The following is a 54,728-nucleotide window of genomic DNA, read 5'->3' on the forward strand; positions in this document are numbered from 1 at the left end:
GGGGCGCCGTGCGCACCGACGGATGCCCGTCAGGCCACTCGCGGTGCGCATGGCGCACCCTACGGTTCAGGCGGCGTCGCTGTCGCGGGTCGCGAGCGATGCCGGCGCGGAGGATTCGACCGAGGCGGTGGCGAGATAGCGCTCGAGGTTGGCCTTTTCTTCCGGGAAGAAGGCCAGGCCGAGCTTGGTACGGCGCCAGAGGATGTCGTCCACCTGGGTCGCCCACTCCTCGCGGCGCAGGTAATCCACCTCGCGGGTGAACAGCTCGCGGCCGAGGTCGGTGCCGAGGTCGGTCACGCTGCGCGCATCGCCGAGCATCTTCCACACGCGCTCGCCGTAGGTCTGCGACCAGCGTTGCGCCAGGGCCGGGGAGAGGCCGCTGATCTTGGCCTGCAGCTGCTTGGCCAGCGCCTGCGGGGTGCTCATGTTCTCGCCGCCGGGCAGCGTGGCGCTGGCGGTCCAGCTTGGGCCCATTTTCGGGAAGTACGGCTTGAGCTGCGCCATCGCCGATTCGGCCAGCTTGCGGTAGGTGGTCAGCTTGCCGCCGAACACCGACAGCAGCGGCGCCTTGTGCGCCTCGGCCGCCAGCGACAGGGTGTAGTCGCGGGTCACGGCGGACGGGTTGTCCGACTCGTCGTCGCACAGCGGGCGCACGCCGGCGAAGGTGTGCAGCACGTCGGCCGGGGTCAGCTGCTTGCGGAAATGCGCGTTGGCGACGCCGAGCACATAGTCGATTTCCTCGTCGCTGATGCGCACCTTGGCCGGGTCGCCAGTGTATTCGCGGTCGGTGGTGCCGATCATCGTGTAGCGGCCCAGGTAGGGGATGGCGAAGACGATGCGGCGGTCCTCGTTCTGCATGATGAACGCCTGCTCGCCCTCGTAGAGCTTCGGCACGATCACGTGGCTGCCCTGGATCAGGCGGATGCCGTAGGGCGAGCGCTGCTTGAGGTTCTCGCCGATGAACCTGGCGACCCACGGACCGGCGGCGTTGACCAGCGCGCGTGCGCGGATCGAGAAGCGGCTGCCGTCCTCGCGCTGCAGCTCGACGTCCCACAGATCGTTGCTGCGCTTGGCGCTCAGGCACTGCGTGCGGGTATGGATGTGCGCGCCGTTCTCGCGGGCGGCGATGGCGTTGAGCACCACCAGGCGCGCGTCGTCCACCCAGCAATCGGAGTATTCGAAGCCGCGCTTGATCTCCGGCTTCAGCGCGCTGTCCGCATCGAAACGCAGGCCGCGCGAGGCCGGCAGTTTTTCCCGCTTGCCAAGGTTGTCATAGAGGAACAGGCCGGCGCGGATCATCCAGGCCGGACGCAAGTGCGGGCGGTGCGGCAGGACGAAGCGCATCGGCTTGACGATGTGCGGCGCCTTGGCCAGTAGCACTTCGCGCTCGGCCAGGGCTTCGCGCACCAGGCGGAATTCGTAATGTTCGAGGTAGCGCAGCCCTCCGTGGATCAGCTTGCTGCTGGCCGAGGAAGTGTGGCTGGCGAGGTCGTCGCGTTCGCACAGGAAGACCGACAGCCCACGGCCGGAGGCGTCGGCGGCGATGCCGACTCCATTGATACCGCCACCGATCACGGCAACGTCATAAACCTCGGCGAGTGGGCGGGTGGAGTCGGTCATGGTCATCTCCTTGAAAACGAACGCGTATATTCGAATACGAACATCGTAGCGAAAAAGAATTCCATCTCATAGGGATGAAATGTTCATTTCGTCGATAAAAGAAAATTATCGAATCGATACGAACTTTTGAGTTGTGATGGACTTTCGTTTCGAGAGGGTGCGGCGTGACTGTAGGGTGGGTAAAGCGGCACACCGCTTTTGCGCCTGGCTTGAGGTTCATCCGTGAAACCCACGAGCAGTGCCCGGCGGCAGCGCATTTGGGGGGTTACGGCGCGTGGCGAACGGTGTCAGGCAGCGGCTGCGTTGTGCGCCTGACCCACCCTACGACGAGTGAGCAGGGTTGCAGGACCGTAGGGTGGGTAAAGCGGCACGCCGTTGTGTCGTCGGGATTCGGTGTTCATCCGCGAAACCCACCAGTGGTGTCAGGCGGCAGCACGTTCGGTGGGTTACGGCGCGTGGCGGGCAGTGTCAGGCAGCGGCAGCGGTGTGCGCCTGACCCAGCCTACGACGAGGTGATCAGGGGCGCCCGGTGCTCAGGCGATTACTCGGCGATGACGACCTTGACCTTGCTCGCCGCGAGCAGTTGCGCGAACGGCTCTTCGGGGCGGGTTTCGGTGAACAGGCTGTCGATCTGTTCCAGCGAGCCGAGGCGGGTCATGGCGCTGCGGCCGAACTTGCTGGAGTCGGCGGCGAGGTAGACCTTGCGCGCGTTGTCGATGATCGCCTGGGACACGCGCACTTCCTGGAAGTCGAAGTCCAGCAGGGTGCCGTCCTCGTCGATGCCGCTGATGCCGATCAGCGCGTAGTCGACCTTGAACTGTTTCATGAAGTCCGCGGTGGCCTGGCCGACCACGCCACCGTCGCTGCGCACGGTGCCGCCGGCGATGAGCACGTCGAAGTCGTCCTTGGCGCTGAGGATGTTCGCCACATGCAGGTTGTTGGTGATGATCTTCAGCCCGTGGTGATTGAGCAGGGCATGGGCGATGGCTTCGGTGGTGGTGCCGATGTTGATGAACAGCGACGCCTGGTCCGGCACGTGCGCGGCCATGGCCTCGGCGATGCGGCGTTTTTCGTCGCGCATCTGGCTGGCACGCATGCTGTAGGCGGTGTTCTCGACGCTGGAATCGTACGCCGCGCCGCCGTGGTAGCGACGCAGCAGGCCGACTTCGGCGAGCTGGTTGATGTCCCGGCGGATGGTCTGGGGGGTGACGGCGAAGTGTTGCGCCAGCTCCTCGATGCTGACGTAACCGCGTTCCCGTACCAATTCGAGAATGTTCTGCTGGCGGGGGGCCAAGCTCATTGCGACTTCCTTATTCTGGTGTGGCCCGAAGCATGCCGCAGTCGGCGGCACGATTAAAGAATGTTCGCGGAAAAGAGGCGCGAGTGACGCGTCGGCGGTGCGGTCGTGCAATAGCCCGCTAACCGCGCAGGGTGAATAGCGCCCCATCGATCCACCAGACGGTGCGTCGTCGCGAGGAAAGGCCGGTCCACACCGCGAAGCCGGCGCTGCCCGCAAGCCACGTAGGGTGGATCGCGCCTCATCGATCCACCGGACGGGGCCTCGTCGGGTAGAAAAGGTCCGGCTACCTGCGAAGCCAGGCCCGAGCCATAAACGAAAAGCCCGGCGGGGAAAGGCTTCCGCGCCGGGCTTCGGGGCGTTGCTAGTGCGTTACTCTTCTTCGGCCCAGCCGCGAGTGCGATCCACGGCGCGCTTCCAGCCCTTGTAGAGGGCTTCGCGCTTGGCTTCGTCACAGGCCGGCTCGAACACGCGCTCGATGGTCGCCTTGCGCTTGAGCTCGTCCAGGCCGCTCCAGAAACCGGTCGCCAGGCCGGCCAGGTAAGCGGCGCCCAGGGCGGTGGTTTCCTTCATTTCCGGGCGTTCCACCGGCGTGCCGAGCAGGTCGGCCTGGAACTGCATGAGGAAGTTGTTGGCCACCGCGCCGCCGTCCACGCGCAGCGAGCGCAGGCGTTCGCCGGCATCCTGCTGCATCGCGTCGAGCACGTCGCGGGTCTGGTAGGCGATGGATTCCAGGGCCGCGCGGATCAGGTGGTCGACCTTCACACCGCGGGTCAGGCCGAACAGCGCGCCGCGTGCATACGGGTCCCAGTACGGCGCGCCGAGACCGGTGAACGCCGGCACCAGGTAGACGCCGTTGCTGTCCTGCACCTTGGTGGCGAAGTATTCGGAGTCCAGCGAATCGTTGATCACCTTCAGCTCGTCGCGCAGCCACTGCACGGTGGAGCCACCGTTGAAGATCGCGCCTTCCAGCGCGTAGTTCACCTCGCCGCGCGGGCCGCAGGCGATGGTGGTGAGCAGGCCGTGCTGCGACTGCACGGCTTTCTCGCCGGTGTTCATTAGCAGGAAGCAGCCGGTGCCGTAGGTGTTCTTCGCCTGGCCCGGCTCGACGCACATCTGGCCGAACAGCGCCGCCTGCTGGTCGCCGGCGATCCCGGCGATGGGAATCCCGGTGCTTTGGCCGGAGCCCAGGTAGGCGTGGCCGTAGACCTCGGAAGACGAGCGCACCTCGGGGAGCATTTCGCGCGGGATGTCGAGGGCTTCGAGCATCACCGGGTCCCAGTCGCGCTTGTGGATGTCGAACAGCAGGGTGCGCGAGGCGTTGGTGTAGTCGGTGACGTGGGCCTTGCCCTGGGTCATCTTCCAGATCAGCCAGGAATCCACGGTGCCGAACAGCAGTTCGCCACGCCGTGCGCGCTCGCGGCTGCCTTCGACGTGGTCGAGGATCCACTTGATCTTGGTGCCGGAGAAATAGGGGTCGATCACCAGGCCGGTGGTCTTGCGAATGTGATCGAGCATGCCGTCGCGCTTGAGCTGGTCGCAGATCGCGGTGCTCTGGCGGCTCTGCCAGACGATGGCGTTGTAGATCGGCCGGCCGGTGAGCTTGTCCCAGACGATGGTGGTTTCGCGCTGGTTGGTGATGCCGATCGCGGCGACCTGTTCGTTGCTGATGCCGGCCTGGGCCAGGGCTTCGACGAACACGCCACTCTGCGTGGCCCAGATTTCCATCGGGTCATGCTCGACCCAGCTCGGCTGCGGATAGATCTGCGCGAACTCGCGCTGGGCAACGGTGATCACGTTGGCATTGCGGTCCAGCACGATGGCGCGCGAGCTGGTGGTGCCCTGGTCGAGGGCAACGATGTACTGCTTGTTCTGATCGCTCATGGCAAGTCTTCCTTAGCGGGCTTCGGATGCTCGGGCATCTTTCTGGTTGTTTTCGCCGGTTTCCCAGGTGGCATCCTCGGCTGTGTTGCAGGCTCCCGTACCTACGGGCAGGTGCTTGCAGATCAGCGCCTTGTAGGCGGCGGCGCCCAGGCAGGCGCCCAGTATCGGGGCGAAGATCGGGACCAGGAAGTAGGGGATGTCGCGGTTGCCGGTGAAGGCCACGGAGCCCCAGCCGGCGAAGTAGGTCATCAGCTTGGGTCCGAAATCGCGCGCGGGGTTCATCGCGAAGCCGGTCAGCGGGCCCATCGAGGCACCGATCACGGCGATCAGCAGGCCGATCAGCAGCGGCGCCAGCGGGCCACGGGGCAGGCCGTTGCCGTCATCGGTGAGCGCCATGATCATCGCCAGGAGGATCGCGGTGATCACCATCTCGACGAGGAATGCCTGGCCGACGGACAGCGAGGGGTGCGGGTAGGTGGAGAACACCGAGGCCAGCTGCAGACTGTCGACGCTGCCGCGAACCATGTTGTGCGCTTGTTCGAAATCGAAAAACAGGCTGCTGTACAGGCCGTAGACCAGCGCCGCGCCGCAGAACGCGCCGGCGACCTGGGCGACGATGTAGGCCGGCACCTTGTAGCGCTCGAAACCGCCAAACAGCCAGAGCGCGATCGTCACCGCCGGGCTCAGGTGCGCGCCGGAAACGCCCGCGGTGAGGTACACCGCCATGCTCACGCCGACCCCCCAGATGATGCTGATTTCCCACAGGCCAAGGCTCGCGCCGCCCAGTTTGAGCGCGGCTACGCAGCCGGTACCGAAGAAGATGAATAGGGCGGTGCCGAGGAATTCGGCGATGCATTGACCCTTGAGGGTCGGAAGCGGAACGGTTGGAGTACTCATGCGAGGGAGCCTCTGACGATTGTTGTAGTTGTTTTCCGACCGCAAACCGGGTTCGGAGTTTTTCGTAAATGAAACTTAATTTTAAACCTTTGGCCTGTCAAAGCGAAGAAATCGAACACTCCATAATTGAATACGAACATTGACGCCGCAGGGTTGAACAAGTTTCACCCGGGGTTTCGGAGGCGGGCTCCAGGTCAGGAGTGAGGTGTTCGGGTCGGTTCGCGGGAGCCGTGAAGCGCCGGTGCGCCGGTGGACCGCCGGAGTGCCGGAGTGCCGGCCACCGGATCGCCGGTCGCCGGATCGCCGGCCGCCGGATCGTCGATCCGACCACCGGTTGGGAAGGGATTCAATCGTGAGGCGCGTCGGCCTCGGGCAGGCGCGAGGTCGGCGCCTCGGTTTATTGCGGAGTCACTGGCGCTCGGCGATGGCCCGCTGGTTCGAGCTTGGGATGTCGCCGGGCTCCAGGGCCGTGCCGTTTTCCAGCGCTTCCAGCCATTGCGCCGTGCTCGCCACAGCGGCGAAGCTGCTGTGCATCACCACCGTCATCACCCGGTGAATCTCCTCGGCGCTGACGCTGCCGCAGGCGTTGCTGTAGGGCAGCGAGCCGCTGGCGTCATGCAGCAGCTCGACGTTCCAGCCCAGGTGGTGAGCTTCCAGCGTGGTCGCCAGGTCGCAGTTGTGGGTCATGTAGCCGATCACCGTCAGCGTGTCGATCTGCCGGTCGCGCAGCCAGGCGGCGAGGTCGGTGCCGGTCAGGGCGCTGGCCTGGTTCTTTTCCACGTGATGGTCGCGGGGGCGGCGGGCGATGTCCGGATGCAGCTCGGCCATCTCGCCGCCGCGGGCGAACAGCGGCGAGTCAGGCGCTTCGAGATGCTGGATCACCACCACGGGGATGCCGGTGGCCCGGGCGGCGTCCATGGCGCGGGCGATATTCGGCAGCGACAGCCCGACATCGGGGTATTCGATGCGCAGGTTGCCGGTGATGTATTCGTTCTGCACGTCGATGACGATCAGTGCGCGGTTCGGTGATGCGCTCATGCGGAGCACTCCTCTGTGTGTGAGGGCGCCAGTGTCGTCGGCGTGGAAGGCCTGTTGTGAGTGGCCCGGGCGACGACTTTCGATAGAATCGGGCCAAATTCCGCCCAGGGTTCCTGCATGCAGCCGCACCGCATCGTGGTGGTCGCGTTCGACCAGATCAGCCCGTTCCACCTGTCCGTTCCCTGCCTGGTGTTCGGTGAAACGCCTCCGGCGGACGGCGCCTACGAGCTGCTCGTCTGCGCCGCGGAAGGCGGCCGGTTGAGCACCACCGCCGGTTTCGACATCGCTGTCGCCCATGGCCTGGAGGCATTGGCTGAGGCGCGGACGATCATCGTGCCGAGCTGGCGCGACCCGGACGAGCGGCCGCCGCAGGCGCTGCTGGACGCGCTGATCGCCGCCCACCGGCGCGGCGCGCTGATCGTAGGTCTGTGCCTGGGCGCCTATGTGCTCGCCGCCGCCGGCCTGCTCGACGGGCGTCGCGCTACGACGCACTGGGGATGGGTCGAGGATTTCGCCGCGCGTTTCCCGGCGGTGAAGGTGGATGCCGAGAAGCTCTACCTGGAGGACGGCGATCTGCTGACCTCTGCCGGCACCGCCGCGGGGCTCGATTGCTGCCTGCACCTGCTGCGCAAGGACTGGGGCGCGGAGGTGGCCAACCGGGTGGCGCGGCGTCTGGTGGTGGCGCCGCATCGCCAGGGCGGCCAGGCGCAGTTCATCGAACAGCCGTTGCCAGCCACCTCGCGGGACAACCCCCTGGGCGGCCTGCTCGACGACGTGCGCACCTGCCTGCATCGGCCGCACACGCTGGACAGCCTCGCCGAGCAGGCCGCGATGAGCCGGCGCAGCTTCAGCCGGCATTTCCGCCAGCTCACCGGCAGCACCCTGGGCGACTGGCTACTGGCCGAACGCCTGGCGCTCAGCCAGCGCCTGCTCGAAGGCACCGAACACTCCGTGGAGGCGATCGCCGGGCTGGCCGGCTTCGGCTCCGCGGTATCCCTGCGCCAGCAGTTCGGCCGCGCGTTCGGCGTATCGCCCAGCGCCTACCGGCAGACCTTCCAGGGCCGCGGCTAGGCGGCTCAACCGGCCGCGTGCGCGGCGCCGACTCCGCTGGTGGTCTGCCGGCGGCCTTCGAGACGGCGTTTCACCGCGTGGCGATTCATCTGCAGCTCGCCGCCGTTCTTGGCCGCGGCGCGCCCCCAGTCTTCCAGCAACTCCATGCAGGCGTGGTCGATGTACGGCAGGTGGCTCAGAGGGACGTGGAGGCGGGTGTCTGGCGCAATGCCTTCGAGCACCTTGGCCAGCTTCGGCACCTTGAGGAAGGTGGCGCTGCCGACCAGGCGCAGCTCGGCGTCGCGCTCGCCGTGGCGGATCAGGCTGATCTTCAGCCGCGAGCTGCGCCAGGCCTGCTTGGCCAGCGTCAGGCCGAAGCCGACCAGCACCCCGGTGAGCAGGTCGGTGAAGACGATGGTCAGCGCGGTGGCGAGGTAGATCAACACCGGCATGCGGCCGTAACGGCCGAGGCTGCGCACCGCCTTGAGGTCGACCAGCTTGAACCCGGTGTAGACCAGCACTCCGGCCAGGCTGGCGATCGGGATGCTCTGCAACACGCCCGGCAGCAGCAGGACGAACGCCAGCAGCCAGGCGCCGTGCAGGATCGCCGAGCGGCGGCTGACGGCGCCGGCCTGCACATTGGCCGAGCTGCGTACGATCACGCCGGTCATCGGCAGCGCGCCGACGATGCCGCAGAGCAGGTTGCCGACGCCCTGCGCCGACAGCTCGCGGTCGAAGTCCGAGCGCGCGCCGTTGTGCATGCGGTCCACCGCGGCGGCCGAGAGCAGCGTCTCGGCGCTGGCGATGAAGGCCAGGGCGAGCGCGGCGACCAGCAGGGTCGGGTCGGCCAGTCGCATCAGGCTCGCGGGGGTGATCCAGTCGATCGCGTCGCCGAGGTTGGCCGGCACGTCGACGCGTTTCACCTCGAGCGCGAACCACAGGCTCACCGCCGTCATCAGCGCCACGCCGATCAGCGCGCCCGGCAGGAAACGCAGTGCCTGCGGGCGCAGCTTCTCCCAGCCGAACATCGCCGCCATGGTGCCGAGGCCGAGCAGCGCGGCGTCCAGGCCGAAGCCGCCGCCGAGCACCGGCAGGGCTTCGCCCAGCGCGCCGGGGAAGGCCGTGAGGTTGTCCAGGCCGGAGGCCTTGGGCGTCGCGTCGAGCATCACATGGACCTGCGACAGGACGATGAGGATGCCGATGCCGGCGAGCATCCCGTAGACCACCGCCGGCGCCGTGACGCGGAACCAGCAGCCCAGGCGCAGGCGCCCGGCGAGCAGCTGGATCGCCCCGGCGAGCACCAGCACCGGGCCGAGCGCGGCCAGGCCGTGGGTGCGGATCAGTTCGAAGACCAGTACGGCGAGACCGGCAGCGGGGCCGCTGACCTGCAACGGCGAACCGGCGAGGAAACCGACCACCAGGCCACCGATGATCCCGGTGATCAGGCCCTTGGCCGGCTCCATGCCGGAGGCGATGGCGATGCCCATGCACAGCGGCAAGGCGACGAGGAACACCACCACCGACGCCAGGGCGTCGCGGGGCAGGGAGGACTTGATTGAGTCGAGCATGCACTTTCTCCACATTCTTCGGAGTTCACCCGCGATCCGTTGTGCGTATGCCCTGCGCAGAGGGAAGTCGCCCAGGCAGCATGTCCGACGGGTACATGCGCTTGCCGGGCGGCTTCCGTCTTGCCGGACCTCGACTCGCGAGAGCGTGGCGAATTCCTTGGCGCGAACGGATTCGGATACCGGTTTTCACGGGCATCGGCGGCAATCAGGGTGTGTGGGGACGTTTTGTCCGGCCAGTCGTTACGGCTGCTGGCGTTGGGGTTTCGGCGCCCCGTCGGGGCGGGACGCCGAAAGGGGAGTGCCCGTCAGGACGGGCGATATCGCGGTTTGGGCGTGGCCATCGGCAGCGGATGGTCGGCATCGATCGGCAGGTAGGCGCCCTGTTCGGCATCGTACGCGCGGATAGCGCTGGTCTCGATGTCGTAGACCCAGCCATGGATGAACAACTGGCCGCTGGCCAGGCGCGAGGCGACGGAAGGGTGGGTGCCCAGGTGCTGCAACTGGGCGACCACGTTTTCCTCGGTGAGCACGCCGAGGGAATCCTGGCCGGCGCAATGCGGGCAGTTGTCCTCGACCACCGTCTTCGCCACTTCGGCGTGGCGCAGCCAGGCCTTTACGGTGGGCATCTTTTCCAGCGATTGCGGGTTGAGCACCGCCTTCATCGCGCCGCAGTCCGAATGCCCGCAGATGATGATGTGCTTCACCCCCAGCGCCAGCACCGCGTACTCGATGGCGGTGGAGACGCCGCCGTTCATCTGCCCGTACGGCGGCACCACGTTGCCGACGTTGCGGGTGACGAAGAGGTCGCCGGGCGAGCTCTGGGTGATCAGCTCGGGAACGATGCGCGAGTCGGCGCAGGTGATGAACATGGCGCGCGGCTGCTGGGCGCCGGCGAGCTTCTTGAACAGCGCTTCCTGTTCGGGGAACACCTCGTTTCGGAAACGCAGGAAGCCATCGACGATGTGCTTGAGCGATTCATCCGCGGTTTCCTGCGGCATCGCAGCCAGGGCTTCTGGGGTGGGGCGGTTACCGGGCATAGGGACCTCGTTAACGTTCTATCGGCCGGGCGGCTGGCACATCTGCAGACGCTCGGCGGTGGTTGGGGTTCCGTAGCAGTCGGACTGCGCGAAAGACGAAAGCGACTCTAAGCGACCAAACTTAAATGAACCTTAAAAGCCGCCTGGCGAAGCGCCAGCACGCGTGCGCGCAGCCCTGACCCGAAGCGTAGACGTCGGCAGGCCGCCGGCGAATCACGTGTCATTTCCAGATCGCGCCGTACAGCGCTTCTGTAAGGGGCGCGCGCGCCGAACGGGCGCATGACGGCTCACTCGCCCTCGGCGAAGCTGCGCAGGGTGTCGCCTTCCATGCGGTAGCGAATCCACTCGCCCTGCGCGCTGGCGCCGATGGATTCGTAGAAGCGGATGGCCGGCTCGTTCCAGTCCAGCACGCTCCACTCCAGGCGCCCGCAGTCGTGGGCACAGGCCTCGCGGGCCAGGTGACGCAGCAACTGCTTGCCGGCGCCGCTGCCGCGTTGCTGCGGGGTGACGTAGAGGTCTTCGAGGTAGATGCCGTTGCGCCCGAGCCAGGTCGAATAGCTGAAGAAGTACACCGCGTAACCGATCGGCTCGCCGTCGCGCAGGCAGATCAGCGCGCGCGCCGACGCGCCGTCGGCGAACAGGCTGCGCTGGATATCTTCCAGGCTCGCCACCACTTCGTGACGGGCGCGCTCGTACTCGGCCAGTTCGACGATGAAGGCAAGGATCTGCGCGGCATCGGCGGGCTGCGCGGGGCGGATTTCCAGGGTCATGGCGGTCTCGATGAATTGAGGGGCGCCCATGCTAGCGGCTAGGAGGAAGGCCCGGAAGCCTCGGGCGGCCCTGTTCGGGCGCCAGTGTGAATGTCCAGTCGTAGGGTGGGCTTCAGCCCACGCGATGCGCTGATGCGTGGGTTGCCCGAGGCCCACCCTACGAAGCCGGGGGCGCGGTGGGGCGTTCAGCCGCGGTGGGGGATGTCCAGGCCGCGGATCACGGCCGGGCGTTCTACGAAGGTTTGCAGCACGCGGGCGACGTTGGCGAAGTTTTCGAACTCCACCAACTCGCCGGCGCCGTAGAAGCCGATCAGGTTGCGTATCCAGGGGAAGGTCGCGATGTCGGCGATGCCGTACGCCTCGCCCATGATCCACTGGCGACCTTCCAGGTGCTTGTCAAGAACGCCGAGCAGGCGCCGGGATTCGGCGACGTAGCGGTCGCGCGGGCGCTTGTCCTCGATGTCCTTGCCGGCGAACTTGGTGAAGAAGCCGAGCTGGCCGAACATCGGGCCGATGCCGCCCATCTGGAACATCAGCCACTGGATCGCCTGGTAGCGTTCGGCCGGGTCGGCGGGCAGCAGCTGGCCGGTCTTCTCGGCCAGGTAGATGAGGATGGCGCCGGATTCGAACAGCGCCAGCGGCTTGCCGCCGGGGCCGTCGGGATCGAGGATCGCCGGGATCTTGTTGTTCGGGCTGAGGGAGAGGAACTCCGGCGTCATCTGGTCGTTCTTCTCGAAGCTGACCAGGTGTACCTCGTAGGGCAGGCCGATCTCTTCGAGCATGATCGACACCTTGACCCCGTTGGGCGTGGGCAGCGAGTAAAGCTGCAGGCAGTCCGGCCGGGTCGCCGGCCATTTGCGGGTGATCGGGAACGCGGAAAGTTCGGGCATGGGAGCCTCCATGGGCGGGGTGTGCGTTCTACCTTAGCAAGGCCCGGCCACCGCGCGCACCGCCCTGGGGTTTGCCGGCGGCCGAGGCGGGCGGTAGCCTCTGTGGATTCCATCCTGCCAGGAGCAGCACATGAGCCTGTACGGTGACTACGATCCGCAGAACATCTTCGCCAGGATCATTCGTGGCGAGGCGCCCTGCCACAAGGTCTACGAGGACGACGACGTGCTGGCCTTCCTCGACGCCTTCCCGCAGTCGCGCGGGCATACGCTGGTGATTCCCAAACGGGCGACGGCGCGCAACCTGCTGGAAATCGACGCGGACACCTTGGGCAAGCTGATCCTGGTCGCCCAGCGCCTCACCGGCGTGCTGATCGACGAATTGCAGGCCGAGGGCGTGCAGGTCGCCCAGTTCAACGGCGCGCCCGCCGGGCAGACCGTCTACCACCTGCACTTCCACCTGATTCCGCGCTGGTCCGCCAGCAGCCTGGGCGCGCATGCCCAGAACAAGGCCGAGCCGGCGGAACTTGCCGCACTAGCGGCGCGGCTGGTCGAGCGCCTGCAGGGCTGAACGCGGGCGGCTAATCCGAGCCGATGCGCACCGTGCGGGTCAGCTCCTCGAACAGCGTCTGCACCGAGCGCAAGGCACGGCAATCCGGGCGGGTGAGCAGCCAGAGTTCGCAGTCGCATCCGCCCAGCGGCTCGCTCAGGCGTACCAGGCCGTCGAAATCCCCGGCGAGAAAATCCGACAGCGCCGCCACGCCCAGTCCTGCCTGGGTGAGTTGCGCCACCGAGAGCATGCTGCTGCAACGGTAGGCGGGCACTACGCCGGGATAGCGCTGGCGACGCCAGACCACGGTGGCGTGGTCCGGCATCGAATCGTCCGGGGCGATCCAGGGCAACCGCGCCGGGTCGCGTGAGGCCGGCTGGCGATACTCCTCGCGGCCGTAGACCGCATAGGACACGGTGCCCAGGCAGCGCCCGACCAAGTGCTCCGGCGGCGAATTGGTCAGGCGCAGGGCGATGTCGGCGTCGCGCCGGCTGAGGTTGGCGAATTCGTTGGAGGTCGCCAGCTCCAGCGTCAGCGCCGGATAGCTCGGCATGAAGCGCGCCAGCGCCGGCAGCAGCAGGCTGTGCAGCACGGCGTCGGTGCAGGTCAGGCGCACCGTCCCGCTGACCACCTGTTCACCCTGTTCCAGCGCCACCCGCGCGGCGTCCAGCGCCTGCTCGGCACGCTCGGCCTGTTCCGCCAGCGCCTGTGCGGCGCCGGTCGGCAGGTAGCCGCGGCGGCTCTTCTCGAACAGCGCGATGCCCAGGGCCGCCTCCAGCCGCCGCACCGAGCGAAATACCGTGGAAACGTCGACCTGGAGCATCTCCGAGGCCCGTGCCAAGGAGCGTCCGCGGACCAGCGCGAGGACCAGGGAGAGATCGGAATGATCGAGTCGATATTGCATCGGTGCACACTTCGATTGTCTGGATGCCAATACTTGTTGCGTCAACGCCATCTTATAGTGGCCCTCGGACGGCACGCCAGAGGACCTGGCCCAGACGAGGAGGCATGCGCATGTACAGCACCAACCACGTGAAGATCGCCCTGATCGGCGAGCGTAGCGACACCATCACCGCGCATCGTGCGATCCCGCTGGCGCTGCAACTGGCCGCCGACACGCTGCGCATTCGCGTCGATCACGACTGGCTGTCCACCGACGGTATCGGCGACGGTCAGCGCCTCGGCGATTACGACGGCATCTGGTGCGTGCCCGGCAGCCCCTACGCGGATACCGAAGGCGCACTGCGCGCGATCCGCTTCGCCCGCGAGAACAACGTGCCCTTCCTCGGAACCTGCGGCGGCTTCCAGCATGCGCTGCTCGAATATGCGCGCCATTCGCTGGGCTGGAACGCCGAGCACGCCGAGCTGTCGCCGCAGGCCGAGCAGCCGCTGATCGCGCCGCTCAGCTGCGCGCTGCTGGACGCCTCGCGCCGGGTGCGCCTGGTGTCCGGCACGCAGATCGCCGAGCTCTACGGCGTGCTGGAAATCACCGAGGAATACCTCTGCCGCTACGGCCTCGACGCCGCCTTCCGCGAGCCGCTGCTGGCGCACAGCCTGCGCGCGTCCGGGCATGACGAAGGTGGCGAAGTGCGCGCCATCGAGCTGCAGGACCATCCGTTCTTCCTCGCCACCCTGTTCCAGCCCGAACGCGCCGCGCTGGCCGGGCGCCTGCCGCCGGTGGTCGCTGGCCTGGTCGGCGCCTGCGCGGTGCAGGCCGCCCACGAGGCGAAGCTGGCCTCGTGATCGCCGCGACGCCCATGCCACCGTACTACGCGGTGATCTTCACCTCGCAACGCCGCGACGGCGACCAGGGTTATGCCGAAACGGCCGCGCGGATGCTCGAACGGGCGCAACGCCAGCCGGGTTTTCTCGGCGTCGAGTCGGCGCGCGAGGATGGCCTGGGGATCACCGTGTCCTATTGGGAAAGCGAGGCGGCGATTCGCGCCTGGCGCGAGGACCTGCAGCACAGCGCCGCCCGCGAGCGGGGCCGGGCCGACTGGTACAGCGCCTTCACCGCGCGCATCGCCAGGGTCGAGCGCGACTACGGTTTCACGCAGGCGGAAACATCCGGATCGGCAAATCCGCTGCGCTGATGGCACCGTTGATCGCAAAATGCTGTCATAACGTCCGTCAGCACTTCGCCCATGCCCGTGGAGGGAACCCATGCGATTGATCTACGCAGCACTGCCCCTGTTGTTTCTCGCCGGTTGTTCGTCCGTTCCCGCCGAAAACCCCACCGAAATCCCCAGCGACCGCGTGATGGCATTCCAGGAGCCGGTGCAGGGCGGCGGCACGCTCTACGTGCACCGTGACTTCGGCAAGATCGGTGGCGGCTGTCACGTCGCGCTGTCGGTGGACCGCAAGCCGGCCGCGCGCATCCGCGTCGGCGAAATGGTCAGCTTCCAGCTGCACCCGGGCCAGCACGTGGTCGGCATCGGCATCGACGAGCAGGACGGCGGCTTGTGCAGCATGGGTCGCCTGTTGCGCGAGGAGCTGGCCACCGTGAAGGCCGGCGAAACCGTCCGCTACCGCATCGTCAGCGAAGCCTCCAGCGGCTTCGATATCAAGCCCGACGACGACCGCTGAACCCTTTCGCCGGACAATAAAAAGGCCGCTCGTGAGCGGCCTTTTTCGTCATTCGGATTTTTACTTGGCGATGGCCAGGTCGGATTCCTTTACCCCGGTCTTGCCCTGTTCCGCGTCCACCAGGTTCAGTTTGCTGCGGGCAGAGAGCACGCCCATCTTCACTTCCTGCCAGACGAAGGTCGGTTTGCCAGCCAGCGTATTCACTTCCAGCGTGGCGGTGTTTTCCGCTTCGGAGGTGATGGTGTGCTTGCCCGGCGCCACTTCCTTGAACAGGTAGGTCTTGGCGGCGGTCTGGCCGATGGCCTGGCCGTCGATGGCGACGTCCATCTTCACCGCGGCGCCCATGCTTTCGTTGCGATAGACGTAGATGGCGGACTTGTCCGGCGCGACCTGGAAAGTCTTCAACGCGGCATCTTGGGCCGGATCGCCTTTCGGCACCGAGGCGCAGCCGCCAAGGGTCAGGAGGGCGGTGGCAACAACGATCAGCTTGTACATGCGAATTCCTTGATTCGGATCGATAACGGTCAGGCTTGCGATTGCAGAGCCTGGGCTTCCTGCAGCAAAGGCGTGGGGCGGGGAGAGATACGGAAGGCTTCCTGCCTGCGGGCGCGTCACTGCCGGCGGCGACGTTAATCCAGGCCGCAGGGCATTTACAAGTGCTGGCGAGCAGGCATGAAAAAGCCGGCCGCGAGAGGCTCGGGCCGGCTTCCTTCGGGTTTCGCGCTCAGCTCTGTTCGCTGGTTTTTCCACCCCATTCGAGGAAGCGGATCTTGTGCACTTCGCCCTTGCTGTCCTGGTAGACCAGGATCGTCGGGACCACGCCGGTCTTGCCGGTGTTGTCGGTGCGATGCAGGACCTGTTTGACGTCCAGTTGCATGCCGTACTGGTAGTCCACCGGCGGTATATCTGAGCCGGGCTGCGCGTCGGTGGCGAAGGCGAAGGGGGCGAAGCTGGAGATTACGGTGGAGATGACGCTGGCGATTTTCATGGTTCGATCCTCGAATTAGCTCGACAGTAGTGGGCGGGAGCACTGGCAGCGTATGAGTCGTCAGGTTTCTCGACGGGTCGCTGCGGCAGGCGTCCTGTACTGCTCACGGTTGAATAAAAACATTCGGCCCGGAGATTGAGAAATCGATGGTCCTGCTATTGGTCATCAGCGTGATCGATGGATGCGTACTGACCTGCATCAAGGGTTCGGCAATGAGCGACCGGCTGATGGACGGGTGGGTTCAGGTCTGTCTGGATCGCCCGGCCTGCAAGGCGCGACGTCAGCGATAGCGCGCGAGGATGGCCTCGAACTCGCCGTCCACGCTCATCCGCACCAATGCCCGCAGCAGTGTGTGGGCGGGCACGTCCGGCTCGTCGCGGACGATGCAGGCGACGATGTCCGAGGCGACCACGCCGAGCTTGTGCAGCGTCTGGCCATTGGCGTGCGTGCGGTCGTACCAGTCGAGGGTCAGCTCGTTGCTGACGGCGTAGCGGTCACGCGCGGCGGTGAGTTTCGCCAGCACCAGCTCCTGGGTACGCGCGTCGTCGCGGCGCAGCGCACCGCTGGCGAAGGCCGATTCCAGCGTGGGATAGACGAAACCGAGCACGGTGCCGATGGCTTCGCCCGGTGGCGGCTGGCGAGGCAGGTTCGCCCCGGCGCCCACCAGCACGTCGCGGTTGACCATGAAGGGCACGCTCCAGATGTACTGGTGCGTGGATTCCTTCAGCCACGCCGGATTGACGTCGCAACGCACGTCGATTTCGCCGCGCACCAGCATCTGCTGCACGCGCAGCCGGGGCAGCACCATGAGCTGCGCGCGGCGCCCGACCTTCTCGGCGAGGCGCGTCTGCAGGTCGTAGAGAATGCCTCCGGTGGCCTGTCCGTCCTCGATGCGAACCATGGGCATCGTCGAGCTTTCGCTGATCGAGAAACGCAGCGGGCGCTCCGCGGCGGTGAGCGGGTTGCAGAGGACCAGCAGGGCGAGAGCGATTCGGCGCATGGTTCCGTCTGGGCCTGGCATCGAAGGGCGCCCAGCTTAGCGAGAAAACGCGTTCGCAGTCTTGGTCGTCCGTGCAGCGGGCGCCGTCGTGGTGGCGCGCGTGAATACCGGCGTCGTCGGCGTCCGGGCCTGCGGGCAGCCTGGTTTTTCTGTACGGCGAGCGGCTCGGCGAGGAACCCCACGAATGCGGCGGTTGCCTATAGCTCGACTCCAGCCCCAGGAAAAGACCATGAAGGACGATGACGATACCCCACCGCGCGACGGGACCAGGACGCGCCGTGACAAATCCGGCGATGTCGTCGAGGAACGGAGCGAGACGGGCAACGACCTTTCCGCCGAGGAGGAGCGCGAGGTCGAGAAGAACCAACTGCCGCGTGCGCAGGTGCTGCATGAAGTCATTCGCACGCAGGGCGATCACGAACTTGGCCGCAGCCTGGCGGCGCTCTGGTGGTCGGCGCTGGCGGCGGGCCTGACCATAGGCCTGTCGCTGATGGTGATGGGCCTGCTGCGGGCCAACGTCGGCGAGCATCCGCTGGCGACGCTGATCACCAGCCTCGGCTACCCGGTGGGCTTTCTCGCGGTGATACTCGCGCGCCAGCAGCTGTTCACCGAGAACACCCTGACCGCCGTGCTGCCGGTGATGAGCGATCCGACCCGCACGCATTTCATGCAGTTGCTGCGGCTGTGGTCGGTGGTGCTTTTCGGCAACCTCTGCGGCACCCTGCTGTTCGCCTTCGCGATCCTCCATCTGCCGATCTTCAACGAGGCGGCGGACAAGGCGTTTCTCGAAATCGGCAGGGAGGTGATGGAAAACGACACCTACCCGATGTTCGCCAAGGCCATCGTTTCCGGCTGGATGATCGCCACCATGGTCTGGCTGATTCCGGCGGCGGAAGGGGCGAAGATCTGGGTCATCGGCATCATCACCTATGCCATGGCGCTGGGCAGTTTCAGCCACATCGTGGTCGGCTCGGCGGAGGTCGGCTACCTGATGTTCAACGGCGAGATCGGCGGGTCCGAGTTCATCTTCCACTTCGCCCTGCCGACCCTGGCCGGCAACATCGTCGGCGGCAGCTTCATCTTCGCCCTGATCGCCCACGCGCAGATTCGCAGCGAGTGACGGCGCGGCTCCAGCGCCTCAGGCGCGCGCGTCGAAGCTGTCGCTACGCGCCATCGTCCACATGCGCTGGTAGAACTCGCTCTCGATCGGCCCGTCGAGCAACTCGCCGGGCTTGAGGAACACGTGCTGCTGCGAGAACAGCTTGATCTCGGTGGCGGACACACGCCGCACCAGGTGCCGGGCGTCCAGTTGCGCGGGGTGCTCTAGGCCGGCGGCGGCGAGCATTTCGGCCAGCGCGCGCAGCGTGTTGCGGTGGAAGTTGTAGACCCGCGAGGCCTTGTCCTCGACCACCAGCGCGCGCTGGCGCAGCGGGTCCTGGGTGGCGACGCCGGTGGGGCATTTGTTGGTGTGGCAGCTCTGCGACTGGATGCAGCCGATGGCGAACATGAAGCCACGCGCCGAGTTGGCCCAGTCCGCGCCGATGGCCAGCACGCTGGCGATGTCGAACGCACTGACGATCTTGCCGCTGGCGCCGAGCCTGATCTTGTCGCGCAGGTTGATTCCGACCAGGGTGTTGTGGACGAACAGCAGGCCCTCGCGCATCGGCACGCCGATATGGTCGGTGAACTCCAGCGGCGCGGCGCCGGTGCCGCCTTCCTTGCCGTCGACGACGATGAAGTCGGGCAGGATGCCGGTCTCCAGCATGGCCTTGGCGATGCCCATGAATTCCCACGGGTGGCCCAGGCAGAGCTTGAAGCCGACCGGTTTGCCGCCGGACAGCTCGCGCAGCCGAGCGACGAAGTGCAACAGGCCTGTCGGCGTGTCGAAGGCGCTGTGGCGCGACGGCGACACGCAGTCCTCGCCCATCGGTACGCCGCGGGTCTCGGAGATTTCTAGGGTCACCTTGTGCTTGGGCAGGATGCCGCCGTGGCCGGGCTTGGCGCCCTGCGACAGCTTGATTTCGATCATCCGCACCTGCGGACTGGCGGCCTGTTCGGCGAAGCGTTCCGGGTCGAAATGGCCGTCGCTGGTGCGGCAGCCGAAGTAGCCGCTGCCCAGTTCCCAGGTCAGGTCACCGCCGTGTTCGCGGTGGTACGGGCTGATGCTGCCCTCGCCGGTGTCATGGGCGAAGTTGCCCAGCTTGGCGCCCTTGTTCAGCGCGCGGATGGCGTTGGCGCTGAGCGAGCCGAAGCTCATCGCGGAGATGTTGAACAGCGAGGCAGAGTAGGGCTGGCGGCACTGCGGACCGCCGATCAGCACGCGAAAATCGTCCGGATTGCCCAGCGGCGCCGGGCGCATCGAGTGGCCGATGAACTCGAAGCCGTCCTGGTAGACGTCGAGCAGCGTGCCGAACGGCTTGTCGCCGGCCTCGTTCTTCGCCCGCGCATAGACCAGCGAACGCTGGGCCCGGGAGAACGGCAACTGCTCGCCGTCGCCTTCGAGCAGGTACTGGCGGATTTCCGGGCGAATCGCCTCGAACAGGTAGCGGATGTTGCCGATCACCGGATAGTTGCGGCGCACTGCGCGGTGCGGCTGTGCCAGGTCGAGGAGGCCGACCAGGCTGAGCGCGGCGCTGATCAGGGTGAATGGCCAGAGCCACTCGTGGCCAAGGAAGAAGGCGCTGATGACGGTGAACAGCACACAGAAGGCGAACACGGCGTAACGGCTGAGCAGCGACAGGTTCATGCAGGCTCCGTAATCACGGGGGGCGGGCGGCGGGCGGCCGCCACGTTTCGTTGGGAAGCGCAACGCGCAGGGTCGGGTGGTCCCGATTCTGCAGATGCAGACTACGTGGCTGGCGCCCGGATCGCACCCCGGCCTTTCACACAAGGGCCTGGTCCTATCGGATATAGTGGCGGCAGTCCTTTCGCAAGACCTCGACGTGCACGATCCCATCACTTCCGATAAAGCCGGCCTTTCCTTCGTCCGTCGCGCGTTTTTGCCGCGCGCCATCGGGCTGGGCACGGGTTTCCTGTGCGTGGCGGTGGTGCTTTGGGAACGCCAGTCGCCGATCTGGCTGTGGGTGCTGCTCGTGGCGTTTTCCTACGGCTGGCCGCTGCTGGCCTACTGGATGGCGTTGCGCTCGCGCTCGCCCTACGTGATCGAGCGGCGCCAGGTGCTGTTCGACTCGCTGATGGGCGGCTTCTGGATCGCCAGCATCGGCTTCAACGTGCTGCCGACGGTGATGATGCTGTCGATGCTGGCGATGAACAACACCGCCGCAGGCGGCGTGCGCTTCGTGCTGCGGGGCATGGCGATGCAGGCGCTGGGGATGGTCGTCTCGGTACTGCTGCTGGGTTTCAGCTTCACCCCGCAGATCAGCCAGCAGATTCTCTACGCCTGCCTGCCGATGCTGGTCATTCATCCGCTGACCATCGGCCTGGTGCTCTATCGGCTGGCGATCCAGCTCGGCCAGCACAAGCGCACGCTGCGCGTGCTGAGCCGCACCGACAGCCTGACCGGGCTGTTCAATCGACGTTACTGGAGCGAGCAGGCGAGCCTGGTGTTCGATGACTGCCGCGCGCGTGGTCAGGCCGCCAGCCTGGCGCTGATCGATGTCGATCACTTCAAGTCGAGCAACGACCGCTACGGCCATATCGCGGGCGACGAGGTGTTGCGCGAGGTCGGCCGCTGCATCCAGCGCAACCTCAGGCTGACGGATATCGCCGGGCGCTACGGCGGCGACGAATTCTGCGTGCTGCTGCCGGATACCGAATCGGGCGAGGCCCTCGCGGTGCTCGAACGCCTGCGCGAAGAAATCACCAGCCTGGCGTTCAGCCAGGCGGATGGGCTGAGCGTCAGCCTGAGCATCGGCATCGCCGGTTTCCATACCGGGCTGGAGGATGCCCAGGCCTGGCTGAAGAGGGCGGACGAGGCGCTGTACCGCGCCAAGGAACTGGGGCGCAATCGCGTGGTGGCGGCGGCGGGCTAGCCGGCCGAACGGTCTCGCCCGAGCAGGGCACGTTCGAGCAGCGCGGGCGTATCCTGCGCGCCCATCGCCTGCGCCGCGGCCATCGCGGTGACGCCATTGGCGTCGCGCGCCGCCGGGTCGGCTCCCTGCCTCAGCAGCAACTCGACGATATCGGTGCGGTTGAACATCGCCGCCATCATCAGCGCGGTCTTGCCGTCCGGCGAGGCGCCGTCCACATCGGCGCCGTGCTCCAGCAGCAGCGTCGCCATCGCCAGGTCGCCCTTGAAACCGGTGCCGGCCAGCGGCGTCTGCCCGCGGTCGTTGGCGAGATTGGCGTCGGCGCCGTGTTGCAGCAGCACGCGCGCGGCGTCCTGGTGGCCGTGGTAGCTGGCGAGCATCAGCAAGGTATCGCCCTTGTGATTGCGCAGGTTGGCCGGCAGCCCGCTGTCCAGCAGCCGGGCGAGCATCGTGGCATCGCCGTTGCGGGCGACATCGAAGACCTGGTTGGCGAATTCCTGTTCTTCCTCGGGTGTCATCGGTGCGGCGGCAGGGCGCGCGTTCGGGTTCGACATGCGGGTCTCCGTTGTTGGTATCGGTGGGGCGGCGCGATTGGCGCCCCCTGTTATCGACAGCGCGCGCGTGCGCTGGTGCTGTGTCGCACAGCCTGACATCGGCGCCGCCAGGGCGCTCATTGCAAGAGGCTATGGTTCCGGTAGAGGCGTCGGGTCATCGTCGAAACCGCGCCTGCCGCGCCCGAGAGGGAATTTTCGCGGTTTTCGGGCACAATGGCGGCTAGTCTAAAGCCAGGGTCCGTTGCCGTTTCATGCCGAACCGCGTGGCTGCGATGAAACGGCAACAGCCCTTTGGAACACCCCAGAATTAAAAGAGGAACGACCGTGCATAACGTCGTGATCAGCGGTACCGGCCTGTATACCCCTGCCCAGAGCATTTCCAACGAAGAGCTGGTGGCGTCCTTCAATGCCTACGTGGCGCAGTTCAACGCCGACAACGCCGACGCCATCGCGCGTGGCGAGGTCGAGGCGCTCGGCGAATCCAGCGTTGCCTTCATCGAGAAAGCCTCGGGGATCAAGAGCCGCTTCGTCATCGACAAGGCCGGCATCCTCGACCCGCAGCGCATGGTGCCGAGCATTCCCGAGCGCTCCAACGAGGAGTGGGGCATTCTCTGCGAGATGTCCGTGGCCGCCGCGAAGGAGGCCCTGCAGCGCGCCGGCAAGACCGCCGCCGACATCGACGGGGTGATCGTCGCCTGTTCCAACCTGCAGCGTGCCTACCCGGCGGTGGCCATCGAGGTTCAGGCCGCGCTGGGCATCCAGGGCTGGGGCTACGACATGAACGTCGCCTGTTCCTCGGCGACCTTCGGCATCCAGGCCGCCTGCAACGCCATTCAGGTCGGCCAGGCCAAGGCGATCCTGCTGGTCGATCCGGAAATCTGCACCGGCCACCTCAACTTCCGCGACCGCGACAGCCACTTCATCTTCGGCGACGCCGCCACCGCGGTGATTCTAGAGCGCGCCGACCTGGCGACCTCGGAGCACCAGTGGGACGTGATCAGCAGCAAGCTGCTGACCCACTTCTCCAACAACATCCGCAACAACTTCGGCTTCCTCAACCGCGCGGCAGGGGACGAGTCGGCGAGCGACCCGGACAAGCTGTTCGTCCAGGAAGGCCGCAAGGTGTTCAAGGAAGTCTGCCCGATGGTGGCCGAGCTGATCGGCGCGCACCTGGCCGAGAACGACCTGCCGGTCGGCGACGTGCAGCGCTACTGGCTGCACCAGGCGAACCTGAACATGAACCTGCTGATCATCCGCCGCCTGCTCGGCCGCGATGCGGAGCCGCACGAGGCGCCGGTGATCCTCGACACCTACGCCAACACCAGCTCGGCCGGTTCGGTGATCGCCTTCCACAAGTACCAGGACGACATGCCCAAGGGCAGCCTCGGCGTGCTCAGCTCGTTCGGCGCCGGCTATTCGATCGGCAGCGTGATCCTGCGCCGTCGCTAAGCTTTTCGCAGGCACAAAAAAGCGGGGAATGCCGGTGTCCGGCATTCCCCGCTTTGCATTGCGTGTCGCGGTCAGAACTTGGCTTCGAGGTCGAGTTGCATGGTGTCGACATCGCCCTCGCCAGCCGCGGCGCCCAGCCAGGCGTCCTTGGCTTTCAGGTAGCTGGCCGCCACGGCGAAGTTCTTGTCGATGTCGTAGCTGACCTTGACCTTGTGGCCCTTGCCGCCGGTGTTGCCGTTGCCGAAGTCGGAATCGGTGAAGGCGCCGACCACCGAGTTGCGTTCCACGTCGCGGTAGTTGTAGTCCAGGCCAAAACCGAAGACCTTGGTCTTCACGCCGAACAGGTAGGCGGTATCTTCCTTGCCCACGGTGGGGGTGGTCTCGGCATCGGCGTTCTTGACGTACTGGCCGTAGAACGACAGCGGCAGCGCCAGGCCGGTCAGGTCTACCTGGCCGAACCCTTCGTAAAGCTGGAACTCATTGCTGCCGGCGGCGTTGCCGTTGATTGCCAGGGTGTTGGTGTCGTCGTCGTTGTCGAAGGCGTAGAGGCTGCCGCCCAGGGTCACTTTCAGATTGTCGGCCGGGGCGAAGCGGATGCCGGCCTGCCCGGTGTACATGCGCAGGTCGTGCTCGAACTGATAGCCCTCGCCGTCGACGTTGTCCTGCAGGATGTAGTAGCCGGTGCTGCCGAAGAGCTCGGTCTTGCCGGCCAGCGGCATCTTGTAGGTGACGGCCAGGCCTTCGGGGTTGAGGTCGCCGTCCCAGATAACGTCGCCCATGCTGACCCACTGTTGCGGCATCTTGCCGCCGACCAGATGCAGGTCCTTGATGTCGGTGGGGTGATAGTCGAGATAGGCCTGGTCCAGCCAGAACGACTTCTGGCTCATCCCGGCCAGGCTCTGGTTGGTGGAACGGCCATCGCCGCTGGTGCCGCTGCCGGTGGCCAGGCGGATGCCGGCGTCCACTTGCGGGTTGATTTCGCTGTACACGCCGAAACGGGCGCGAACGCGCTGGCGGTCCTGATCGCCGGCGATCTTGGTGGCACCATCGGCGTCCACGCTTTCGTGACGCAGGCGGATGTCGCCCTTGATGGTGGTCCGCGCCGCCCAGGCCAGTTTCTGATCGTATGCGCTCTGCTTCTTGGCCTGGGTTTCGGCCGCGGCCTGCTGGGCTTCCTTGTCGGCAGCCAGTTCGACCGATAGGTCGGTGTACTGCTCGGCGGTAATCGCGCCGTTGGCACGCAGCATTTCCAGCAGTTTGGCGTCGACCGCGGCACTGGCCGGGTTACTGACGGCCATCAGAATGCTGGTGCACAGGCCGGCCCCGGTGAGTGTGGAAACTAAACGCATGAACTTCTCCCTATCGAAATGAAGGTCGGCAATTGGCCAATCCCAAGATGACGCGCTTGCGGAGGGCGCTTGGCAGTCAGCGCGGGGTCTCCGAAAACCTGCGCAAGTATTCCGAGGGCTCATGACACATTGATGTCCAACTGATGGCTCGCGTGTGACAGCACCGCTCTGCAACCCGCGAAACAGAGCCTTCACGATCGAAAAGGAGGTCGCAGCCCTTGTATTCAGAGGCTTTGGCGAATTTCGGCAGAGGTGAAAAATTCGTGAAATTTCTTTCTCCGGGGCAGTGCGTCGCACCTGGCCGAGGCCGTTGACGAAGCTTTTGGCCACCTGACCTGCCGGCTACGCGATACTGGTGTTCACTTCGTGTCTTCCTGGGGGCCTGCATGGCGTTGCATGTCGTTTCGAGCCTTGCCGAATTGCCGGCCAAGCAATGGGATGCCCTGTTGCCGGAGCCGCAGCCGTTCCTGCGCCACGCGTTTCTTTCCGCGCTGGAGCTCAGTGGCAGTCTGGGGGAAGGCTCCGGTTGGGCCGCCGAGCACCTCGTGCATATCGAGGGCGGAAGGCTGCTGGCGGCGATTCCGGCCTATCGCAAGCATCATTCCTATGGCGAGTACGTGTTCGATCACGGCTGGGCCGACGCCTGCCATCGGGCGGGGATCGCCTACTACCCCAAGCTGCTCTGCGCCGTGCCGTTCAGCCCGGTCTGCGGCCCTCGGCTATTGATGGCGGAGCCGGCGGCGGGCCTCGAGTTGCTGCGGGCGATTCCCGGCTATCTGGAGGTCGAGGGGCTTTCCAGCGCCCACGTCAACTTCACGCAACCGGGCCTCGACGCCCTGATCGGCGCCGAAGCCGACTGGCTGGAGCGCATCGGCTGCCAGTTCCACTGGCACAACCGAGGCTATCGGGATTTCCAGGACTTCCTCGACGCGCTGGCCTCGCGCAAGCGCAAGCAGATGCGCAAGGAGCGCGAGCAGGTGGCGGGGCAGGGCATCGACTTCGACTGGCGTGAAGGCCACCAGCTGAGCGAGGCGGAATGGGATTTCGTCTACGCCTGCTACGCCAACACCTACCACGTGCGTGGACAGAGGCCGTACCTGACCCGTGCCTTCTTCAGTCTGCTGGCCGAGCGCATGCCACAGGCGATCCGCGTGGTGCTGGCGCGCCGGGCCGGAAGGCCGGTGGCCATGGCGTTCTCGCTGCTGGACGGCGATTCGCTCTACGGGCGCTACTGGGGTTGCCTGGCGGAGTTCGACCGCCTGCACTTCGAGACCTGCTTCTATCAGGGCATCGAGCAGGCCATTGCTGCCGGGCTGAAACGCTTCGATGCCGGCGCGCAGGGCGAGCACAAGCTGGTGCGCGGCTTCGATCCAGTGATCACCCGCTCCTGGCACTACCTCGCGCATCCCGGCCTGCGCGCGGCGGTGGCGGAGTTTCTCCAGCAGGAACACGCCGGCGTGCTGGCCTACGCCGAGGATGCGCGCGCGGCGCTGCCGTATCGCCAATCGTAGGGTGCGCCGCGCGCGCCGTGGGAATGCGCCGTGGTTGCGGTGCGCATGGCGCACCCTACATCGAAGCCTCCAGCCGTAGGGTGCGCCGCGCGCACCGTGGGAGTGCGCCATGGTTGCGGTGCGCATGGCGCACCCTACATCGAAGCCTCCAGCCGTAGGGTGCGCCGCGCGCGCCGTGGGAATGCGCCGTGGTTGCGGTGCGCATGGCGCACCCTACATCGAAGCCTCCAGCCGTAGGGTGCGCCGCGCGCACCGTGGGAATGCGCCGTGGTTGCGGTGCGCATGGCGCACCCTACATCGAAGCCTCCAGTCGTAGGGTGCGCCGCGCGCACCGTGGGAATGCGCCGTGGTTGCGGTGCGCATGGCGCACCCTACATCGAAGCCTCCAGCCGTAGGGTGCGCTGCGCGCACCGTGGGAATGCGCCGTGGTTGCGGTGCGCATGGCGCACCCTACATCGCAGCCTCCAGCCGTAGGGTGCGCCGCGCGCACCGTGGGAATGCGCCATGGTTGAGGTGCGCATGGCGCACTCTACGTCGAGGCCTCCAGCCGTAGGGTGCGCCGCGCGCACCGTGGGAGTGCGCCGTGGTTGCGCTGCTGGATGCCGGGGGCGATTCCTCAGTCGATTCCGACGAAGCCACCGGTCTGGTGCGCCCACAGGCGTGCATAGAGTCCGCCCGCGGCGACCAGCTCGGCATGGTTGCCGGTCTCGACGATCCTGCCCTTGTCCAGCACCACCAGCCGATCCAGGCGGGCGATGGTGGACAGGCGGTGGGCGATGGCGATCACCGTCTTGCCCCTCATCAGGGTTTCCAGGCTTTCCTGGATCGCCGCCTCGACTTCCGAGTCCAGCGCCGAGGTGGCCTCGTCCATGATCAGGATCGGCGCATCCTTGAGCAGCACGCGGGCAATGGCGATGCGCTGGCGCTGGCCGCCGGAGAGCTTCACGCCGCGCTCGCCGACGTGGGCATCGAGCCCGGTGCGGCCTTCGGCATCGGAAAGCTGGGGGATGAACTCGTCGGCGCGGGCCTTGCGAATCGCTTCCCAGAGTTCCTCGTCGCTGGCGCCGGGGCGGCCGTAGAGCAGGTTGTCGCGGATCGAACGGTGCAGCAGCGAGGTGTCTTGGGTGACCACGCCGATGTTGGCGCGCAGGCTTTCCTGGCTCAGCGTGGCGATGTCCTGTCCGTCGATCAGGATGCGCCCGCTCTGCAGGTCGTACAGGCGCAGGAGCAGGTTGACCAGGGTCGACTTGCCCGCGCCAGACGGCCCGACCAGGCCGATCTTCTCGCCGGCGCGGACCTCCAGGTCGAGCCCGGCGATGATTCCGCTGCGCTTTCCGTAGTGGAAGTGGATGTCCTCGAAGCGCACCTGGCCGTGTTCCACCTTCAGCACGCGCGCATCGTCGCGGTCGGTAAGGGTGATCGGCTGCACCACGGTGTGCATGCCGTCCTGGACGATGCCGATGTTCTCGAAGATGCCGTTGACCACCCACATGATCCAGCCGGCCATGTTGTTGATGCGGATGACCAGCGCGGTAGCCAGAGCGATGGCGCCTACGCTGATCTGGCCGTTGCTCCACAGCCACAGGGCGAGCCCGGTGGTGCCGGCGATCAGCACGCCGTTCATGCTGATGATGCAGATGTCCATCGCGCTGACCATGCGCGACTGCTGGCGGAAACGCTCGATCACCTCGCCCATCGCGGTGCGCGCGTAGCGCTCCTCGTCCTGGGTGTGGGCGAACAGCTTGAGGGTGGCGATGTTGGTGTAGCCGTCGACCACCCGGCCCATCAGCTTCGAGCGTGCCGCCGAGGCGGCGGTGGCGCGGCGCTTGATGCGCGGTACGAAGTAACGCAACGCCGCGATGTAGCAGACGATCCACAGGGCCAGCGGGATGACCAGCCGCCAGTCCGCCTCGGCGAACAGGAATAGCGCGCTGCCGGCGTAGATCACCACATGCCAGAGCGCGTCCACCACCTGCACCGCCGAATCGCGCAGGGCCGGGCCGGTCTGCATGATGCGCTGGGCGATGCGCCCGGAGAAATCGCTCTGGAAGAAGTTCAGGCTCTGGCGCAGCACATGGCGGTGGTTCTGCCAGCGGATCATGTTGGTCATGCTCGGCGCCAGCGTCTGGTGCACCAGCAGATCGTGCAGGGCGTTGAACAGCGGCCGCAGGATCACCGCCACCACGGCCATCCACAGCAGCTCGGGGCCGTGCTGGCGAAAGAAGTCGGAGCTGGGCGTCGCCTGCGCCAGATCCACCAGGCGGCCGAGGAAGCTGAACAGCGCGACGTCGATCAGGGCAACGACCAGGCCGACCACGATCAGCACGGCGAAGACCGGCCAGACCTGGCGGATGTAATAGAAGTAGAAGCGCAGGATGCCGTCGGGCGGTGGGTTTTTCGGAGCGTCCTGGAAGGCGTCGATCATGTTTTCGAAGCGGCGGAACAGCATGGGGCGTCCTTATCTGGCGGGCCGTGGCGCGCGCACCACGACCCAGAAGCACGACCGGACGCGTCGACCGCAGCCTTACCCGCGGGCGCGGGTAGGCCGTGGCCGCGTCACAGGCGCTTGGCGGAGAGGATGACGATCGGTTTGGCGGGCACGTCGTCGAACATGCCGCGGCTGGTGGTCGGTGCCTGGACGATCGCGTCGACGACTTCCATGCCGCGTACCACGCGGCCGAACACCGCATAGCCGAAATCGCGCGCGCCATGGTCGAGCATCGCATTGTCCTTCTGGTTGATGAAGAACTGGCTGGTGGCGGAATCGACCGCCTGGGTACGGGCCATGGCCAGGGTGCCACGGACATTGCGCAGGCCGTTGTCGGCCTCGTTCTTGATCGGGTCGCGGGTGGGCTTCTCGTTCATCTTCGCGTCGAAGCCGCCGCCCTGGATCATGAAACCGGGGATCACGCGGTGGAAGATGGTATCGGTGTAGAAGCCGCTGTCGACGTAGTCGAGGAAGTTCTTCACGCTGATCGGCGCATCGTCCGGCTGCAGTTCGATGACGATTTCACCAGCGCTGGTGAGCAACTGCACGCGCGGATTTTCCGCGGCCAGGAGGCTGTGGGCGAAGAGCAGGGCGCAGGCGGCCAGGGCGAGTTTTTTCAGCATTTTGCGAGGTCCTTGTTGGGCAGGGCGTGGCGGTTGCGCCGGTGGGCGTCGGGCCGCTGGCACGCATCGTACAACGTCGAGGGTCCCGCTGACGTGCTCGAACCTTCGGACCGGCGTCCTCCAGGGTCGTTCCACGCCGCGCGTTCAGTTGGTCGATTGCGGCGCGGCGAAGGCGGCATCCAGCGGCGCAGCGTCGAAGGTCTTGATCAGCTCGATGAGGATCTGCGTCGCCGGGCCCAGCGGTTTGTCCTTGTTCGAGTAGAGATAGAACAGCGGGCTGCGGCTGCCGCCCTGGTCCAGCGGCAGCGCCTTGAGCTGGCCCTCGCGCAATTCGCGCTCGATCATGTGGCGCGGCAGCCAGGCGAAGCCCAGGCCGTTGCTGACGAAGGTGGCGGCGGTGGCCAGGCTGCCAACGGTCCAGCGCTGCTCGGCGCCGAGCCAGCCGACGTCGCGTGGCTGCTGCCGGCCGGAGTCGCGGGTGACCACCTGCATCTGCGCTTCCAGGTCTTGGAAGTTCACCTGCCGATGCAATTTGTGCAGCGCGTGGTCCGGGCTGGCGACGGCGACGAATTCCACCGTGCTCAGCTCGGCGCCGAGGAAACCGGGAATGATCAGCCCACTGATGGCCAGGTCGGCGACGCCTTCGAGCAGCACTTCCTCGACCCCCGAGAGCACCTCCTCGCGCAGCCGCACGCGACAGCCGCGGCTCTGCGGCATGAACGCGGTGAGTGCACGCACCAGACGCGCCGTGGGGTAGGCGGCATCCACCACCAGGCGAACCTCGGCTTCCCAGCCCTGTTCCATGTGATGAGCCAGGTCTTCGAGCTGGCTGGCCTGTTTGACCAGTTGCCGCGAGCGGCGCAGGAGCACGCCCCCGGCCTCGGTGAGCACCGCGCGGCGGCCGTCGATGCGCAACAGCGGCACGCCCAGTTGCTCCTGCATGCGCGCGACGGTGTAGCTCACCGACGATTGCGAGCGGTGCAGGATTTCAGCCGCCTGGGCGAAACCGCCATGGTCGACCACCGCCTGCAGGGTTCGCCATTGATCCAGTGTGACGCGGGGCGCTTTCATCCTCGGCTCCTCTTATCCTAAGCTGGCGGCCCCCGATGGAGACCAACAATGAAAACAATGCTCTTCGCGCTGGCGGCGCTGATGCCGCTTTCCTGCCTGGCTGCCTATCCGATCGAAGTCGAAAAGCAGCTCAACGGCGCGGAAATCACCTACAGCACTCAGGACATCGACTACAACATGGGCGCCATCAGCCTGACCAACAGGGGCGCCACCGAGGCCACCTGCACGCTGGTGTTCCGCAATGGCCCCGAAGCTCCCCGCACCCGCAAGGCCAGCATCGAACCGGGCAAGACGGTCAACCTCACGGCGAAGTTTGCCCGCAGCATCATCCGCCTGCGCATCCAGATGACCTGCGGCCTCTGACGGCGGCCGCGCCGTCGTCGCCACGGGTGATGACTCAAGTTAAATCGATTTAGTCGATAATTTGAAGTGATTTTTTTCGCTTTTTAATCGATATATAGATACTTAATCTCGCTCCATCGAACACACATTCCCGATGGAGAAAAACTCATGTCACGTGTACTGGTCATCGAAAGCAGCGCCCGCCAGGAAGGCTCGGTATCCCGTCAGCTCACCCAGGCGTTCATCGCCCAGTGGAAAGCGGCGCATCCGTCCGACGAAATCAGCGTGCGCGACCTTGCCGTCGAGCAGGTGCCGCACCTGGACGCCAACCTGCTGGGTGGCTGGATGAAACCGGCCGACCAGCACAGCGACCAGGAGAAGAACGCCCTGGCGCGCTCCAACCTGCTCACCGAGGAACTGCTCGCCGCCGACGTGCTGGTGCTCGCCGCGCCGATGTACAACTTCGCCATCCCCAGCACCCTGAAGTCCTGGCTGGACCACGTGCTGCGTGCCGGCGTCACCTTCAAGTACACCGAAACCGGCCCGCAAGGCCTGCTCACCGGCAAGCGCGCCTTCGTCCTGACCGCCCGGGGCGGTATCTACGCCGGCGGCAGCCTGGATCACCAGGAGCCCTATCTGCGCCAGGTGCTGGGTTTCATCGGCATCCATGACGTCGAGTTCATCCACGCCGAAGGTCTCAACCTGGGCGCCGAATCGCTGGAAAAAGCCGTGACCCAGGCCAAGGCGAAGTTGGCCCTGGTCGCCTGATCGCTGTCGCTCCCCCGCTCCTTGCCCTGGTTGGCTCCCGGGCAACTTGACCGGCCATTCCCCTGGCCGGTTTTTTTATGCTCAAAACAAAAGCCGGATTTTTCGCGGGCGAAAAAAAACCGCGCGCTGTGGCCAGCGGGCGGCTTCGTTTGCCAGGCGCGGTTTACAGGTCGAAATCGTAGTCCGACAGCTGCCGCTGTAGGCGACGTTCTTCCAGGTAGTTGTCGATGATGCGGCGCTTGGTCAGGTTGGTCTTGGCGACCTCCGCCGGGGTCGCGGTATCGTCGTCGCCATCGGCGTCTTCCACCGCGAGATCATCTTCGAGTTCGATTTCGGCTTTGTCGGTCATACCTGTCGCTCCAGGCTGAGGGTGCTATTGGCGCACCTTATAGCGGCAAAGACTGAGCGGGTAAAAAAGATTTTTTCAATCGACGTGCGAGGTTTTGCCTAAACGCCTCAATCGTCCGAGGTCTTGTGCTTGTACTCGCAGAGGTCTTCGATCCGGCAACTGCCGCACTGCGGTTTGCGCGCCTTGCACACGTAGCGGCCGTGCAGGATCAGCCAGTGGTGGGCGTCCAGCAGGTAGTCCCGGGGCACGAACTTGACCAGTTTGCGTTCCACCTCCAGCACGTTCTTGCCCGGCGCGATGTGGGTGCGGTTGGCGACACGGAAGATGTGCGTGTCCACCGCCATGGTCGGCTGGCGAAACGCGGTGTTGAGCACCACGTTGGCGGTCTTGCGGCCGACGCCGGGCAGCGCCTCGAGATCCTCGCGATTCTCCGGCACCTGGCCGCCGTGTTTCTCCACCAGCAGGCGGCAGGTCTCGATGACGTTCTTCGCCTTGGCGTTGTACAGGCCGATGGTCTTGATGTACTCGGACAGCCCGGCGACGCCAAGCGCGTAGATCGCTTGCGGCGTATTGGCCACCGGAAAGAGCCTGGCGGTGGCCTTGTTCACCCCGACGTCGGTGGCCTGCGCGGAAAGGATCACCGCGATGAGCAGCTCGAACGGCGAGCTGTAGGCCAGCTCGGTGACGGGGTTGGGGTTGTCCTCGTGCAGGCGACGGAAGATTTCCAGGCGTTTGGCGGCGTTCATGTTCTTTCGCGGTAGGGACGAAGCCGGCGGCGCAGCGCCAGCAGGAGGCCGAGCAGGATAAGGCCACCGGGCGCCAGCGCAAAGAGCGTCGCCGGCCTGGACGTGACGTGCAGCACCCACTCGGCCGCGAGCGGGCCGAACAGCCATTCGGCGTCCGCCAGCAAAGTGCCGGAGCCGAGGATCTCGCGCAGCCCGCCGAGCGCCAGCGCCGTGGCGGTGAAGGCGAGGACCCCTAGCAGGCCGTCGCCGGCGGCGTCCTCGGTCTGCGCGGCGAGCAGCAGGCAGGGCACGGCGAGCAGCGCGGTCCAGGGTTGCAGGGCGTTCTGCAGGTCATGGAAGAACGCCCCGCCAAGCAGTTCCGCGATGCTGCACAGGCCGGCCGCCATCAGCAGCGCGGCCAGCCAGTAGGCGGAGCCCTGCGCGTGGCGGCGCAGCAGCGGCAGCAGCAGGACGAATGCGCCGACCGCCAGCACGCCCTGCGCGGCGATGCCGACGCCTTTCACCAGCGAATCCGCTGCACCCACCAGCGGCAGCAAGGCGAACAGCATCCGCCTCATGGCCCCCGCTCCAGCAGACGCTCGCGGTTCGCGGCGAACACCCGCAGCGCCTGCTGCACGCCGAGCAGTACCGCGTGCGAGCTGAGGGTGGCGCCGCTCATCTGGTCGAAGTCGCCGCCGTCGCGCCGCCACTGCCAGCGCTGCGCCAGCGTTTTCCCGGCGAACTGCGCCAGCCACTCCGGCCGCGCCACCGCGTCGCCAAGGCCGGGGGTTTCCCGCTGCGCCAGCACCTTGCTGCCGATCAGCCGACCGTCCGGGTCGATCGCCACCAACAAGCGGATAGGGCCCTCGTAGCCCTGGGTGTCGAGCGTCAGCAACACGGCGGTCACGCGCCCGGCGAGGGTCGCGCGATAGGCGGGCGCGGCCTGGCCGGGCAGGGTCAGCGGCTGCCGCAGTGGCGCGTTGTCATGGCTGCGCGCAGGCAGCAGGTCGAGCAGCTGGCGCTCTCCGGACGCCTGCCGTTCGGCCTCTGTGCGGGCCGCCAGCGTGCCGTGCAGCACGCTGGTGAGCGTTACGCCGAGCAGCGCGACGGCCAGCGCCGGCAGCCAGCGACGGGCGCTCATCGCGGCGCGCTCCGGCCGGGCAGGCGCTCCAGCATCGGCACCGCCAGGTTCATCGCCAGCACGGCGAAGGCCATGCCGTCCGGGGAGTTGCCCCAGGTGCGCAGGGCGTAGGTGAGCAGCCCGACGCCGATGCCGAACGCCCAATGGCCGCGCGGGCTGCGCGCACCCGAGACCGGCTCGGTGGCGATGAAGAAGGCGCCGAGCATGCTCGCCCCGCTGAACAGATGCAGCAGCGGCGAGCCGTTGGAATCCGAGCCGGTGCCGTTCCAGCACAGCATGGCACTGACGAACAGCGCGCCGAGCACACCGGCCGGCACCCGCCAGGCGATCACCCTGCGCTGCACGAGCAGCAGCCCGCCGAGCAGGAACGCCAGGTTCGGCACTTCCGCGCCTCGTCCGCCGAAGCCACCGAATGCGGGATGCGTGGCGAAAAGCTCGGCCTGGGTCAGGCGGTCGTTGTGCCTGAGGGTGTCGAGCAGCGTGGCGCCGCTCCAGCCGTCCGCCGGCATGGCGCCGAACACCTGCATCAGCGACAGCCCGTTCCAGTCGCCCGGCTGCGGCCACTGGCTCATCGGTGCCGGGAAGGCCACGAGGGCGAAGGCGTAGCCGAGCATCGCCGGGTTCAGCGGGTTGTGGCCGAAGCCCCCCCACAGCGATTTGCCGAAGAGGATGGCGAAGGCGCTGGCGCTTGCCGTCAGCCACCAGGGCGCCGACGCCGGCAGTGCCAGGCCGAGCAGCACCGCGGTGACCAGCGCGCCGCCCTCGGCCAGCGGGGCGATGCCGAACAGCGTCTCCTCGGCACGCGGCGGTGGCTGGTGGCGCAGGCGGCGGACCAGCGCTTCGCAGGCCAGCGCGCTGGCCGTGGCGATCGACAGCTGCAGCAGCACGCCCCAGCCGAAGAGCCAGAGCAGCGTCAGCGCGCCGGGCAGGCAGGCCAGCAACACCAGGCGCATGCTGCGCGCCACGTCGAAGGCGGCCGGCTCCGGCAGCGTCGCGCCGAGCGGATCAGTCACCGGCATGCGCGTCTACCTGGCGCTCGGCCGCCGCCAGGCGCGTCCGCGCCCGCTCCAGCGCCGCCTCGTCCAGTGGCACGCGACGCTGCAGTTTGCTGACCTCGGCGCGGGCGTAGGCCAGCTCGGTCTTCAACGCGCGCAACGCCGGATCGATCGGGCGTTTCTCCGTGCGCAGCAGTTCCGGCGCCGGTTTTCCGCAGGCGGCTTCGGCGGCGTGGAGTGCCTGCTCGGCGGCGCTCAGGGAGGCCAGCAACGCCTGGCGAAGGGGCTCCGCTGCGCCTTTTTCCTCGGCCTCACGCACGGCGTCGCGGGCGCTGCGGTAGGCGATCTTCGCCTGCTTGAGCGCCTGTTCGCCGGGCGTGAGGGGTGCCTCGGTCGTCGCCTGGCAGGCGTCCAGACGCGCCTGTGCCTGACTGGCGGCAGCCCGCAGCTCGGCCAGTTGCGTCTGTTGCCCGGCGGTCGGCGCCACGCCGAAGGCCTTCTGCGCCTTGCTCAACTGGGCGCGGCTCATCGCGGCGGCGATCTTGGCTTTCTTCAGCAGGGCTTCGCGGTCGTCGCCGACGCCGGCCGCCGAGGCGCCAGGCGGCGCTTCGGCAGCCACCAGCGCAGCCTGTGCGGCTTCGGCGGCGGCGCGCAATTCGGCGACCTGTGCCTGCAATTCCGGCGTGCCGCGCGCGGCGAGCTGCTTTTCGGCTTTGCCCAGGGCGACGCGGGCCATGCTCGCCTCGATCTTCAGGCGCTTCTGTCGGTCGTTCGCCGGTGCTGCCGCCGCCTGTTGCGCGCGAACCCGTTCGATGGCCGATTGCACCGGCGCGTCGTTGGAGGTGGCGGGCGGCCGTGCCCGCGACTGGCGTTCGGCCTGGCGACGGGCGTCGTCGCGGGCCAGGCGTGCATTGCGTGCCTCGAAGCGCCGGCGGAACTGGTCGGCGCGGGCGCGCTGGGCCTGCGCGGCGGCATCGGCCAGCGGCAGGATGTCGATGCAGTCCACCGGACAGGGCGCGACGCAGAGTTCGCAGCCGCTGCATTCGGCGGCGATCACCGTGTGCATCAGCTTGGCCGCGCCGCTGATGGCATCCAGCGGGCAGGCCTGAATGCACTTGGTGCAGCCGATGCATTCGGCTTCGCGGATGAAGGCGATCTGCGCCGGCACCGGGGTTTCCGCCAGCGGCAGGGTCGGGCGCTGCAGCAGCTCGGCCAGCGCCTCCACGGTGGCCTGGCCGCCCGGCGGGCATTTGTTGATCGCCTCGCCGGCGGCGATGCCTTCGGCGTAGGGCTTGCAGCCGGGATGACCGCACTTGCCGCACTGGGTCTGTGGCAGCAGGGCGTCGATCGCCTTTATCCGCAGCGCGTTGCTCATCGCCCGACCACCCCGAGCAGCACCAGGCCCATCAACCCGGAGCCGATCAGCGCCAGCGGCGCGCCCCGCAGCGGCGCCGGTACATTGGCGTTTTCCGCCCGCGCCAGCAGGTCGCCGAGCAGGCGCAGGATCAGCCAGAAGCCCAGGCCGGCGAGCACGCCGAGGCCCAGGCTCGGCAGCCATTCGCGCTGCGCCGCGTCGAACATCAGCACGCTGGCGATGGCCGCGCCGTTGGCCAGCAGCGCAGGCAGGAGGCCCGGCGCCGTTGGGTAGCGCCTGGCGATGAGCTTCAGCGCGAGCAGGGCGAGTGGCAGCAGCGCGGCCAGCAACGCCATGAGGCGAAGGTGTTGCAGTCCTTCCGGCAGATGCGCCAGCGCCCAGCCGAGTGGCGTGGCGAGGACCACCAGCAACGCCGTCGCCGGGCCGAGCGCCGGCGCCCGGTCGCTGCGCGACAGCAGGTCGACCAGGGCGGTGCAGAGCAGGGTGGGCAGCAGAGCGAGCATAGGCATCGGTTTTTTCGGGCGGTGGAGCGGTGGGTTACGGCGCGCTCCGGGCGGAATCGTAGAGTGGAACGCGCTTCGTCGATCCGCCGTGTGGCCAGCGGTGGATGAAAGGAGCGTCATCCACCCTACGGGCCTACCGGGAATCGTAGGGTGGATCACGCTTCACCGATCCACCAGGCGGTGTCGATGAAGGCGTCGTCATCCCCCCGAAGCGTCGACCGGACTCAGGCGGCTTCGCGCGTCACTTCACCCGCTGGCCCGGCTTGGCGCCGCTGTCCGGGCTGAGCAGGTAGATCTCCTCGCCGCCGGGGCCGGCCGCCAGGACCATGCCTTCGGAGACGCCGAACTTCATCTTGCGCGCGGCCAGGTTGGCGACGTACAGGGTCAGGCGACCTTCCAGCTTGCTCGGGTCCGGGTAAGCGCTCTTGATCCCGGAGAACACGTTGCGCTTGGCGTCGCCGATGTCCAGGGTCAGGCGCAGCAGCTTGTCGGCGCCTTCGACGAACTCGCATTTCTCGATCAGCGCGATGCGCAGGTCGACGGCGGCGAAGGCGTCGAAGGCGATCTCGGCGGCCAGCGGGTCTTTTACCAGTTCACCGTTGCCCGTCGTCGCGGCAGGCGCTTCGGCGGCGGCCAGGTCTTCCTTCGAAGAGGCGATCATGGCTTCGATCTTCGCCGGCTCGATGCGCGTCAGCAGCGGGGTGAAGGCGTTCAACTGGTGGTTGGCCAGGAGGTTGCGGTGGTCGTCCCAGCGCAGCGGCGCGACGTTGAGGAACTGCTCGGCGGCGGCGGCCAGGGACGGCAACACCGGCTTGAGGAAGATCACCAACTGGCGGAACAGGTTGACGCCCAGCGCGCAGATTTCCTGCACCTCGGCCTGCTTGCCGTCCTGCTTGGCCAGCGCCCAGGGCGCCTTGTCGGCGATCCAGGCGTTGGCGCGGTCGGCCAGCGCCATGATTTCGCGCATGGCGCGGGCAAAGTCGCGGGTTTCATAGGCTTCGGCGATGCTCGGCGCGGCGGCGCGGAAGGCCTCGGTCAGTTCCGGCGCGGCATCGCCCTGCACCAGCAGGCCGGCGTTGCCCTTGTGGATGAAACCGGCGCAGCGGCTGGCGATGTTGACCACCTTGCCGACCAGGTCCGAGTTGACCTTCTGCACGAAGTCCTCAAGGTTCAGGTCGAGGTCGTCCACGCCGCGGCTGAGTTTGCTCGCGAAGTAGTAGCGCAGGTATTCCGGGTTCAGGTGGTCGAGGTAGGTGCGCGCCTTGATGAAGGTGCCGCGCGACTTCGACATCTTCTGCCCGTCCACGGTGAGGAAGCCGTGCACGTTGAGCGCGGTCGGCTTGCGGTAGCCGGCGCCCTCGAGCATCGCCGGCCAGAACAGCGCGTGGAAGTTGACGATGTCCTTGCCGATGAAGTGGTACACCTCGGCGCTCGAATCCTTGTTCCAGAAGGCGTCGAAGTCCAGCTCCGGGGTGCGCTCGCAGAGGTTCTTGAAGCTGGCCATGTAGCCGATCGGCGCATCCAGCCAGACGTAGAAGAACTTGCCCGGCTCATCGGGAATCTCGAAGCCGAAGTAGGGCGCGTCGCGGGAGATGTCCCATTCCTGCAGGCCGGCGTCCAGCCATTCGGCGATCTTGTTGGCCACCGACTCCTGCAGCGCGCCGCTGCGGGTCCAGCCTTTGAGCATCGCGTCGAAGTCCGGCAGCTTGAAGAAGAAGTGCTTGGAGTCCTTGAGCACCGGCACCGCGCCGGAAATCGCCGAGCGCGGGTCCTTGAGTTCGGTGGGCGCGTAGGTGGCGCCGCATTTCTCGCAGTTGTCGCCGTACTGGTCGGGGCTGGCGCATTTCGGGCAGGTGCCCTTGATGAAGCGGTCGGCCAGGAACATGCCTTTTTCCGGGTCGAAATACTGGGTCACCGAGCGCGTGGCGATGTGCCCGGCGTCGCGCAGCTTCAGGTAGATCGACTCGGAGAGCACGCGGTTCTCTTCCGAATGGGTCGAGTGGAAGTTGTCGAAGGCCACGCCGAAGTCGGCGAAGTCGGTGCTGTGTTCCCGGCGCACGTTCTCGATCAACTGCTCGGGGCTGATGCCTTCCTTGTCCGCACGCAGCATGATCGCGGAGCCGTGAGCGTCGGAGGCGCAGACGTAGATGCACTGGTTGCCGCTCATCTTCTGGAAGCGCACCCAGATGTCGGTCTGGATGTATTCCACCATGTGGCCGAGATGGATCGAGCCGTTGGCGTAGGGCAGGGCGCTGGTGACGAGGATCTGGCGGGCTTCGGACATGTTGATCGGCTGCACGGGGTAATCGAGGGAAGTCGGCAACTATATAGGCGCGGCGGTTTTTTTTCATCCGCACGGGCCGGACTGCATCCCCGGCGCCCGCGGTCGCTTCGGGCTGCTACGATAGCCGCCTGTTTCGCTCAGCCTTTTCCCGGAGTTCGTCATGACCGTTACCCGCGCCCAGGTGGAAGCCACGCTGCGCCAGTTCACCGATCCCCATCTCGACCAGGACCCGGTCAGCGCCGGCTGCCTGCGCGAGGTCGACATCCAGGGCGGCAAGGTCCGCGTGCGCCTGCAACTGGGCTACGCCGCCGGCCTGTTCGGGAGCGGCTGGGCGCAGACCCTGCAGATGGCCCTGGAGAACCTCGAGGGCGTGGACAGCGTGCAGGTCCAGGTGGATTGCGTGATCGAATCGCATAAGGCGCAGGAGCAGGTTCCGGCGCTGGCCAACGTGAAGAACATCATCGCCGTGGCCTCCGGCAAGGGCGGCGTCGGCAAGTCGACCACCGCCGCCAACCTGGCGCTGGCGCTGGCCCGCGAAGGTGCGCGGGTGGGCATTCTCGACGCGGATATCTACGGCCCCAGCCAGGGCATCATGTTCGGCATCGCCGAAGGCACGCGGCCGAAGATCCGCGAGCAGAAGTTCTTCGTGCCCATCGAGGCGCACGGCGTGCAGGTGATGTCGATGGCCTTCCTCACCGACGATGACACGCCGGTGGTGTGGCGCGGGCCGATGGTGTCCGGCGCGCTGATCCAGCTGATCACCCAGAGCGCCTGGGACAACCTCGACTACCTGGTGATCGACATGCCGCCGGGCACTGGCGACATCCACCTGACCCTGGCCCAGAAGGTGCCGGTGGCCGGCGCGGTGATCGTCACCACGCCGCAGGACCTGGCCCTGCTGGATGCGCGCAAGGGCGTGGAGATGTTCCGCAAGGTCAACATCCCGGTGCTCGGCGTGGTGGAGAACATGGCCGTGCACATCTGCTCCAACTGCGGGCATGCCGAGCACCTGTTCGGCGAAGGCGGCGGCGAGAAGCTCGCCGCGCAGTACGACGTCGAATTGCTCGCCTCGATGCCGCTGTCCATGGCGATCCGCCTGCAATCCGATGGCGGCAAGCCGACCACCGTGGCCGACCCGGAGAGCCAGATCGCCATGCTCTACCAGCACGTCGCCCGCTGCGTCGGCGCGCGCATCGCGCTGACCGGGCAGACGGCGATGCCCAACATCGTCATCAGCGACGATTGATCCGCGCCAGCTAGTCTCAAGACGGGGCCGCCCGACACGGGCGGCCGACTCCCGACCCGCAGAGGAAGCCCCATGTCCCAGACCAGCCCGTTCGTGATCGGCGCCGATACCGATGGCCAGCCCCTGGCCCAGTCGCTGCGCCTGACCAACCGCCATGGCCTGGTCGCCGGCGCCACCGGGACCGGCAAGACCGTGACCCTGCAGCACCTCGCCGAGCTGTTCAGCGATGCCGGCGTGGCGGTGTTCGCCACCGATGTGAAAGGCGATCTCTGCGGCCTCGGCGCCGCCGGCGCTCCGCAGGGCAAGGTGGCCGAGCGCATCGCCGCCATGCCCTGGCTGAATCACCGCCCGCAGGCCTATCCGCTGGTGCTCTGGGACGTGCACGGGGCCAGCGGCCACCCGCTGCGCACCACGCTCAGCGAGATGGGCCCCCTGCTGATCGGTAACCTGCTGGAACTCACCGACAGCCAGCAGGCCGCGCTCTACGCGGCGTTCAAGGTGGCCGACCGCGAAGGCCTGCTGCTGCTCGATCTGAAGGACCTGAAAGCGCTGCTCAATCACCTGCGCGAGAACCCCGAACTGCTCGGCGAGGACCGTGCACTGTTCGCCGGCGCCTCCGCCCAGGCGCTGCAACGGCGCCTGGCGAGCCTGGAACAGCAGGGCGGCGATTCGCTGTTCGGCGAGCCGGCGTTGCAGCTGGGCGACCTGCTGCAGCCGGGCGCCGACGGTCGCGGGCGCATCCACCTGATGGACGCCAGCCGCCTGGTGCACGAGTCGCCGAAGGTCTACGCGACCTTCCTGCTCTGGCTGCTCGCCGAGCTGTTCGAGCAGTTGCCCGAGCGCGGCGATGCCGACAAACCGATCCTCACGCTGTTCTTCGACGAGGCGCACCTGCTCTTCGCCGACACTCCGAAGGCGCTGCAGGAGCGCCTGGAACAGGTGGTGCGGCTGATTCGCTCGAAGGGCGTCGGGGTGTACTTCGTCACCCAGTCGCCGTCCGACCTGCCCGACGGCGTGCTCGCCCAGCTCGGCCTGCGCATCCAGCACGGGCTGCGCGCCTTTACCGCCAAGGAGCAGAAATCCCTGCGCGCCGTGGCCGACGGTTTCCGCCCGAACCCGGCATTCGACACCCTCGACACGCTGACCCAGTTGGGCATCGGCGAGGCGCTGGTCGGCGTGCTCGAGGAGAAGGGCACGCCGGCGATGGTCCAGCGCGTCGCCATCGCGCCGCCGCAGTCGCGGATCGGCCCGCTGAGCGACGCCGAGCGCGCCGCGCTGCTGCGCAGCTCGCCGTTGCTGGGGCGCTACGACAAGCCGATCGATCGCGAATCCGCCTACGAAATCCTCAGCGCCCGCGCCGCGGAGAAGCCCGAGGTGGCCGCGGAGAAACCGGCCAACACCAGCTTCGGCGGCAAGGCCGGCGAGATGCTCGGCGACATCGCCAGCAGCGCCCTGAAGAGCGCCGTGCGCCAGGCTGCCAACCAGATCGGCCGGCAACTGGTGCGCGGGCTGCTGGGTTCGCTGCTGGGTGCCAAGAAGCGCTGACGTCGTAGGCTGACAGATCGACCTGGTGGGCCGCCGGGTCGATGGGCTGAAGTCCATCCTAAGGTCCTGACCCGGCCCAGAACCCCGTAGCGCGCTGGATGGGTCGCGCTTCATCGATCCACCGGGCGGTGCAACGGTGGATGAGAAGAGCGTCATCCACCCTACGTCCGGAGGGATGCACATCGCGTCTGGCGGAATCCGCGAGCCGAATAGCGCGTAGGGTGGATCACGCTTCACCGATCCACCGGGCGGTGCAACGGTGGATGAAAACTGCGTCATCCACCCTACGCCTGGCGCGGTATGCGCAACGGACCCCTGCGAGGGGGACGGGGCGTTCGTTCGGTCCGCCGAGTGCCCGTCGCGGGCGGCGCAGGCCCATCGGGCGGGCCACTTTCATCGGCGGGCCGCTGACCGGTAAGATGTGCGCCCCGTTCCAGCCAGCCAGGACCCCGCCATGAGCATCAAATCGGACAAGTGGATTCGCCGCATGGCCCAGGAGCACGGCATGATCGAGCCCTTCGTCGAGCGCCAGGTGCGCACCGAGGGCGCCGAGCGGCTGATCTCCTACGGCGTCTCCAGCTATGGCTACGACGTGCGCTGCGCCGACGAATTCAAGGTGTTCACCAACATCCATTCGGCGGTCGTCGACCCGAAGAACTTCGACGAGAAGAGCTTCGTCGACATCAAGAGCGACGTCTGCATCATCCCGCCGAACTCCTTCGCCCTGGCGCGCACCGTCGAGTATTTCCGCATCCCGCGCGATGTGCTGACCATCTGCCTGGGCAAGAGCACCTACGCGCGCTGCGGGATCATCGTCAACGTCACCCCGCTGGAACCCGAGTGGGAAGGCCACGTGACCCTGGAGTTCTCCAACACCACCACCCTGCCGGCGAAGATATACGCCAACGAGGGCGTGGCGCAGATGCTCTTCCTGCAGTCCGACGAGGCGTGCGAAGTCTCCTACCGCGACCGCGGCGGCAAGTACCAGGGCCAGACCGGCGTCACCCTGCCGAAGACCTGACCGCCCGGCCAACCGATGCGCGGCGCCCGCCGCGCGTTCCGCGAACGGCGGCTTGACGTAGACTGGCGCCAGGCCACTTTCGCGAATCCGTCCGCATGTCCTTCCTGTTCAACAGTCTCATCGTCCTGATCACCGTCGTGCTGATGGAGGGTGTCTCCTGGGTTTCACACAAGTACGTGATGCACGGCTGGGGCTGGGGCTGGCATCGCTCGCACCACGAGCCGCGGGAGGGCTGGTTCGAGAAGAACGACCTCTATGCGGTGGTCTTCGCAGGCCTGGCGATCGTCCTGATCGCACTCGGCACCGCCGGCCGCTGGCCGCTGCAGTGGATCGGCGCCGGCATGACCCTTTACGGGTTCCTCTACTTCCTTGCCCACGACGGCTTGGTGCACCGGCGCTGGCCGTTGCGCTACGTGCCGCGCAGCGGCTATCTCAAGCGCCTCTACCAGGCGCATCGCATGCATCATGCGGTGGAAGGGCGCGAGGGCTGCGTGTCGTTCGGCTTCCTCTACGCGCCTTCGGTGAAGGCCCTCAAGGCCGAACTGCAGCGCCTTCACGGCGGCCGCCTGGACCGCGCGGACGAGCGCTCCGGCGATTAGGCCGGGCGACGTGGAGCGGACGCACAGTTAGCGCCTGATCTGGTGCGCATGGCGCACCCTACGGCCGGGATCGATGGCGGCTCATCGGCTTAGCGGGCGCGTTTTGTAGGGTGCGCCGTGCGCACCGATCAGCGGGGCCGCGTCCACAGCCCGGACGGGCGCGGTTGCGGGGTGATCGCCCGCGAGCCCAGCGCCTGCAGGCCGCCGAGGCCGACCAGGCGCAGCTTGTCCAGGCTGCTGGTGGATACGCGCCGGTCCCATGCATGGGCGCCGCGTGCCTGCACCTTCACGCCGATCTGCCGGTACACGCCGCGCGCGGTGGCGATCGCCCAGGCCGAGCGCAGCGGCAGGGCGGCGAGGCCCTGGGCCGCCGAGGCGTAGTAGGGTTCCGCGGCCATCACCAGGCGCCGGGCGAGCCGGGCGATGGCCGCGCGGTGCCGTGGGGCGGCGAGCTGGTCCGGCGCCACGCCGAGTTCCTCCAGCCACTGCTCCGGCAGATACACGCGCCCGGCGCCGGCATCCTCGACGATGTCGCGGGCGATGTTGGTCAGCTGGAAGGCCATGCCCAGGTCGCAGGCGTGGTCCAGCACCTGCTCGTCGCGCACGCCCATCAGCATCGCCATCATCACGCCGACCACTCCCGCGACGTGGTAGCAGTACTCCAGGGTGTCCTCGAACCGCTGATAGCGACGCTGCTCCACGTCCATGCGAAAGCCCGCCAGGTGCTCCAGCGGATAGCGCTGCGGAATGCCGTGCTGGGCGACCACCTGGCCCAGCGCGGCGAACGCCGGCTCGCTCGGCGCGGCGCCGGCGTACAGCGCCTGTGTGGCGGCGAGCAGCTGTTCGAGGCGCGCCCGGCTGGCGGGTGTGTCGCCGGGCTGCTGGCCGAAACCCAGTTGCTGGCCGTCGATCACATCGTCGCAATGCCGGCACCAGGCGTAGAGCATCACCGCGCTGCGTCGGGTATCGGCGTCGAACAGACGGCTGGCGGCGGCGAAACTCTTCGAGCCGACGGCGATGCTGTGCTCGGCGTGGTCGAGCAGCGCTTCGTTCATCGGCCGGCATCCTCGATCATCAGCCCGGCAGTGGCCTTGGCCGAGCCGACCACGCCTGGCACGCCGGCGCCGGGGTGGGTGCCGGCGCCGACGATGTAGAGGTTGTGGATGCGGTCGTCGCGGTTGTGCGGGCGGAACCAGGCGCTCTGGGTGAGGATCGGCTCCAGCGAGAACGCCGAGCCGAGGTGCGCGTTGAGTTCGTCGCGGAAATCCAGCGGGGTGAAGATGCGGCTGGTCACCAGGTCCTCGCGCAGGCCGGGGATGTAGTGGCGCTCGAGGTACTCGAAGATCCGCTCGCGGTACAGCGGCCCCTGCACCGTCCAGTCGATGTCGGCGTTGCCCAGGTGTGGTACCGGCGCCAGCACGTAGTGGGCGGCGCAGCCTTCGGGCGCCAGCGAAGGGTCGGTGACGCAGGGCGCGTGCAGGTACAGCGAGAAATCCTCGGCCAGCTCGGCGCCCGCGAAGATTTCCGCGATCAGCTCGCGGTAGCGCGGGCCGAAGCACACGGTGTGGTGCTGCAGCCCCGGATGCTGGCGCCGCAGGCCGAAGTAGATGACGAACAGCGACATGCTGAAGCGCTTCTTCTGCAGGCGCCGGCCTTCGTCGATACCGCGTGGATGGTGCCCGAGCAGCGCCTTGTAGGTGTGCACCACGTCGGCGTTCGAGGCCACGGCGTCGGCCTCGAAGCGGCGGCCGTCGGCGCAGATCGCCGCGCTGATGCGCTCGCCGGAGGTCTCCAGGCGTTGCACCGGCGCGTTCAGTTCCAGCGTCCCGCCCAGGTCCTGGAACAACCGCACCATGCCGTCCACCAGGGCGCCGGTGCCGCCGCGCGGAAACCACACGCCCCATTCGCGCTCCAGCGCGTGGATCAGCGCGTAGATCGACGAGGTGGCGAACGGATTGCCGCCCACCAGCAGCGAGTGGAAGGAGAACGCCTGACGCAGCTGCTCGTCCTCGATGAAGCGCGCGACCATGCTGTAGACGCTTTTCCACGCCTGCAGCCGCGCGAGCTGCGGGCCGGCCTGGATCATGCTGCGAAAGGACAGGAACGGCACCGTGCCGAGCTTCAGGTAACCCTCCTCGAACACCGCCCGGGAATATGCCAAAAAGCGCCGGTAGCCCTCGACATCGGCGGGGTTGCGCGCGTGGATCTGGCGGTCCAGATAGGCCTGGTCGTTGGCGTAGTCGAAGGCGAAGCCGTCCTCCCAGCAGAGCCGGTAGAAGGGCGCCACCGGCAGCAGTTCGACGTAATCGGCCAGGCGCTTGCCGGCGATGCTGAACAGTTCCTCCAGCGCCGAAGGGTCGGTGATCACGGTCGGGCCGGCGTCGAAGACGAAGCCCTGGTCTTCGTAGACGTAGGCACGGCCGCCCGGCTTGTCGCGTTTCTCCAGCAGTGTCGTGTGGATGCCGGCGGCCTGCAGGCGGATGGCCAGCGCAAGGCCGCCAAAACCGGCGCCGATCACCACGGCGCGTTTTCCCTGAATCATGAGTGCTTCCTGTGTCTGTGCAGATCGTCGGCGCGCGCGGCGTGCAGCGCCTCGCCGAGGGGGACGGGCGGTTTGCCGCTGAGGATGCGCAGCTTGTCCGCCAGGCGCGGGTGCCCGGCGTAGAAGCGCTGGATCAGTCCTTCGGAGAGACCGTAGAAACGCTGCATGACCTTCCACCGATTGGCCGGTTCGCCGGCCAGGAAGAGCATGCGGTTGAGCAGGCGGAATAAGCCCTGGCGCCGCCATTGCTGGCGCGCGAATGTCTCGATCGCGATGAACAGCGCGCTCGCCTCGAGGTTTTGCAGGCGGGCGATGTGGTCGGCCAGACGCACCGCATAGGCCAGCGAGTAGCCGGTGGTGGGGTGGAACAATCCGGCGGCCAGGCCGCTGCGCGGTTGCCCGCTGGCGCTGCGCCAGAACGCGTCTATATCGCCGCAGAGGACGATGGGTAGCACGCCGCGCTCCTCGCGCAGTTGCTCGGCGATGCGCCAGCCGCGGCTCGCGGCGTAGGCGGCGATCTGCGCGCGCAGCGCCGCGTCGTCGAGATCGTCGCCATCGGCGTAGCGGGTGTCCTCGATGAGCAGGCGGTCCGCACCGAACGGCAGTACGTAGACGAACCGATAGCCGTCGTGCTGCGCGACGCTGGCGTCCATCACGATGGGCGCATTCAGGCCGTGCGGCTCGCTCAGGCGGACTTCCTGACCGAGGAATTTCTGGTAACCCAGCGCCAGGTGCGGGCTGGCCGCCGGGCCGCGCCCGTCGATCACCGCGTGCGCGCGCAGGGTTTCGCCGCTGCTCAGTTGCACGTCGGTGGGGGTCAGCGACGCGACCCTGGCGCCGAGCTGCAGGGAGACGCCGAGGCGCACCCGCAGGCGTTCGTCGAAGCGTTGCGAGGTGATCGAGGCATAGCCGCTGTGCAGGCGCCGCCGGCGCGCCGGGAAGATCACCTCGTAGGCGTCCCAGCGATGCGCGACGAGCGGCGCCAGCCACTGCCGCTGCGTGCCCTCCAGATCGCCCTCGTGGAACGACCAGGTGTGGTTGCCGCCCAGGCTCTCGCCCTGTTCCAGCAGCAGTACGCGCAGCTCCGGGCGGGCGTCGGCCAGGCGCCAGGCGATCAGGCCGTTGGCCAGGCCGCCGCCGACCAGGATCAGGTCGTAGTCAGGTTGCATCGGCGCGCTCCACCGGCTGGCCGCTGCCCACCACCGCCTCGACGATATCCGCGGCGCGCTCGACGCCACCGGCCTGCGCCAGGCTGGCGCCGACCCGCGCGGCATTGGCGGCGAAGCGCGGCTCGTCGAGCAACTGGCGCAGTGCGCGGCCTATGCCGCCCCGGCTGGCCAGTTGCGGGAACAGCCGCAGCCCGGCACCGGCGTGCAGCACGCGGGCGGCCACGCCGGGCTGGTCGAAGGCGATCGGCACGGCGAGCATCGGCACGCCGGCGGCGAGGGCGTCCATCACGGTGTTCAGCCCGGCGTGGGTGATCACCGCGTCGGCTCGGGCGAGGGCGGCGCGCTGCGGGGCGAAGTCGGTGACCCAGGTCGCGCCCAGGCCTTCCAGCACGCGCTCCTGCACGGTATTCAGCCCGCCGCAATGCGCCAGCAGCAGTTGCACGTCCTGCTCGGCGCAGGCGCGGACGATCCGCTGGAACAGGCCGAAACGTCCTCCCTGCAGGGTGCCCAGCGAGGCGAAGACGAACGGCCGGCGCGTCGCCAGCGGTATCTGAAGCGGCGTTTCTTCCTCGGCCCCACGCAGCGGCCCGACGGCGTGGAACTGCGCCGGCGCCTGCTGCCGTGGGAAGTCGAAGGCAGCGGTGGTCTGGCTGATCTGCGCGTAGGGCGACAGGCACTCGTGCAGCGCCTGGCGCGGCGCCAGGGCGAAGCGCGCGGCGTGCCCGGCGATCACCCGCGCGTGCGGACGCATCAACAGGTCGTAGACCTGGCTGCTGCCCCGATTGAGGTTCTCGCCCTGCGGCGAATCGGCGTAGCCCCAGGGCATCACCGGCAGCGGCAGGCGCGGTTCGCGGTTGACCGGCAGTGCGCAGGCGATCGACACGTAAGGCAGCTTCAGGTGTTCGGCGATCAGCCCGCCGGCGGCTTCCATCTGGTCGGCGAGCAGCGCGTCGACGCCCAGCTCGCGGAGCACGGCCGGTACCTCGCGGCAGAGCATGTCGGTGGTCCTGGCCAGGTCGAGAATCACCCGGCGCAGCCCGTTGACTCCGCCCGGCCGCGCAGCCAGCGCCACCGTATGGTGCAGCGAACCGGCCGGGTGCGAGACGGCGCCGACGCTGGCGAACCCGACGCGCGGATCGCGCAGCAGCGTGCCGGCATCCTGCTGATGGACGAAGGTCACCCGATGACCGCGCGCGATCAGACTGCCGGCGAGCGCCTCCAGGGCGCGGAAGTGGCTGGTGAAGGGCGGGGCGATGACTGCGAAATGGCTCATGCTCTCGCCGGGCGCCTCATCGCCGTGCCGCGCCGCGGGGCAGCAGCGGCGCCTGGCGCAGGGCGGCCAGGTCGCGCGAGCCGGTGCAGAAGCAGGCGACGCGCAGTTGCGCGATCACGGTGTGGAAATGCTCGACCACCGCGGCGCTGGAGCGCGTGGCGCCGTGCAGCACGGCGGCCGCCTGGCCAGCGATGTCGGCGCCCAGGCGGAGCGCCTTGGCCACGTCGACGCCGTCGCGGATGCCGCCGGAAGCGATCAGCAGGCTGTTCGGGCAGGCCTCGCGCACGGCGACGATCGCTTCGGCGGTGGGGATGCCCCAGTCGGTGAAGGCGCTGGCGATGGCGCGCTGCGCCGGTGTGTGCGCACGCTCGGCTTCCACCGCGGCCCAGCTGGTGCCGCCGACGCCGGCCACGTCGATGGCGGCGACGCCGGCGTCCACCAGCCGCCGCGCCACACCGGCGCTGATGCCGGCACCGACTTCCTTCACCACCAGCGGTACTTCGAGGCGCCGGGCCAGCTGTTCGATGGCCGTGAGCACGCCGCGCCAGTCGCGGTCCCCGCCGCGCTGCACGGCTTCCTGCAACGGGTTGAGGTGAATGATCAGGGCGTCGGCGTCGAGCATGTCCACCGCACGGCGCGCCTGCTCGAGGCCGAAGCCGGCGACCAGCTGCGCCGCGCCGAAGTTCGCCAGCAGCGCGATGTCCGGGGCCAGGCGCCGCAGCTGGCGGGTCAGACCCTGGTCGGCGTCGCTCTCCAGGGCGATGCGCTGGGAGCCCACGCCGAGGGCGATGCCGAGCTCCTGGGCGGCTTCGGCGAGGTGCAGATTGATCCGCGCGGCACGCGCGGCGCCACCGGTCATCGAACTGATCAGCAACGGCGCACTCAATGCTTTGTCGAACAGCGTGCTGCGCAGGTCGATCTCGTCGAGATGGAGTTCGGGGAGCGCGCAGTGTTCGAAGACGATGGCGGCCAGGCCGTTGTCGGCACGCGACTTGGCCCTGGCCGGATCGAGCACGATGTCCAGATGATCGTTCTTGCGTGCCGACAGTTCGCCTTCGGCCATCAGGTTTCCTCGGTATCCGGGCAGGGTCTTGCAGGTCTTTTAAGTTGTACAACTTCTGTACTAAGGTTGTACAACACTTTGCTTGGTCACACTAACCGCGACCCTGTCCGTCGCGCAGGCTGGAGCTCTCTTGACTCATGGCAACCTCATTAGTGCCGTCGCGCTGCGACATTTCCGCCGGTGATCTCGCGCCGTTGCGCGAGCAGGTGGAGCGTCGGCTGAACCAGCTGGTGCCGTTGCCGCAAGGTGGCGAAGACCTGATCGGCGTGGCCATGCACGCGTCCGTGCTGTCGCCGGGCAAGCGCGTCCGCCCGCTGATGCTGGTGCTCGCCGCGCAGGGGCTCGGGCACACCTCGGAGGCGTTGATCGATCTTGGCTGCGCGGTGGAGATGGTCCACGCCGCCTCGCTGGTGCTCGACGACATGCCCTGCATGGACGACGCCCAGTTGCGCCGTGGCCAGCCCACCGTGCATGTGCGCTACGGCGAGGACGTGGCCATGCTGGCCGCCGTCGCGCTGCTCAGCCAGGCGTTCCGCACGCTGGTGGCGGTGCAGGGCCTGCCGCCGTTGCTGAAGACCAACCTGGTCGCCGCGCTGTCCGACGCTGTGGGTGCGCAGGGCCTGGTGCGTGGCCAGTATGAGGACCTGCACGACGGCAGCCGCCAGCGCCCGGCCAGCGACATTGCCGGGACCAACCACCTGAAGACCGGCGCGCTGTTCGGCGCGGCGCTGGACATGGCCGCGCAGGTCGCCCAGGCCGGCGAGCCCGTGCGCACGGTGCTGCGCGATTTCGCCGTCGAACTGGGCCAGGCGTTCCAGCTGCTCGACGACCTCGGCGATTGCGAGGCCGATGTGCAGAGCCTGGGCAAGGACTGCGGCAAGGACCAGGGCAAGTCGACCCTGGTCAGCGTGCTCGGCCACGAAGCCGCGCGGCACCGGCTGCGCGGCCACATCCAGCGCGCCGAGGCCTTGCTGGCCGAGGTCTACGGCCATGACAGCCCGTTGCAGCAGTTGCTCGCGGGGCTGTTCCGCCGGGTGGCCTAGGCGCCGGCCCGCTCAGTTGCGCGGGCTCAGCGCCAGCTTCAGGCCGAGCCCGACGAAGAACCCTCCCACCAGCCGATTGAGCCACCGCGCCTGCGCGGCGGTGGCTTTCACGCGCTGGCCGGCATAGGCCGCGACGACCGCCAGAAGGTGGCACCAGAGCATGGCGTTGAGGTTGAACAGGCAACCGAGCAGGACGAACGCCAGTGTCTTGTCGGTGGAATCGGGCGCGATGAACTGCGGCACGAAGGCGAGGAAGAAGAGCGCCACCTTCGGGTTCAGCGCGTTGGTCAGGAAGCCCTGCAGAAAGATCCGTCGATACGGCAAGGCCGACAGCGCGGTCTGTGATGCTCTCTCGGCAGGAGCCTTGCTCAGCAGCAGGCCGATGCCGACGTACAGCAGGTAGGCCGCGCCCGCGTACTTCACCAGCGCGAACGCGGTGGCGGAGGTCGCCAGCAGCGCGGAAAGGCCCAGCGCCGCCGCCAGCACATGCACGAAAATCCCCGCGCCCACCCCGAACGAGGCCACCGACCCGGCGCGCCAGCCCTGCGCCGCGCTGCGCGACAGGATCAACAGCGAATCCGGTCCGGGCAGCATGTTCAGTAGCAGGCCGGAAACGATGAAGAGCGGAAGGTCATGGATGCCGAACATGCGGGGGCGGGCCGAAATCGATAGGCGTGCAGGTTAGCGCGCGGGCGATACGGGTGTCAGCGTCTGCCGGCGGCGTGCCTGACTGCTGCCTCAAGCTTTCCGAAGCGCTGAGCGCCGGGGCGTGCACCCGGGCGCCAAATCCCGCAATCGCGGAACCGGCACTGAACATGTCGCGCGCTGTCGGGTCGGAGACTCGACAGCCGCAGGCGTCCCTACGATCGGTGTGCTTTTTTTCGGGGAAGTTTCTCCGGCTGGCAGCATACTTCGCCTGTCCACGCGCAACGGATGCGTCGGCGCAGATGTTCTTTCCACCTTCATACAGCGACGGGAAACATGACCCAAAATCTCAGCCCTCTGGCCGGTGGACCGGCTCCGAAATCGGCCCTGGTCGACGTCGACAAACTGCTGGCGGCTTATGTCGACCTGCGCCCGGATGCGGAGACGCCCTCGCAGCGCGTCTCCTTCGGCACCTCTGGGCACCGCGGCATCGCCTTCGCGCGCAGTTTCAACGAGTGGCACATCCTGGCGATCACCCAGGCGATCTGCGAATACCGCGCCAGCGTCGGCATCGACGGCCCGCTGTTCATCGGCGCCGACACCCACGCGCTGTCGGCCCCGGCGCTGGACAACGCGCTGGAAGTGCTGGCCGCCAACGGCGTGCAGGTGATGGTCTCGGCGGGCGGCGAGTTCACCCCGACGCCGGCGATTTCCCAGGCCATCCTGGTCTATAACCGCGGCCGCACCACCGGGCTGGCCGACGGCATCGTCATCACCCCGTCGCACAACCCGCCGGAGCACGGCGGCTTCAAGTACAACCCGCCGAATGGCGGCCCGGCCGACACCGCCATCACCGGCTGGGTGCAGACCCGCGCCAACGCGTTGCTTATGGCCAAGCTCGACGGCGTCAAGCGCGTTTCGTTGCAGCAGGCCCGCCAGGCGTCCACCACCCGCGAGTACGACTTCCTCGGTGCCTACGTGGCCGACATCGGCAACGTGATCGACTTCGACGTGATCCGCGGCTCAGGCCTGCGCCTGGGTGTCGACCCGCTGGGCGGCGCGGGCGTGAGCTACTGGGCGCGCATCGCCGAGCACTACCGCATCGAGCTGGACGTGGTGAGCCAGCAGGTCGACCCGCAGTTCGCCTTCATGAGCCTGGACTGGGACGGGCAGATCCGCATGGACCCGTCCTCGCCGCATGCGATGAATTCGCTGATCGCGCTGAAGGACAAGTACGACGTCGCCTTCGCCTGCGACACCGACCACGACCGCCACGGCATCGTCACGCCCAGCGTCGGCCTGATGCCGCCCAACCACTACCTCAGCGTGATGGTCGACTACCTGTTCCGCAACCGCCCGGACTGGCAACAGGGCGCGGCCGTGGGCAAGACCCTGGTCAGCAGCGCGATGATCGACCGCGTCGCCAGGCGTCTGGGGCGCTCGGTGTACGAAGTGCCGGTGGGCTTCAAATGGTTCGTCGACGGCCTCCATGACGGCTCCCTCGGCTTCGTCGGCGAGGAGAGCGCCGGCGCTTCCTTCCTGCGTCGCGATGGCAGCGTGTGGACCACCGACAAGGACGGCCTCGCGCCGGCGCTGCTGGCCGCCGAGATGACCGCACGCACCGGTCGCGACCCCGGCGTGCTGTACCGTGCGTTGTGCGACGAGCTGGGCGAAGTCTTCGCCACCCGCGTCGACGCCAAGGCCGACACCGCGCAGAAGCAGGCGTTGTCCAAACTCGACCCGCAGCAGATCACCCAGACCCAACTGGCCGGCGACGCCGTGGAAAGCGTGCGCAACACCGCGCCGGGCAACAACGCGGCCATCGGCGGCATCAAGGTCGCCACCGCCGGCGGCTGGTTCGCCGCGCGCCCGTCCGGCACCGAAGACGTCTACAAGATCTACGCCGAAAGCTTCCGCGACGACGCCCACCTGCGCGCCCTGGTCCAGGAAGCCCAGGGTGTGGTGGACGACGCGCTGAACGCGAAGTGAGGTAGGGAGGGCCGGTCCGCAGGGTGAAGGTTACCCTGCGGATTTCGCGTCGAGTTCAGGTCCCGGCGAACAGGGTGGACAAGCTTCGCGATGTCCACCCTACGTCGAGGTTGGAGTCCCCGCAGATTCCGCTATTACCCGGACTGCCATGCTAGTGAGCCCTACGCCGCCTTGTGGCAGACAGCCTCGATGTTGTGGCCGTCAGGGGCGATGACGAAGGCCCCGTAGTAGTTCGGATGGTAGTGCGGCCGTAACCCCGGTGCTCCATTATCTCTTCCGCCAGCGGCGAGGGCAGCGGCGTAGAAGGCATCCACCTCGGCGCGCGTGTCGGCCGCGATGGCGATGTGCAGGCGCGCAGGCACGTCCTTGGTTTCGTGCAGCCACATCGACGGCTTGCCGCCACGTCCCAGGCCAACGCCGTAGGGGCTTTCCATGGCTACCGATACACCCAATGGGCGCAGTGCGTTCAGAAAGAACGCCTTGCTCTCGGCGAGGTTCGTGACTCCAAAACCAAGGTGGTCGAACATGCTGTTGTATCCCTTTGGTGGCGCTGCGAAGCGGATGGATGCGTGTGAGGCGCCGAGGCCTGGTCTGCGCCGGAGCAGCGAAGGCCGAGGAGGACCAAAGTGCGCCGGCGCTTCGGCTGGCTTGGCTTCGACTTCTTTACCGCCAGCCTGTAACTGAGCTTCAAATGGCCGCCTTTTCTATCACTGGTAGCTCGAGTCAATAGATTCAACTCACTGTGGCAGGGCGCCATTTTGCTTCTTGGCTCTTACAAGATTTGTCAGGGCCCGTATTGCGGAGTCGACTATGCCGATGAAGCCGATAAAGATTACCGACAACCCTAGAATCCCTGAGCCCGACTTGAAAATAAGCAAGCCGACTAACGAAGCCGCTACCCAAACTGCGACTCCTATGAGGTTTCTTTTGAATTTTTCCGAGGGAGATAGTGCTTTGTATTTTGATTTCAGGTGTTGTTTTAACATGACGAATTCCTTTTCTATGGTGGGGAGTTAAGTTCTACGTTGTTTTTGGATCTTGACCTCTATGGCGGCTAGCTTCTTCTCGCTTCGCAGTATCGTTTCATCGCCTGATGAGGCCGAGATGCTATCAGGGTCCATAGTGCACTGTGCTTTCGAGTACATCTGTGAGGCAGATCAGTCTAGACCGAGACATTGCTGATTGTGGCGCGGTGGACGAGGAAGTAGGGTGGAAATCGCGAAGCGTTTTCCAGCGTTATATTTAAGACGCATCCGTCTCAATGGGGCGCGCCATTAAAGGTGGACAAGCTTCGCGATGTCCACCCTACGTTGAGAATTAAGTTCACACAGGTTCCTTGGTGTTTTCCGGGCTGCCTTGCTGAAGCGCCCTGTTGGACCCCGCCTATGTTCCAATTCAAGCCATCGCATACCGTGTTTAATTCGGTGATAGGTACCTGAGACGCATCGGAATCATGACGCATTCAAATCGCCATTGACGAAGTCCACCCTGGGTGTGCGAAAGCGCATGGCAGCCCAGGAGCCAAAGAGCTTTGCGAAAAAGGAAATTGTGTGGGTGCTGGGGTTGGGCACGTCATCGGCAAGTTTGACCCCCTTGGGGCGATCGCGGGTCATCGTTCTTATTTCCAGTGCGGGCAACGCCTCCACAGGCCATAGACCTCCGTACAGGCTCAACCAATGACCATTGGTGAAATCCAAGAACATTGGCGTATTGCAGCACGTAGCGACCACTCGACGCGTTTTGGAATGCTCCGACAATCGATATTCGCGTAAGCGAGACTGCCCTTTCTCGCACCAGACCCTGTCCTTTCGGTAAAGCACAAAGCGCGTTGCCGCTTTATTATCCAAGACAGATGGGGCGCCGGGCAGCGACTGCAGAAATTCCCCTGCTTTCTGGCAATCGTTA

The 54,728-nt window shown here is 67.1% G+C and carries 53 protein-coding genes (1 of these 53 running past the window's edge); 17 read left to right on the forward strand and 36 right to left on the reverse strand.

Annotated elements, in window-relative coordinates:
• Positions 1-66: 66 nt before the first annotated feature.
• The 5 genes from glpD to QMX85_RS12895 form a co-directional block, all read right to left on the reverse strand.
• Positions 67-1,620 (reverse strand): glycerol-3-phosphate dehydrogenase, encoded by a 1,554-nt coding sequence (glpD, locus tag QMX85_RS12875; protein WP_282341438.1) that lies wholly within the window; start codon positions 1,618-1,620, stop codon positions 67-69.
• A 541-nt stretch (positions 1,621-2,161) separates the two neighbouring features.
• Positions 2,162-2,920 (reverse strand): DeoR family transcriptional regulator, encoded by a 759-nt coding sequence (locus QMX85_RS12880; protein WP_282341440.1) that lies wholly within the window; start codon positions 2,918-2,920, stop codon positions 2,162-2,164.
• 369 nt (positions 2,921-3,289) lie between these two features.
• Positions 3,290-4,801: a glycerol kinase GlpK gene (gene glpK, locus QMX85_RS12885; protein ID WP_282341442.1), complete on the reverse strand. Its 1,512-nt coding sequence runs from the start codon at positions 4,799-4,801 to the stop codon at positions 3,290-3,292.
• A 12-nt stretch (positions 4,802-4,813) separates the two neighbouring features.
• Positions 4,814-5,698 (reverse strand): MIP/aquaporin family protein, encoded by an 885-nt coding sequence (locus QMX85_RS12890; RefSeq protein WP_282341444.1) that lies wholly within the window; start codon positions 5,696-5,698, stop codon positions 4,814-4,816.
• Positions 5,699-6,106: 408 nt separating this feature from the next.
• Positions 6,107-6,736 (reverse strand): cysteine hydrolase family protein, encoded by a 630-nt coding sequence (locus tag QMX85_RS12895; protein ID WP_282341446.1) that lies wholly within the window; start codon positions 6,734-6,736, stop codon positions 6,107-6,109.
• Between the two features lie 117 nt (positions 6,737-6,853).
• Between QMX85_RS12895 and QMX85_RS12900 the strand changes: the two genes are divergently transcribed.
• Complete coding sequence (locus QMX85_RS12900) at positions 6,854-7,807, forward strand: helix-turn-helix domain-containing protein (protein ID WP_282341448.1); 954 nt, start codon at positions 6,854-6,856, stop codon at positions 7,805-7,807.
• A gap of 5 nt (positions 7,808-7,812) precedes the next feature.
• On the opposite strand, the gene QMX85_RS12905 is transcribed toward QMX85_RS12900, so the two are convergent.
• The 4 genes from QMX85_RS12905 to QMX85_RS12920 form a co-directional block, all read right to left on the reverse strand.
• A complete protein-coding gene (locus QMX85_RS12905; protein WP_282341450.1) occupies positions 7,813-9,354 on the reverse strand; it encodes a SulP family inorganic anion transporter in 1,542 nt (513 codons plus the stop codon).
• Between the two features lie 305 nt (positions 9,355-9,659).
• Positions 9,660-10,391, reverse strand: coding sequence for a carbonic anhydrase (locus QMX85_RS12910; RefSeq protein WP_090228392.1), 732 nt, complete (start codon positions 10,389-10,391; stop codon positions 9,660-9,662).
• Positions 10,392-10,678: 287 nt separating this feature from the next.
• The gene (locus tag QMX85_RS12915; protein ID WP_282341452.1) at positions 10,679-11,161 is read right to left on the reverse strand and encodes a GNAT family N-acetyltransferase; all 483 of its coding nucleotides are present in this window, start codon (positions 11,159-11,161) and stop codon (positions 10,679-10,681) included.
• A gap of 185 nt (positions 11,162-11,346) precedes the next feature.
• Complete coding sequence (locus tag QMX85_RS12920) at positions 11,347-12,051, reverse strand: glutathione S-transferase N-terminal domain-containing protein (protein ID WP_282341454.1); 705 nt, start codon at positions 12,049-12,051, stop codon at positions 11,347-11,349.
• 130 nt (positions 12,052-12,181) lie between these two features.
• Between QMX85_RS12920 and QMX85_RS12925 the strand changes: the two genes are divergently transcribed.
• Entirely contained in the window at positions 12,182-12,619 is a 438-nt protein-coding gene (locus QMX85_RS12925; protein WP_282341456.1) for an HIT family protein, read from the forward strand.
• 10 nt (positions 12,620-12,629) lie between these two features.
• Here QMX85_RS12925 and QMX85_RS12930 read toward each other — a convergent pair whose 3' ends face one another.
• The gene (locus QMX85_RS12930) at positions 12,630-13,502 is read right to left on the reverse strand and encodes a LysR family transcriptional regulator (protein WP_282341458.1); all 873 of its coding nucleotides are present in this window, start codon (positions 13,500-13,502) and stop codon (positions 12,630-12,632) included.
• Between the two features lie 110 nt (positions 13,503-13,612).
• Between QMX85_RS12930 and QMX85_RS12935 the strand changes: the two genes are divergently transcribed.
• The 3 genes from QMX85_RS12935 (at position 13,613) to QMX85_RS12945 (ending at position 15,184) form a co-directional block, all read left to right on the forward strand.
• Entirely contained in the window at positions 13,613-14,341 is a 729-nt protein-coding gene (locus QMX85_RS12935) for a CTP synthase (protein WP_282341460.1), read from the forward strand.
• Positions 14,338-14,691, forward strand: a complete 354-nt coding sequence (locus QMX85_RS12940; RefSeq protein ID WP_282341462.1) for an antibiotic biosynthesis monooxygenase — start codon at positions 14,338-14,340, stop codon at positions 14,689-14,691. Before QMX85_RS12935 ends, QMX85_RS12940 begins: the two co-directional genes overlap by 4 nt.
• Positions 14,692-14,761: 70 nt before the next feature.
• Positions 14,762-15,184: a 3-isopropylmalate dehydratase gene (locus tag QMX85_RS12945; protein WP_282341464.1), complete on the forward strand. Its 423-nt coding sequence runs from the start codon at positions 14,762-14,764 to the stop codon at positions 15,182-15,184.
• Between the two features lie 60 nt (positions 15,185-15,244).
• On the opposite strand, the gene QMX85_RS12950 is transcribed toward QMX85_RS12945, so the two are convergent.
• The 3 genes from QMX85_RS12950 to QMX85_RS12960 form a co-directional block, all read right to left on the reverse strand.
• Entirely contained in the window at positions 15,245-15,679 is a 435-nt protein-coding gene (locus QMX85_RS12950; RefSeq protein ID WP_282341466.1) for a DUF2846 domain-containing protein, read from the reverse strand.
• 229 nt (positions 15,680-15,908) lie between these two features.
• Positions 15,909-16,172, reverse strand: coding sequence for a DUF2790 domain-containing protein (locus QMX85_RS12955; protein WP_282341468.1), 264 nt, complete (start codon positions 16,170-16,172; stop codon positions 15,909-15,911).
• Positions 16,173-16,452: 280 nt separating this feature from the next.
• Positions 16,453-17,172, reverse strand: a complete 720-nt coding sequence (locus tag QMX85_RS12960; RefSeq protein ID WP_282341470.1) for a transporter substrate-binding domain-containing protein — start codon at positions 17,170-17,172, stop codon at positions 16,453-16,455.
• 229 nt (positions 17,173-17,401) lie between these two features.
• On the opposite strand from QMX85_RS12960, the gene QMX85_RS12965 reads away from it, so the two are divergent.
• Positions 17,402-18,292: a formate/nitrite transporter family protein gene (locus QMX85_RS12965; RefSeq protein WP_282341472.1), complete on the forward strand. Its 891-nt coding sequence runs from the start codon at positions 17,402-17,404 to the stop codon at positions 18,290-18,292.
• Positions 18,293-18,310: 18 nt separating this feature from the next.
• Here the strand turns inward: QMX85_RS12965 and QMX85_RS12970 are convergent, their stop codons facing one another.
• A complete protein-coding gene (locus QMX85_RS12970) occupies positions 18,311-19,918 on the reverse strand; it encodes an FMN-binding glutamate synthase family protein (RefSeq protein WP_282341475.1) in 1,608 nt (535 codons plus the stop codon).
• A 196-nt stretch (positions 19,919-20,114) separates the two neighbouring features.
• On the opposite strand from QMX85_RS12970, the gene QMX85_RS12975 reads away from it, so the two are divergent.
• On the forward strand, positions 20,115-21,164 hold the full coding sequence (locus QMX85_RS12975; protein WP_282341478.1) for a diguanylate cyclase: 1,050 nt from the start codon (positions 20,115-20,117) through the stop codon (positions 21,162-21,164).
• Here QMX85_RS12975 and QMX85_RS12980 read toward each other — a convergent pair.
• Entirely contained in the window at positions 21,161-21,715 is a 555-nt protein-coding gene (locus QMX85_RS12980) for an ankyrin repeat domain-containing protein (RefSeq protein ID WP_282341480.1), read from the reverse strand. The genes QMX85_RS12975 and QMX85_RS12980 overlap by 4 nt on opposite strands.
• A 324-nt stretch (positions 21,716-22,039) precedes the next feature.
• Between QMX85_RS12980 and QMX85_RS12985 the strand changes: the two genes are divergently transcribed.
• Positions 22,040-23,164 (forward strand): beta-ketoacyl-ACP synthase III, encoded by a 1,125-nt coding sequence (locus QMX85_RS12985; RefSeq protein ID WP_282341481.1) that lies wholly within the window; start codon positions 22,040-22,042, stop codon positions 23,162-23,164.
• 71 nt (positions 23,165-23,235) lie between these two features.
• Here QMX85_RS12985 and QMX85_RS12990 read toward each other — a convergent pair whose 3' ends face one another.
• Positions 23,236-24,513: a putative porin gene (locus tag QMX85_RS12990; protein WP_282341483.1), complete on the reverse strand. Its 1,278-nt coding sequence runs from the start codon at positions 24,511-24,513 to the stop codon at positions 23,236-23,238.
• 386 nt (positions 24,514-24,899) lie between these two features.
• On the opposite strand from QMX85_RS12990, the gene QMX85_RS12995 reads away from it, so the two are divergent.
• Positions 24,900-26,024 carry a GNAT family N-acetyltransferase gene (locus QMX85_RS12995; RefSeq protein WP_282341484.1) on the forward strand — a complete coding sequence of 375 codons (1,125 nt, stop codon included), beginning with the start codon at positions 24,900-24,902 and terminating at the stop codon, positions 26,022-26,024.
• Positions 26,025-26,640: 616 nt separating this feature from the next.
• Here QMX85_RS12995 and QMX85_RS13000 read toward each other — a convergent pair.
• The 3 genes from QMX85_RS13000 to QMX85_RS13010 all read right to left on the reverse strand — a co-directional run bounded on the left by QMX85_RS13000 (position 26,641) and on the right by QMX85_RS13010 (position 30,206).
• Complete coding sequence (locus QMX85_RS13000; RefSeq protein WP_282341487.1) at positions 26,641-28,473, reverse strand: ABC transporter ATP-binding protein; 1,833 nt, start codon at positions 28,471-28,473, stop codon at positions 26,641-26,643.
• 107 nt (positions 28,474-28,580) lie between these two features.
• A complete protein-coding gene (locus QMX85_RS13005) occupies positions 28,581-29,135 on the reverse strand; it encodes a peptidylprolyl isomerase (RefSeq protein ID WP_090228345.1) in 555 nt (184 codons plus the stop codon).
• A gap of 144 nt (positions 29,136-29,279) precedes the next feature.
• The gene (locus QMX85_RS13010) at positions 29,280-30,206 is read right to left on the reverse strand and encodes a LysR family transcriptional regulator (protein WP_090228342.1); all 927 of its coding nucleotides are present in this window, start codon (positions 30,204-30,206) and stop codon (positions 29,280-29,282) included.
• A gap of 48 nt (positions 30,207-30,254) precedes the next feature.
• Here QMX85_RS13010 and QMX85_RS13015 point away from each other — a divergent pair, with 48 nt between their 5' ends.
• Positions 30,255-30,569 (forward strand): 3-phosphoglycerate kinase, encoded by a 315-nt coding sequence (locus QMX85_RS13015; RefSeq protein WP_090228340.1) that lies wholly within the window; start codon positions 30,255-30,257, stop codon positions 30,567-30,569.
• Between the two features lie 147 nt (positions 30,570-30,716).
• The gene (locus QMX85_RS13020) at positions 30,717-31,316 is read left to right on the forward strand and encodes an FMN-dependent NADH-azoreductase (RefSeq protein ID WP_273232763.1); all 600 of its coding nucleotides are present in this window, start codon (positions 30,717-30,719) and stop codon (positions 31,314-31,316) included.
• 163 nt (positions 31,317-31,479) lie between these two features.
• Here QMX85_RS13020 and QMX85_RS13025 read toward each other — a convergent pair whose 3' ends face one another.
• The 8 genes from QMX85_RS13025 to metG all read right to left on the reverse strand — a co-directional run bounded on the left by QMX85_RS13025 (position 31,480) and on the right by metG (position 38,688).
• The gene (locus tag QMX85_RS13025) at positions 31,480-31,665 is read right to left on the reverse strand and encodes a hypothetical protein (protein WP_282341498.1); all 186 of its coding nucleotides are present in this window, start codon (positions 31,663-31,665) and stop codon (positions 31,480-31,482) included.
• Between the two features lie 107 nt (positions 31,666-31,772).
• Positions 31,773-32,411 carry an endonuclease III gene (nth, locus tag QMX85_RS13030; RefSeq protein WP_282341499.1) on the reverse strand — a complete coding sequence of 213 codons (639 nt, stop codon included), beginning with the start codon at positions 32,409-32,411 and terminating at the stop codon, positions 31,773-31,775.
• Positions 32,408-32,968 carry an Rnf-Nqr domain containing protein gene (locus tag QMX85_RS13035; protein WP_282341501.1) on the reverse strand — a complete coding sequence of 187 codons (561 nt, stop codon included), beginning with the start codon at positions 32,966-32,968 and terminating at the stop codon, positions 32,408-32,410. Before QMX85_RS13035 ends, nth begins: the two co-directional genes overlap by 4 nt.
• Positions 32,965-33,531 carry an RnfABCDGE type electron transport complex subunit G gene (locus QMX85_RS13040; RefSeq protein ID WP_282341503.1) on the reverse strand — a complete coding sequence of 189 codons (567 nt, stop codon included), beginning with the start codon at positions 33,529-33,531 and terminating at the stop codon, positions 32,965-32,967. The genes QMX85_RS13035 and QMX85_RS13040 overlap by 4 nt, the downstream gene beginning before the upstream one ends.
• On the reverse strand, positions 33,528-34,550 hold the full coding sequence (locus QMX85_RS13045) for an RnfABCDGE type electron transport complex subunit D (protein ID WP_282341505.1): 1,023 nt from the start codon (positions 34,548-34,550) through the stop codon (positions 33,528-33,530). Before QMX85_RS13045 ends, QMX85_RS13040 begins: the two co-directional genes overlap by 4 nt.
• Positions 34,537-35,901, reverse strand: coding sequence for an RnfABCDGE type electron transport complex subunit B (locus QMX85_RS13050; RefSeq protein WP_282341507.1), 1,365 nt, complete (start codon positions 35,899-35,901; stop codon positions 34,537-34,539). The genes QMX85_RS13045 and QMX85_RS13050 overlap by 14 nt, the downstream gene beginning before the upstream one ends.
• The gene (locus QMX85_RS13055) at positions 35,898-36,410 is read right to left on the reverse strand and encodes an Rnf-Nqr domain containing protein (RefSeq protein ID WP_282341509.1); all 513 of its coding nucleotides are present in this window, start codon (positions 36,408-36,410) and stop codon (positions 35,898-35,900) included. Before QMX85_RS13055 ends, QMX85_RS13050 begins: the two co-directional genes overlap by 4 nt.
• A 235-nt stretch (positions 36,411-36,645) precedes the next feature.
• Positions 36,646-38,688 (reverse strand): methionine--tRNA ligase, encoded by a 2,043-nt coding sequence (gene metG / locus QMX85_RS13060; RefSeq protein WP_282341511.1) that lies wholly within the window; start codon positions 38,686-38,688, stop codon positions 36,646-36,648.
• A gap of 160 nt (positions 38,689-38,848) precedes the next feature.
• On the opposite strand from metG, the gene apbC reads away from it, so the two are divergent.
• The 4 genes from apbC to QMX85_RS13080 all read left to right on the forward strand — a co-directional run bounded on the left by apbC (position 38,849) and on the right by QMX85_RS13080 (position 43,099).
• Positions 38,849-39,934 carry an iron-sulfur cluster carrier protein ApbC gene (gene apbC, locus QMX85_RS13065; RefSeq protein WP_282341513.1) on the forward strand — a complete coding sequence of 362 codons (1,086 nt, stop codon included), beginning with the start codon at positions 38,849-38,851 and terminating at the stop codon, positions 39,932-39,934.
• Positions 39,935-40,006: 72 nt separating this feature from the next.
• Positions 40,007-41,479, forward strand: a complete 1,473-nt coding sequence (locus QMX85_RS13070; protein WP_282341515.1) for a helicase HerA-like domain-containing protein — start codon at positions 40,007-40,009, stop codon at positions 41,477-41,479.
• Positions 41,480-41,933: 454 nt separating this feature from the next.
• Positions 41,934-42,500: a dCTP deaminase gene (dcd, locus tag QMX85_RS13075; protein ID WP_090228314.1), complete on the forward strand. Its 567-nt coding sequence runs from the start codon at positions 41,934-41,936 to the stop codon at positions 42,498-42,500.
• Positions 42,501-42,595: 95 nt separating this feature from the next.
• Positions 42,596-43,099 carry a sterol desaturase family protein gene (locus QMX85_RS13080; RefSeq protein ID WP_282341520.1) on the forward strand — a complete coding sequence of 168 codons (504 nt, stop codon included), beginning with the start codon at positions 42,596-42,598 and terminating at the stop codon, positions 43,097-43,099.
• Between the two features lie 128 nt (positions 43,100-43,227).
• Here the strand turns inward: QMX85_RS13080 and QMX85_RS13085 are convergent, their stop codons facing one another.
• From QMX85_RS13085 to fni, 5 genes are read right to left on the reverse strand one after another with little or no spacing between them, the layout of a single operon-like run.
• Positions 43,228-44,154, reverse strand: coding sequence for a phytoene/squalene synthase family protein (locus QMX85_RS13085; protein WP_282341522.1), 927 nt, complete (start codon positions 44,152-44,154; stop codon positions 43,228-43,230).
• On the reverse strand, positions 44,151-45,641 hold the full coding sequence (locus QMX85_RS13090) for a phytoene desaturase (RefSeq protein WP_282341524.1): 1,491 nt from the start codon (positions 45,639-45,641) through the stop codon (positions 44,151-44,153). The genes QMX85_RS13085 and QMX85_RS13090 overlap by 4 nt, the downstream gene beginning before the upstream one ends.
• Complete coding sequence (gene crtY, locus QMX85_RS13095; protein WP_282341526.1) at positions 45,638-46,810, reverse strand: lycopene beta-cyclase CrtY; 1,173 nt, start codon at positions 46,808-46,810, stop codon at positions 45,638-45,640. Before crtY ends, QMX85_RS13090 begins: the two co-directional genes overlap by 4 nt.
• Positions 46,800-48,083, reverse strand: coding sequence for a glycosyltransferase (locus QMX85_RS13100; RefSeq protein ID WP_282341529.1), 1,284 nt, complete (start codon positions 48,081-48,083; stop codon positions 46,800-46,802). The genes crtY and QMX85_RS13100 overlap by 11 nt, the downstream gene beginning before the upstream one ends.
• A gap of 16 nt (positions 48,084-48,099) precedes the next feature.
• On the reverse strand, positions 48,100-49,146 hold the full coding sequence (gene fni / locus QMX85_RS13105) for a type 2 isopentenyl-diphosphate Delta-isomerase (RefSeq protein WP_282341531.1): 1,047 nt from the start codon (positions 49,144-49,146) through the stop codon (positions 48,100-48,102).
• Between the two features lie 137 nt (positions 49,147-49,283).
• Between fni and QMX85_RS13110 the strand changes: the two genes are divergently transcribed.
• On the forward strand, positions 49,284-50,189 hold the full coding sequence (locus tag QMX85_RS13110) for a polyprenyl synthetase family protein (protein ID WP_282341534.1): 906 nt from the start codon (positions 49,284-49,286) through the stop codon (positions 50,187-50,189).
• A 12-nt stretch (positions 50,190-50,201) separates the two neighbouring features.
• Here the strand turns inward: QMX85_RS13110 and QMX85_RS13115 are convergent, their stop codons facing one another.
• Positions 50,202-50,837: a LysE family translocator gene (locus tag QMX85_RS13115; protein ID WP_282341536.1), complete on the reverse strand. Its 636-nt coding sequence runs from the start codon at positions 50,835-50,837 to the stop codon at positions 50,202-50,204.
• Between the two features lie 333 nt (positions 50,838-51,170).
• Between QMX85_RS13115 and pgm the strand changes: the two genes are divergently transcribed.
• A complete protein-coding gene (gene pgm, locus QMX85_RS13120; RefSeq protein ID WP_282341538.1) occupies positions 51,171-52,823 on the forward strand; it encodes a phosphoglucomutase (alpha-D-glucose-1,6-bisphosphate-dependent) in 1,653 nt (550 codons plus the stop codon).
• 161 nt (positions 52,824-52,984) lie between these two features.
• Here the strand turns inward: pgm and QMX85_RS13125 are convergent, their stop codons facing one another.
• The 3 genes from QMX85_RS13125 to QMX85_RS13135 all read right to left on the reverse strand — a co-directional run.
• The gene (locus QMX85_RS13125) at positions 52,985-53,350 is read right to left on the reverse strand and encodes a VOC family protein (protein ID WP_282341540.1); all 366 of its coding nucleotides are present in this window, start codon (positions 53,348-53,350) and stop codon (positions 52,985-52,987) included.
• 210 nt (positions 53,351-53,560) lie between these two features.
• A complete protein-coding gene (locus QMX85_RS13130; protein ID WP_282341541.1) occupies positions 53,561-53,809 on the reverse strand; it encodes a hypothetical protein in 249 nt (82 codons plus the stop codon).
• A gap of 465 nt (positions 53,810-54,274) precedes the next feature.
• A protein-coding gene (locus QMX85_RS13135) for a hypothetical protein (RefSeq protein ID WP_217632889.1) crosses the window boundary here: on the reverse strand, positions 54,275-54,728 show its 3' portion. The gene runs 92 nt beyond the window's last position; only the last 454 of its 546 coding nucleotides appear in the window; its start codon lies beyond the right edge, outside the window; it ends in the stop codon at positions 54,275-54,277.

The organism is Pseudomonas sp. PS02288 (genome assembly GCF_029959715.1).
GTDB classification, from domain to species: Bacteria; Pseudomonadota; Gammaproteobacteria; order Pseudomonadales; family Pseudomonadaceae; genus Pseudomonas_O; species Pseudomonas_O kuykendallii.

Bases quoted from the DNA above. Each gene is read 5' to 3' on its own strand.
- QMX85_RS13000 (WP_282341487.1), bottom strand. From the start codon at position 28,473: ATGCTGTTCCGCCGCTTCGAAAACATGATCGACGCCTTCCAGGACGCT.
- QMX85_RS13010 (WP_090228342.1), bottom strand. From the start codon at position 30,206: ATGAAAGCGCCCCGCGTCACACTGGATCAATGGCGAACCCTGCAGGCG.
- QMX85_RS13005 (WP_090228345.1), bottom strand. From the start codon at position 29,135: ATGCTGAAAAAACTCGCCCTGGCCGCCTGCGCCCTGCTCTTCGCCCAC.
- glpK (WP_282341442.1), bottom strand. From the start codon at position 4,801: ATGAGCGATCAGAACAAGCAGTACATCGTTGCCCTCGACCAGGGCACC.
- QMX85_RS12900 (WP_282341448.1), top strand. From the start codon at position 6,854: ATGCAGCCGCACCGCATCGTGGTGGTCGCGTTCGACCAGATCAGCCCG.
- QMX85_RS12960 (WP_282341470.1), bottom strand. From the start codon at position 17,172: ATGCGCCGAATCGCTCTCGCCCTGCTGGTCCTCTGCAACCCGCTCACC.
- QMX85_RS13125 (WP_282341540.1), bottom strand. From the start codon at position 53,350: ATGTTCGACCACCTTGGTTTTGGAGTCACGAACCTCGCCGAGAGCAAG.
- metG (WP_282341511.1), bottom strand. From the start codon at position 38,688: ATGTCCGAAGCCCGCCAGATCCTCGTCACCAGCGCCCTGCCCTACGCC.
- QMX85_RS12980 (WP_282341480.1), bottom strand. From the start codon at position 21,715: ATGTCGAACCCGAACGCGCGCCCTGCCGCCGCACCGATGACACCCGAG.
- QMX85_RS12890 (WP_282341444.1), bottom strand. From the start codon at position 5,698: ATGAGTACTCCAACCGTTCCGCTTCCGACCCTCAAGGGTCAATGCATC.
- QMX85_RS12935 (WP_282341460.1), top strand. From the start codon at position 13,613: ATGTACAGCACCAACCACGTGAAGATCGCCCTGATCGGCGAGCGTAGC.
- QMX85_RS12930 (WP_282341458.1), bottom strand. From the start codon at position 13,502: ATGCAATATCGACTCGATCATTCCGATCTCTCCCTGGTCCTCGCGCTG.
- QMX85_RS12920 (WP_282341454.1), bottom strand. From the start codon at position 12,051: ATGCCCGAACTTTCCGCGTTCCCGATCACCCGCAAATGGCCGGCGACC.
- QMX85_RS13070 (WP_282341515.1), top strand. From the start codon at position 40,007: ATGTCCCAGACCAGCCCGTTCGTGATCGGCGCCGATACCGATGGCCAG.
- QMX85_RS12915 (WP_282341452.1), bottom strand. From the start codon at position 11,161: ATGACCCTGGAAATCCGCCCCGCGCAGCCCGCCGATGCCGCGCAGATC.
- QMX85_RS13100 (WP_282341529.1), bottom strand. From the start codon at position 48,083: ATGAGCCATTTCGCAGTCATCGCCCCGCCCTTCACCAGCCACTTCCGC.
- QMX85_RS13115 (WP_282341536.1), bottom strand. From the start codon at position 50,837: ATGTTCGGCATCCATGACCTTCCGCTCTTCATCGTTTCCGGCCTGCTA.
- QMX85_RS13080 (WP_282341520.1), top strand. From the start codon at position 42,596: ATGTCCTTCCTGTTCAACAGTCTCATCGTCCTGATCACCGTCGTGCTG.
- QMX85_RS13045 (WP_282341505.1), bottom strand. From the start codon at position 34,550: ATGCCGGTGACTGATCCGCTCGGCGCGACGCTGCCGGAGCCGGCCGCC.
- QMX85_RS12910 (WP_090228392.1), bottom strand. From the start codon at position 10,391: ATGCCCGGTAACCGCCCCACCCCAGAAGCCCTGGCTGCGATGCCGCAG.
- QMX85_RS13020 (WP_273232763.1), top strand. From the start codon at position 30,717: ATGTCACGTGTACTGGTCATCGAAAGCAGCGCCCGCCAGGAAGGCTCG.
- QMX85_RS13050 (WP_282341507.1), bottom strand. From the start codon at position 35,901: ATGAGCAACGCGCTGCGGATAAAGGCGATCGACGCCCTGCTGCCACAG.
- QMX85_RS12990 (WP_282341483.1), bottom strand. From the start codon at position 24,513: ATGCGTTTAGTTTCCACACTCACCGGGGCCGGCCTGTGCACCAGCATT.
- QMX85_RS13110 (WP_282341534.1), top strand. From the start codon at position 49,284: ATGGCAACCTCATTAGTGCCGTCGCGCTGCGACATTTCCGCCGGTGAT.
- QMX85_RS12925 (WP_282341456.1), top strand. From the start codon at position 12,182: ATGAGCCTGTACGGTGACTACGATCCGCAGAACATCTTCGCCAGGATC.
- QMX85_RS13035 (WP_282341501.1), bottom strand. From the start codon at position 32,968: ATGAGGCGGATGCTGTTCGCCTTGCTGCCGCTGGTGGGTGCAGCGGAT.
- QMX85_RS13055 (WP_282341509.1), bottom strand. From the start codon at position 36,410: ATGCCTATGCTCGCTCTGCTGCCCACCCTGCTCTGCACCGCCCTGGTC.
- QMX85_RS12945 (WP_282341464.1), top strand. From the start codon at position 14,762: ATGCGATTGATCTACGCAGCACTGCCCCTGTTGTTTCTCGCCGGTTGT.
- nth (WP_282341499.1), bottom strand. From the start codon at position 32,411: ATGAACGCCGCCAAACGCCTGGAAATCTTCCGTCGCCTGCACGAGGAC.
- QMX85_RS13090 (WP_282341524.1), bottom strand. From the start codon at position 45,641: ATGATTCAGGGAAAACGCGCCGTGGTGATCGGCGCCGGTTTTGGCGGC.
- QMX85_RS12965 (WP_282341472.1), top strand. From the start codon at position 17,402: ATGAAGGACGATGACGATACCCCACCGCGCGACGGGACCAGGACGCGC.
- QMX85_RS12880 (WP_282341440.1), bottom strand. From the start codon at position 2,920: ATGAGCTTGGCCCCCCGCCAGCAGAACATTCTCGAATTGGTACGGGAA.
- pgm (WP_282341538.1), top strand. From the start codon at position 51,171: ATGACCCAAAATCTCAGCCCTCTGGCCGGTGGACCGGCTCCGAAATCG.
- QMX85_RS12955 (WP_282341468.1), bottom strand. From the start codon at position 16,172: ATGAAAATCGCCAGCGTCATCTCCACCGTAATCTCCAGCTTCGCCCCC.
- glpD (WP_282341438.1), bottom strand. From the start codon at position 1,620: ATGACCGACTCCACCCGCCCACTCGCCGAGGTTTATGACGTTGCCGTG.
- crtY (WP_282341526.1), bottom strand. From the start codon at position 46,810: ATGCAACCTGACTACGACCTGATCCTGGTCGGCGGCGGCCTGGCCAAC.
- QMX85_RS13015 (WP_090228340.1), top strand. From the start codon at position 30,255: ATGAAAACAATGCTCTTCGCGCTGGCGGCGCTGATGCCGCTTTCCTGC.
- QMX85_RS12995 (WP_282341484.1), top strand. From the start codon at position 24,900: ATGGCGTTGCATGTCGTTTCGAGCCTTGCCGAATTGCCGGCCAAGCAA.
- fni (WP_282341531.1), bottom strand. From the start codon at position 49,146: ATGGCCGAAGGCGAACTGTCGGCACGCAAGAACGATCATCTGGACATC.
- QMX85_RS12970 (WP_282341475.1), bottom strand. From the start codon at position 19,918: ATGAACCTGTCGCTGCTCAGCCGTTACGCCGTGTTCGCCTTCTGTGTG.
- QMX85_RS12950 (WP_282341466.1), bottom strand. From the start codon at position 15,679: ATGTACAAGCTGATCGTTGTTGCCACCGCCCTCCTGACCCTTGGCGGC.
- QMX85_RS12905 (WP_282341450.1), bottom strand. From the start codon at position 9,354: ATGCTCGACTCAATCAAGTCCTCCCTGCCCCGCGACGCCCTGGCGTCG.
- dcd (WP_090228314.1), top strand. From the start codon at position 41,934: ATGAGCATCAAATCGGACAAGTGGATTCGCCGCATGGCCCAGGAGCAC.
- QMX85_RS13040 (WP_282341503.1), bottom strand. From the start codon at position 33,531: ATGAGCGCCCGTCGCTGGCTGCCGGCGCTGGCCGTCGCGCTGCTCGGC.
- QMX85_RS13085 (WP_282341522.1), bottom strand. From the start codon at position 44,154: ATGAACGAAGCGCTGCTCGACCACGCCGAGCACAGCATCGCCGTCGGC.
- apbC (WP_282341513.1), top strand. From the start codon at position 38,849: ATGACCGTTACCCGCGCCCAGGTGGAAGCCACGCTGCGCCAGTTCACC.
- QMX85_RS13130 (WP_282341541.1), bottom strand. From the start codon at position 53,809: ATGTTAAAACAACACCTGAAATCAAAATACAAAGCACTATCTCCCTCG.
- QMX85_RS13025 (WP_282341498.1), bottom strand. From the start codon at position 31,665: ATGACCGACAAAGCCGAAATCGAACTCGAAGATGATCTCGCGGTGGAA.
- QMX85_RS12895 (WP_282341446.1), bottom strand. From the start codon at position 6,736: ATGAGCGCATCACCGAACCGCGCACTGATCGTCATCGACGTGCAGAAC.